We start from the raw sequence: 57,671 nt of genomic DNA, 5'->3' as shown, positions 1-57,671 counted from the left end.
TTCATCCCACGCTTTGCCTTGGTCATATGACCTGGATACCATTGTATATTCATTCTCTACTCCTGTTCTGCCTGCCGTCAATGCGGCTCCCTTTTCTGCCCAGCTGCCTTCCCTCCTAAGCCTTGTCATCTGGAGGAAATAAAATCCATTTTCAGCAGGGGAAACATCCTAAACCAAACCTTTCCCTGTATCTGCTCCCGCTTCACATTGCCGATATTGGAAAACCGGCTGTCCTCACTGCTGTCCCTGTTATCTCCCAGAAGAAAATACTCACCCTCTTCCAGCTGAATAGGCGTATCTGCCCTTCCTGCCAGGGAAACCCGTTCCAGATCAGATTCTGCGTTCAAAAGCTCGCCATCTATAAATATAAAGCCGCCTTTAATCTGCACCGTCTCTCCCGGCAGCCCAATAATCCGTTTTACATTTTTCTTCTGATCCTCCCGCTCAAAGACTACGATATCAAACCGTTCCGGCTTTCCCAAATCATAAGCCAGACGGTTCACCAGCACCACATCATCCGCATCCAGCACCGGCTGCATAGAATTGCCAGTCACCGGCACCTGAGTGCAGAAGCCATACACCAAAAACCAGGCGCAGGCTATCACTACAACAATATGAACCGCCCACCGCACACTCCGGCGCAGCCATGCTGTGTCCTCGTTCACATAAAATTCCATGAATCCCTTCCGCCTTTCTAAAACCAAAGGCCCTGCGCAGGCAATTCCATTTGCCCCCAGGCTTCCATAGTGCAAAATAGAGTTTGCGTTCGCAAACTCTATTCTTACTTTACCATCCGTTTATTTAACTAATTCTTTTACCTTTGCCGCCTTGCCTACTCTGTCTCTTAAATAGTTCAGCTTTGCACGTCTTACTTTACCTCTGCGGATCACTTCCACATTATCAACACTTGGCGAGTGTAATGGCCAGGTCTTCTCAACGCCGATGCCATTGGAATTCTTTCTCACAGTAAAGGTCTCTCTTGCTCCGCCATTCTGTCTTTTAATAACCGTTCCCTCAAAAATCTGGATTCTCTCGCGGTTTCCCTCTTTAATCTTGTTGTATACCTTAACGGTATCGCCAACCCTAAAGCTTGGAACCGTTTCCTTCAGCTGTGCGGCTTCAATGTTCTTGATTATTTCGTTCATCGTGTGAACCTCCTTCATCTATTGGATGTTCTTAATACTCTTTGCAGTCCCTCAGGTTCGCTGCATCTTAGTAACAGAGGACCATCTATTTCTTTTCACAACGTCTGATTTTATCACAATTTGTCCTGAAATGCAAGCGATTTATCAGGAATTCTCCCCATTCCCGGCTACCGGCAGATAAATCCGTATCTTATCGATCCGGTTCTTCTCCACATGCTCCACCACCAGCCGGATTCCGCCGCACTCCACCTCTTCCCCCTGGGAAGGAAGATGATCCAGTCTTTCAATTACCAATCCTCCCACAGAATCGTAATCCTCCGAGATAAGCCTTAGGCCCAAGCTGTCATTTAAGTCATCCAGCTTCATGGAACCTTCCGCCAGATACTCTCCCTCCTGAACCTGAATGAGCTCGTCCTCCTCATCCTCGTCGTACTCATCCCTTATATCGCCCACAATTTCCTCCAAAATATCCTCCAGGGTAATAAGGCCTGCAGTTGCCCCGTACTCGTCCAGGACGATTACGATATTGTTAGAGGTTTTGCGCATCTCCACCATCAGCTCCGACAATTTTTTAGACTCAAAGGTGTAGAGCGGCCGGCGCAGGTGAGCCCGGATGGAAAAGCGCTGTCTGTCCTCAATCAAAAGCATATCTTTAATATTTATAATTCCCACTACATTATCCGTTGTGTGCTCATAGACAGGCAGACGAGTATACCGTTCCCTGCGAAACACCTCTAACAGCTCCTCAAAGCCTGCCTCTATATTGATAAAAACCATATCGATCCTGGGAATCATAATATCCTTAGCCACAGAATCGCCCAAATCGAACACATTGTTAATCATCTGCTTTTCTTCTGATTCTATGACGCCCTTTTCATGGCCCACCTGTACAATGGTCCGCAGCTCGTCCTCAGTCATATCGTCCCCTGCTTTTCCAGGATCCACCTTCAAGAGCCACAGGACTCCTGAGGACATGCGGTTTACCAAATAAATAACCGGAGTCAGCGCTACCATGATCATATAAATCACCCGGGCAAAACGAAGGGCATTCTTCTCTGCTTCCAGAGTAGCTACCGTTTTTGGCGTTATCTCTCCGAATATCAGTATCAGAAGCGTCAGGATACCAGTTGCCGCTCCGGCAGCCCTGCTACCGAACACCTCTGTAGCCAGGACGGTCAGCATGGAGGAGGCAGACAGATTGACTACATTGTTGCCAATCAGGATGGCGCTGAGCATTTTCCCTTGGTTAGCAGAAAGCTTCAGCACCCATTGGGCCGATTTATTACCGGATTCCGCCAGATTCCGTATGCGGATTTTATTCACTGTTGTCAAAGCTGTCTCCGAGGATGAAAAGAAGGCGGATAACCCCAATAAAATCAGAATAACAATTAAGCGTATGGTGATCGTGTCACCAGATAGATCCAAACATATCACTCCTGTTTCTTACTTATAATTCACTCTGCTTTATCTGCATAGTTTCATGAAATTTTACTATATAATCCATGGTCTGTCAACGATATAGCCTCTTAATATGGTATTTTTAATGCTCAGGCTACTATTCCTTCAGAATATTGGTCCGAAGCCTGCAAATCTTGTAAAAGCTTTTTATTTCCTTTATGGTACATTCCTTGGTTGACAAAAGTTTCTTAATCATAGACATGGCCTTCCGCTTAAGCTTGGGCTCTGCCGCTCCTGCATCCAGCTCCCGGACATACAGCTCCACCGCTTCCTCCAGCTCCTTTAAGTCTCCAACGCCCTCCAGAAGCGCTTCCAGATATGTTGCCTCCTTTAAGGTAAGCCTTGCATCCTCCAGCAGATCCGGCCTGCGCTCCAGCGTCCTCTTTATCGACTGCTGCCTGCGCCATTCCTCTATTTTCTTGTGATGCCCGCTTAAAAGCACCTCAGGCACCGAGCGTCCTCTGAACACTTCCGGCCTTGTATACTGAGGATATTCCAAAAGATTGTCATGAAAGGACTCCTCCTGGGCCGACTCATGGTTGTTCAAAACTCCGGGAACCAGCCGGGAAATACAGTCAATCATCATCATAGCCGGAAGCTCCCCTCCTGTCAGGATATAATCTCCCACTGAGAGGTAATCCGTTACAATCATCTCTAAGGCCCGCTCATCAATGCCCTCATAATGGCCGCAGAGAAATACCAACTCATCTTCCCTGGCAAGCTCCTCAGCAATAGACTGATTAAACACTTTACCCTGAGGCGTCATGTAAATAACCCTGGGCTTTTTTTTCAGCTTCCCGCACAAATCCTCGTAGGCAGCGCACACAGGCCCCGGCTCTATCACCATGCCTGCACCTCCGCCGTAAGGGGCATCATCCACATGCCTGTGCTTATCTGTGGAATAATTCCGAATATCAATGGCATTGACTGAGATGATCCCCTTCTCTATGGCCCTTCCTGTTATGCTGGTTCTAAGACCTCCCAGAACCATATCGGCAAACAAGGTCAATATATAAAAATTCATGAATTATTGATTCTCCTTCCACCGGTTCTTAAGCCTTGTCTGAAGGCGGTACAGGGTATTCATAGCGTCAAGCGGCGTCATGGTAGACAGCTCCAGCTCATCCAGCTCCCGGATAATATCATCATCCTTCACCGTATCAAAAAAGGTAAGCTGCTGCATATCCACCTCGTCGGGCTTAGGCACTGCCTTATGCGGGGTAACAGAGGAGCTGATCTCCGCAATCTCCCTGGCTCTGGCCGTAATATCCGCATTGCTCAGTTCCTGAGCAATCTCCTTGGCCCTGGCAATGACCGTATCCGGCACCCCTGCCAGCTTGGCTACCTGGATACCGTAGCTTTTGTCTGCCCCGCCCCGTACGATCTTTCGCAGAAATACAATATCATCCCCCTGCTCCTTCACTGCGATACAATAATTTTTCACCCCTGCAATGGAGCCCTCCAGTTCTGTCAGCTCATGATAATGGGTAGCAAAGAGCGTTTTCGCTCCCAGAAGCCTGGGGCTGCTTATATACTCAATCACAGACCAGGCAATGGACAGGCCGTCAAAGGTACTTGTTCCCCTTCCGATTTCATCCAGCACCAGAAGGCTGTTTTTAGTGGCATTTCTCAAAATATTGGCCACCTCCGTCATCTCCACCATAAAGGTGCTCTGGCCGCTGGCCAGATCGTCAGAGGCCCCCACCCGGGTGAAGATTCGGTCACAGATACCAATATCCGCCTCCTGGGCCGGCACAAAGCTGCCCAGCTGGGCCATAAGCACAATCAGCGCTACCTGGCGCATATAGGTGGATTTCCCAGCCATATTGGGCCCTGTGATAACAGAAAGGCGGTTTTTTCCATTGTCCAGAAATGTATCATTGGCTACAAACAGGTCGTCCCGCATCATCTGCTCCACCACAGGATGGCGGCCGTTCTTAATCTGTATGACGCCCTTTTCATTGATCTGGGGCTTTACATAATTGCGGCGGGTGGCAACCCCGGACAGGGAACAGAACACATCCACGCCAGCCACAGCCTTGGCTGTCCTCTGGATTCGCAGCACCTGGGAGGCGATGCTGTCCCGCACCTGACAGAACAGCTCATACTCAAGAGACACCAGACGATCCTCGGCGCCCATGATAATATCCTCCAAATCCTTAAGCTCATCCGTGGTATACCGCTCCGCGTTGGTCAGCGTCTGCTTGCGGATAAAGTAAGCTGGAACCTGATTCTTAAAGGAATTAGTTACCTCGAAATAGTAGCCGAACACCTTATTGAATTTCACCTTTAATGTCTTAATTCCCGTTTTCTCCCTTTCTCTGGACTCCAGCTCTCCAAGCCAGGTCTTACCCTCTGTCTTGGCATGGCGCAGGCGATCCGCCTCCTCATTATAGCCATCCTTAATCATGCCGCCCTCCCGGATTGTAATTGGCGGTTCCTCCAGTATGGCTTCGTCAATCAGCCGGCACATATCCTCCAGGGGATCCATCTCTGCCTCAAGCTCCTTTAAAAGCGCACTGCTAAACTCTCCCAGAATCCCCTTTATATGGGGAAGCATTTCCAGGGAATTTTTAAATGCGATGAGATCCCTGGGATTGGCAGTTTTATAGCTAATACGCCCCATAAGGCGTTCCAGATCGTAAATAGGGTTTAAATATTCGCAGATTTCCTCTCTGGAAATATAGTTCATATTCAGCTCTTCCACTGCTGCCTGCCGTCTGATAATCTCCTCCTTATAAATCAAGGGCTGCTCAATATAGGTTCTTAAAAGCCTCGCCCCCATAGCGGTCTTTGTCTTATCCAGAACCCACAACAAGGTTCCCCGCTTCTGTTTCTCCCGCATAGTCTCTACCAGCTCCAGATTCCTCCGGGTGGAGGTGTCAATAACCATATACTGGCCTGTGGAATAAGGCGTAATTGTAGTAATATGTTCCAGTGTGCTTTTCTGAGTTTCGTAAATATACTGCATCACCGCACCTGCTGCTATGATACCCGTTCCATAATCCTCTAATCCCAGTCCGCTTAAGGCTCCCACATGAAAATGCTCTCTGAGCGCCTTCCGGCAGGACTCATCCCCGAAAAAGCGGGGGTCCAAAGCAGACACAACCGCATGATAACGGTTTTTCAGCTCCTCCGCATCCACACCGGACATGTAGAATGCATGATTGCATATAATCTCCGAAGGAGAGAACTTATTGATCTCGTCAAAAAGCTCTCGATCTGAGTCTACCTCCGTAACCACAAAATCACCGGTGCTTATATCTGAGGCAGCAATTCCGTAGACTCCATCCAAATAAACAATGCCCATGAGATAATTATTCTTTGTCTCATCAAGGGCCTGGGAGCTGGTAATGGTTCCGGGCGTCACTACCCGTATGACCTCCCGTTTTACAAGCCCCTTGGCCTGGCCTGGCTCCTCCATCTGCTCTGCAATCGCTACCTTGTACCCCTGCTGCACCAGCTTATACAGGTAGGAATCCACCGCATGATAGGGCACTCCGCACATAGGCGCTCTTTCCTCAAGCCCGCAGTCCCTCCCTGTAAGAGTGATGTCCAGGGCCTTGGAAGCAGTCAGAGCATCCTCAAAGAACATTTCATAGAAATCTCCCAGGCGGTAAAACAAAATACAATCCGGGTATTCCTTTTTGGTTTCCATATATTGCTGCATCATAGGAGACAGCTGCTGTGTCTTTGCCAAAATATTAACCTCTCTTCTCTTGTATGCCGAAGCAGAGACTATTCTGCCTGCTCCGCAATTTTCCCCATATAGTAAAAGCCCCTGCTCTCCTCCAGATAAACCTTAATCAGCTTTCCAATCATGGAAGAATCCCCGGGAAAATGTACGATGGCATTATTGGATAAACGGCCTGTCATAAGCGTCTGAGAGTGTCCGTTAACCTCCTCTACCAGCACCTCCTGAATCGTGCCGGCATCCCGTCCGCTAAGCTGCGCCGCTATGTCCTGAACCTCCTTTAACAGACGGTCAAAGCGGCTCTTTACCGTCTCCTCCGGGATCTGATTCTCCATAGCGGCCGCCGGCGTTCCGGTGCGCTTGGAGTAGATAAAGGTAAAGGCACTGTCAAAGCCTACCTTACGCACCACATCCATGGTTTCTTCAAAGTCCTCCTCTGTCTCACCGGGAAAGCCTACGATGAGGTCTGTAGTAAGGGAAATTTCCGGCACTGCCTCCTTGATTCTGGCTGCAAGCTCCAGAAACTGCTCCTTTGTATAGTGCCGGTTCATCGCCTTTAAAACTCTCGTGCTTCCCGACTGCAGGGGAAGGTGGAGATGGCGGCAGATTTTCTTTGACCTTGCAATTACATTGATCAGATCCTGTGATAAATCCTTGGGATGGGAGGTCATAAAACGAATCCGCTCAATGCCATCTATTTGCTCCACCTCCTCAAGCAGCCTTGCGAAGGTCATAGGCGTATCCAGGTTCTTTCCGTAGGAGTTCACATTCTGACCCAGCAGCATAATCTCTACCACTCCGTCCGCAGCCAGCTTTCTTACCTCCTTAAGAATCTCCTCCGGCTTTCTGGAACGCTCCCTCCCCCGTACATAGGGTACGATGCAGTAGCTGCAAAAGTTGTTGCAGCCAAACATTATATTAACGCCGGATTTAAAGGGGTACTTGCGCTCCACAGGCAAATCCTCCACAATCTGGCTGGTATCCTCCCATACATCCACCACCATGTGGCCCTTAAAGCCTTTTTGCGCCGCTCTGGCTTTCGCCTCCTTCCTGCGCTCCTCCAGACAGGTATAAACCAGCTCAGCCAGCTTGAATATGTTATGGGTTCCGAAGATCAGATCTACCTGACGGTAGCTCTTTTTAATCTTCTCCACCACCTCCTTCTCCTGCATCATGCAGCCGCAGAGCGCAATCATCATCTCCGGGCGCTTCCTCTTATACGCCCCCAGCTGACCCAGACGGCCATATACCCGAAGGTTGGCATTTTCCCGTACCGTACAGGTATTATAAAGAACAAAGTCGGCATCCTCGGAGCTTTCCTCCCTGTACCCCATCTGCTCCAGTATGCCCATCAGCTTTTCAGAGTCCCTTGCATTCATCTGGCAGCCGAAGGTCTCAATATGGAAGGTCATAACCTCCCGGCCGTAGGCTTTCTTTAATTCCTCCAGCAGTTCGCGGCACCGCTCCATAAAAAAGAGCTGCCTGTCCGGTTCCTCCTTCGGCGCTTTTTTTTGTGCTTCCTCATATGATATAAGTAACTGATTCACGTAGATCTCCCTTAAAACTATAGTTTTTCAAATTTACCTCATGTATTATATCACAAATGGATTTGATTGAAAAGGAAATTGGTTTCAATCGGAGCGTTAAGGATGGCCCAAAGCCTTAGTCACGCCGGTACGCTTCGCCTTGTCGATTCCTCCGGCCATATGAGGAAGAGGATTTTTTAAAAATACAGCCCGCATCAGGGCATCCTCTCCGTATTTGTTCCGAATCGCGTCTGCAGCCGCGTCCAGCCTCCCATACGCTTCCTCCTTATCTGCGGGGAACAGGTGATACTGGTAAGGGGCATAGCTGACTGGGCAGCTGGTATGAACACCCATCTGGCGTATCGGAGAGCCGTCCCACAGCGCTTCCAATACACCGCAGGCCTGCTGGTATAGCTCCGCAGTGACATCCGTTGCCTGGTAGAGGGTTTTCTGCCTGGAGCAGCGGCAAAACCCGCTGTCTGTGATGGAAACACTTATGCAGGAGGCTTTCCTGCCATCCGCTCGGAGTCTGGCGCCGGCCGTTTCCGTAAGAGAGAGAAGTGCCTGCCTGGCTATAGACATATCTCTTACATCAAAGGGAATTGTCATGGAATTGCCGTAGCCTTTATTCTCCGAAAGCTCCTGTAAAAAGGGAGATAGATCCCGGCCATTCGCATAGTGCCATATATATTCTCCCTGCTTTTTTAAATGAGCTTTCAGGATCTCCAGATCTGTGTTAGCCAGTTCTCCAATGGTACGGATTCCCAGATTTTTCAGCCGGGCGGCTGTGGCCCGGCCTACCCAAAAAAGCTGATGTACAGGCAGCGGCCACAGCTTCTCTCGAATTTCCTTCTGAAACAGGGTGTGAACCCTGTCCGGTTTCTTAAACTCTGAGGCCATTTTTGCCAGAAGCTTCTGATCCGATACTCCGATATTTACGGTAAAGCCCAAGGTCTTGTAGATTTCCTCCTTAAGCTGCCGGGCAAACACTACCGGACTTCCCCACAGAGTTTCAGTCCCTTCCATAGAACAAAAGGCTTCGTCTATACTATACTGGTGCACATGGGGACAGTAAGCTTCCAAAAGACGGATCAGAGCTCTGGAGCAGTTTACATATAATTCATAATCCGGAGGAACGACGATCAGACCGGGACATCTGCTCCTTGCCTCCACCAATGACTCACCTGTCCTAATTCCAAAGGCCTTGGCCTGATCAGACTTGGCCAGCACAATGCCGTGGCGCTCTTTCTCGCTGCCTCCAATGACGGCCGCAATCCGGCGCAGATCCCGATCACTTCCGTTTATAAGAACTTCACAGGCGGCAGTCCAGCTCAGAAACGCAGAATTTACATCTACATGATACCAGATCTGGTTTGACATGATTGCTCCCTCCCAACGCAAGAAATGAAACCACTCTAGGATAATGCCTGAAAAAAAGACCACTTGTGGGTAGACAGCCGGTATCTCAATTCTATCAGCCGCCTTTGCTGCTCCGTTTGGGCCCAGCACACATAGCTGATATAATCCATGCCGCAGTGCTTTTCCTCCTTTGAAGATACTACCTGTTGGATTTTCACTGTGACAATCTGGTGTTCCTCGTTCTCATACCGGAACCACAGGGGCGTAATCTGTCCCAAGGTACTGCACGCGCTGACAAGCTGTATAGGTATGTTTAAAGCTGACACTCTTTTCACCTCCTGCCTACAATATACAAGAACATACGTTCTATTTCAAGTGGGAATTGCTGGCAGAAAAAAGGACATACCCTACCCCATTAAACAGCTGCAGGCTATATCCCTTTACTTCAGAAATACGTATTTGTTATTGCTGGATCGTTCTTCACTATACCGATATCCAAGGCGGTTAAACTCCTTGATTATCCTTGTCTCCTCCGCCCGGCTCTCTGACAAAAACCTCACCATCTCTCCACGGGCCATCTTGGCCTCTGTGGCCTTTATCTTCACCCTTTCCTCTCCCCCCTTATCTGTTTCCATCGTACCAAACACGCAGGTAATCCAAGTTATCTCCGAAGTAAGGTAGGGCTCTACCGCTCTGCTATATTCCTTAGAGGCCAAATTCACAATGACCTTATCCTCCCTGGTCAGTTCCTCATAAATTTCCCTGCCCCAGTAATGATAAAGTCCCTTTACGCCTGAGGGCAGCTCCACCTTTGCCTGCATTTCCAGACGATAAGGAACAATTCCGTCCATAGGGCGCAAAAGCCCGTAAAAGCCTGACAGTATACACAGATGCTCCTGGACATAGTCCCATTGGCTTTGCTCAAAAACACCCGGAGCCATATACTGGTACTGGATTCCCTCATAGGACAGAAGAGCCGGGGTGAGACGACCGGTGAGATTCATCCCCTGAAAGCGTCTGTAATTGAGATCCGCAATTTTTTCATTGCATCCCCAAAGTTGCCGGGCCTTTTCCCGGCTAAGCCCCTGTATGTACTCTTTCAGCTCTTCTGCCTTTTTAAGAAAGCAGGGAAGATCCGCCCAATCCAGCTCGTCTTCCCTTACATTCATCTTCTTGGCAGGGGATATAATCAGCTTCATCCTGACCTCTCTCTTTCTCTACCTTATCTTTCCAAGCTTCGGATAATAGCTAAAAAGCACCTTCGCAATGATCTTATCCTTAGCAACGTATTTATTCTGCCAGAATCTGGCGTCCTGAGAATTGTTCCGGTTGTCTCCCAGCATGAAATAGCACCCCTCCGGCACCGTATACGGACCGTAGGAGCCCTCCATGGGCTCCGCCAGATACGGCTCATCCAAAGGTGTGTCAGAACCGTCGATGTACACCTTTCCATCTACAATGTTCACCGTCTCCCCCGGCAGGCCGATCACACGCTTCACATAGTACATCTTTCCTGTAGGATCATCCGGGAAATGGAAAATAACCACGTCCCCTCGTTTCGGATCGCTTCTGATATAGGACAATCTTGAGCCGATGACACGGCTCTTGGCCATAATTGTTTTCTCCATAGAGCCAGTAGGAACCCGGCTGTTGGCTATGACAAAATTATTAAGCACCAGAGCAATGGCGACCGCAGCTACAATAATCTGAATCCAGCTGATAATCTCCCTCTTCCAGCTAAAGGGCTCCTCCTCCGGCTGCTTCCGGCTGCGTTTTTTCTGTTTTCCCTCTACAGGCATATGAATCCCTCTTTTCTAACGTTTCTAAGCGCTTTCTCAAACAAACGCCAGGGGCAGGCTACTCCTGCCTCGGCTTTTCGGAACATTGAAAGCCTCCATTCCACTATCCACAGGTTCTAGCGGATCTGACCATCACCATAAATAATGTATTTTGTAGTAGTCAGCTCCTTTAAGCCCATAGGGCCTCTGGCATGAAGCTTCTGGGTACTGATGCCTATCTCCGCGCCAAAGCCAAATTCCTCGCCGTCTGTAAACCGTGTGGAAGCATTGACATAGACGGCCGCTGCATCCACCTCGTTTAAGAACTTCTGGGCATTAAAATAATCGGAGGTTATAATACTTTCAGAATGTCCTGTATTATAAGTATTAATGTGGCTAATCGCCTCCTCCACCGAATCCACCAATTTTAAGGACAGAATATAATCTAGGTATTCCATTCCCCAATCCTCCTTTGTGGCAGGTGTAAATTCAGGTATAATCGCGCAGGCATCCTCGTCTCCCCGGACTTCCACGCCTTTTTCATCCAGCCGCTTCTTTAACACAGGCAAAAATTCCTTTGCGATTTTTCTGTGAACCAGCAGTGACTCGCAGGCATTGCACACGCCGATCCTCTGGGTTTTGGCATTGAAAATAATGTCCAGAGCCATATGAAACTCAGCCGTCTCATCCACATAAATATGGCAGTTGCCTGTTCCCGTCTCGATCACAGGAACCCTGCTGTTCTCTACCACCGTCTTAATAAGCCCGGCTCCTCCTCTGGGAATCAGAACATCGATATACCTGTTCAGGCGCATCAGCTCCCTGGCAGCATCCCGGCTGGTATCCTCCATAAGCTGAAGGGAATCCTCCGGCAGGCCTGCGCAGGCAAGGCCGGAACGCAGACATTCCACAATGGCTTTGTTGGAATTGACAGCGTCGCTTCCTCCCTTTAAAATCACCGCGTTTCCCGACTTAAAGCACAGGCCGAAAGCATCCGCGGTCACATTGGGGCGTGCCTCATATATCATGCCAATAACACCTAATGGCACCCGCTTCTGCCCAATCTGAAGGCCGTTGGGCCGCAGCTTCATAGACAATACCTCCCCTACCGGATCGTCTAATGAGGCCACCTGCAAAAGGCCGTCCGCCATAGCCTGAACCCTGGCAGGAGTCAGCCTCAGACGATCCAAAAGCCCCTGGCTCATCCCCTGGGCCTCTGCCCTCTCACAGTCAGCCCGGTTCGCTGTGAGAATTTCCTCCTCACCGTCCAAAAGGGCTCTGGCGGCCTCCTCCAATCCTATATTCTTCTCTCTGGAACCCAGAGTATTCAGTACTCTCGAAACTGCTTTCGCCCGACGGCCTATTTCATCTAATGTCATGCTTATCTCCCTTCTGTTTCCTAATCCTCCCAGGAATATACCAAAAAGCCTTCTACTTTCATTCTTCCTTGATACCGCCGAACGTTTTCCCCAAATCTGTAACAGATCCATCCTTTTCCTGGATGGATATATGGTTCAGATTTGCTCTCAGACTTCTTCGGATGGCTGCAATGTACTCCTGACGGAGCCTTGCCTGCTCCTCCTTCTCCTCTTCGCTTAAGCCGGTTGACTGGGATTTATGGTAAAGCTCGTTAATTCGGCCGATGCTTGCTATGTCCATGAATTCCCCTCCTCTTTTCACCTTTTCCTTTAATATTCGTTGCTCAGATAATGCATCAAATCAAAATCCAGGTTAGAATGGGCTAAAAACAAAGTTCCCTTTTCATCTCCCCCCATAATATCCAGAATTACCTCCACCTGGTCTCCGTTGGCAATCACCATATCAGCTCCGCTGTCAGTGGCGATCCTGGCTGCCGCCAGCTTTGCGGACATTCCTCCTGTTCCTACGTCGCTGCCCGACGTATCCTTCCCCATATGAAAGAGCTCAGAGGTGATTTCCGGCACAAGGCTTATAAATTCTGCCTTGGGGTTGCTTCTGGGATCATCGGTGTAAAGGCCGTCGATATCGGACAGCAGAATCAAAAGATCCGCCCCAATCAGAGCCGCCACAATGGCAGAAAGACGATCATTATCGCCAAAGCTGTCCACATAGGGGATCTCCGAGGTCGACACAGTATCATTTTCATTTACCACAGGAATCGTTCCAAGATTCAAAAGCTCGTCAAAGGTGTTCTGCGCATTGTATCTGGAGCTGTCGTTAACCATTGTGTCCTTGGTAAGAAGAACCTGGGCTGCCGTCTGGTTATACTCCGCAAACAGCTTCTGATATACCATCATAAGCCGGGCCTGACCCACTGCCGCAAAGGCCTGTTTTTCAGCCAGGGTTCCTGGCCTCTTGTGATACCCCAAAGCCTGGCGGCCAGCCGCAATCGCCCCAGAGGACACCAGAATCACGTCCTTTCCCTGTCCTCTCAAATCGCTGATCACCCGTACCAGCCTTTCTATCTTCATCAGATTCATCTCACCTGTCTCAGAATGGGTCAGGGAGGAGGAACCGATTTTTATCACAATCCGCCTTTTATCCTTCAGCTTATGGCGTGCCTGGTATTCCATTGTATACTCCTTTTTCTTGTTTTTAAAAGCGATTCCTGTTTATCTTACACCAATTTAAAGGCTCCGTCAATTTCTATTGCATTAATTAATTCTAAAATGGAGCAAATCTCCTGATAATTTCTTCCGCGGTTTTCAGGCCGTCCATGGCCGCCGAGGTGATCCCTCCCGCGTACCCAGCCCCCTCCCCACATGGGAAGATCCCCCGGATCGGGCTCTCCATATGCTCGTCTCTTAGGATACGCAAAGGAGAGGAGGTTCTGCTTTCAACTCCTGCAAATACAGCATCAGGACGGTCAAAGCCCTCTATTATATGCCCGAAGTGTTCCATAGCTTCCAAAAGAGCCTGTGAAATAGCTGTGGGAAGCAGCTGCCGTAAATTGGCGAAAGCATATTGTCCCTTAAAAGCAGGCTTTACCTGGCCAAAGCCTCCTGAAACCCGGTTTTCCTTAAAATCACTGTAAAGCTGAACAGGGATTCTTCCATTGCCCAAGGCATAGGCTTTTTCTTCTAGAGCCTGCTGAAGCCGGACGCCTGCCAGCGCTTCCAGCCCCGGCTCCATTTGTGGAAAATCCTCCGGCGTCACCGTAACGATGAGGGCGCTGTTAGCGTTTTCTCCTGCCCTATTGTGATAGCTCATTCCATTCACCGCAAGACGGCCCGGCTCTGAGGATGCGTTAACTACATAGCCGCCAGGACACATACAAAAGGAGTAGACCCCTCTGCCTCCCCTGGTCTGCTTCGTAAGCTTATAGCTGGCCGGCTCCAGCTCTCTGCATTCCTCCATTCCATACTGGCTCTTGTTAATCAGCTTCTGGGGATGCTGTACGCGAAGCCCAAGGGCAAATGCCTTAGCCTCCATAGGAACGCCCCTTAAGCGGAGCATTTCAAAGGTATCTCTGGCACTGTGGCCAGGAGCAAGCACTACAGCCTGAGCTTCAATCTGCCCTTCCGGCTCAGTCATTACGGCTCTAAGACGTCCTCCCTCCAGGATAAAATCCGTGGCCTTCGTTAAAAACCGAAGCTCGCCTCCCAGCTTCTCAATCTCACAACGGATATTTTTAACGATCGCGCTTAGCACATCTGTTCCCACATGTGGCTTATTCACATAGAGAATAGAAGGATCCGCTCCAAATTCCACCAGAATTCGCAGCACCTCACGATTTCGCCCGAAGCTGTCCTTTACCAGAGTATTCAGCTTTCCGTCAGAGAAGGTTCCTGCTCCTCCTTCGCCAAACTGGACATTAGAGAATGGATGGAGCGCCCCGGTCTCCCAAAAGGCTGCCACCCTTGCAGTTCTGGTATCTACATCCTCCCCCTGCTCCAAAATCACAGGCCGGTATCCCCTTCTTGCAAGCGTCAGGCCGCAGAATAAACCGGCAGGCCCCGATCCGATGATAACCGGCGGATGCGTCAAAGAATGAGAGCCGGAAGCAGGGAGGCGGTATACCTGATCCCTCTGAACCACCACATCCCGTTTTTTAAGCTTCTTTACTATTCCCTCCTCCTTCTTGACTCCAGCATTCTTCACAGCTACATCTACAATATAACTGTACATAATATCTGGTTTCTTTCTGGCGTCAATGGATTGCTTTACAAGGTTCAGTCTCTCTATCTCACTCCCCGGTATACCCAGAAGCCTGGCCGCTTTTTCAAGCAGCTCCTGCCTGCTGTGCCCCAGGGGCATTTTTAACTGATTAATACGAATCATAGCTACTCCTTTGTAAACGATTGTTTTTGGGACAATGACCTGACTATGCCTTTATGCCCCTGACCTCCCCTTAAAATGCCGGCTGCCGCCCTTCCGGCTAAAATTCCGCTGGACCAGGCGAACTGAAGGTTATAGCCTCCGCAAATTCCATCCACATCCAGAAGCTCCCCAGTCAGATAAAGCCCTTTCTTAAGCCGCGATTCCATTGTTGACGGATGAATCTCTCTGGTATCCACCCCTCCGCAGCAGGCCTGGGCATTGGTAAAGGGATTGACGCTCATGACAATGGCCTCATAGGATTTCAACTGGGCAAGCAGATGTCCAAGCTCCTTTCCCGTCAGCGCTCCTGACTGTCTGGAAGGGTTGATGCCTGCCAGCTGGATGAGGACAGACGCCAGCTTTTTATTAAGAAGCCCCGTGAACATTTCCTCCACTGTCTTATCCTTAAGGTCTCTGGATCGCTTCTTCAAAAGTCCAAAGCTTTCCTCCTCCTGCCATGAGGGCAGGAAATCAATGCGCACCACTGCCCGTTTCTTCTGATCCAGGGCTTTTGCCGCAAAACGGCTGATTTGAAACACAGGAATCCCGGACAAGCCGTAGTCTGTCAACTGCAGCTCTCCCTTGTCCTCCGCCAGAACGCATCCTGACAGACTGTTTTCATGTAAAATGACTCTTGCCTCTGTCCGGATTCCTGCCAGCTGTCTGTATCGGTTTCCCTGGCATCGAAGCTGCACCAAAGCGGGAAGAGGCTTTATAATACGGTGCCCAAGCTGGTGGGCCAACTCATATCCGCTTCCATCGGAACCGGTTAAAGGAGCGGCCTTAGAGCCGGTTGCCAGAATCAGGGCATCCCCAAAGAGAACGCCCTGGGTTGTGTGCAGTTTGTAAATACAAAATTCTTTTCCCACTTTATCACAATTATTTTGTTTTTTATCCACATTTCCATCCACTTTTATCTTGTTTTTTACATTTAGGCATTCTATCTTACCCACCTTACACGAGGTCAGTATCTTCACACCCAGATGACAGGCCTCCCATATAAGCACGTCCAACACAGCCGCTGCCTGATCGGAATTCGGATAAATATAACCGTTTCTGCTCTTTGGCTCGATTCCAAGTCCCTTAAAAAACTTAAGGGTTTCCTCCACTCCAAAGCCTTCTATGACCTTCATTGGAAAATCCTGCTCATCACACCGATAGCAGGAGGCTTCCATGTGCAGATTCGTCAGATTGCATCTTCCATTTCCTGTGGAAAGGAGTTTCTTTCCCACCCGCTCCATATGCTCCACCAGCGTTACCCTGGCTCCCAGTCTGGCTCCCGCGATGGCAGCCGCCAGCCCTGAGGCCCCTCCTCCTATAATGACTATATGTCCACTCATAATCAATATCGGGCTCCTTCATCTTCATATAAATCTATCACTCATTCTATCTGTTTTCCAGCAACATTTCAACTATTTCCTTTTTCGGTATGCTCCTTTGTAGGACAGCACAACGCCACGCCCGATCAATTACTCCCTTCTTGTAAAAGAAAGAAGCGCAAATGTGGAACACCCGCCGGCGTCTTACACTTACGCTTTTTATAATAGCAAATAATTCCCTCGCTTCAAAGTGCGGCATTATCGTACCATCAAGTTCAGGACCGCTAACTGATTTGTTAACTGGTAAACGATTCCAGATAATGGTATACCTCCATCATGGAAGGAAACCAAATTCCCTCCAACAGCCTGGCACGCTCCTTCTCCGGGAAATCGGTAATCGGTATGTGGGTGTACAGGCAGATGGTGCTTCTGTCGCTGCAGAACACCAGAAGGAAACCAGACTCAGCTACAAGATAATACTCCTCAGCCGGAGCGCTGCTTTCCAGAATCGGCTTTATATTCTCCTGATTCGCAGCAGCCTTATCGCCCATATCGTCGACTGTCTCCGTCTCGATAACCGTATTGGGAACTGCCTGCTCCTGTCTTAAGCTATACCTGGTAATTCCATAACCTACAATGAGACATATAATAGATGTGACTGCAAACAGCAGCAAGCAGTACAAAACCTTTTTCATATTCACTAACCTCCTTATGGGGTATAAGTCACTCTAAGGTTAGTATCTGCTTTCTGCGCTGATTTAATCACACTTTTTTATTTTCTAAACCAGTAAGCTTTTCCAGTATTACCCAGCATCTCCTTTTTCAAATACCTCTCCCACTCATAATAAACGAACCCTTTTAAATAGCCTGACAAGCCTTCTTCCTCCTGGCATTCTCTTAAGCTCCTCCTCTTCCAGGGCATGAAGCTTCACCAGCAGCAGCGCATATACTACCATTGCCGCAGCCACCGGCGGAAGCACCACAACAGCCATCCCCAGCCTTCCTCTCATCAGGTGTTGCGGCAAGGCCCTGTCAATCAGCCGGTACACTCCGTAGGAGGCTCCGCCCATCACCAGGGAACATATCCCTGGCAAAATAAAGGTTTTCTTAATCTCCTGCCTGTATCTGGTATGACGTGTAATAGCCCGTCCATTCATCACGCACATTACAAAGGCAAAAGCAATATTGGCAAAGACCACGCTGTAAATACCCAGCTTAAACACCAGAAGAAATATCTCCAGCGCTGCTACATGGATCATCAGAGCTGCCACGGCGTGGCGGATAGGCAGCTCCATATGATTAAGCCCCTGCAAAATCGCATTGGTAACTGTAGACAGTGAATAAAATACCACTGCCAAAGAGCCAGCCATCGACAACCGTATCAGCATGCTGTTGTCCTCACTGATAAACAAAAGATTGCAAACCGGCTCGGCCAGCACCGTAATACCCACTGCCGCAGGGATGGCTACCAAAAGTGAAAAACGTATTGCGGTTCCGATACGCTCCAGCTTCTCCTTACGGTTCCGGCTGGATACGGATCGGGACAAGGCAGGAATCAAAGATGAGGAAAGGGCATTGGACACAGCCACCGGAATATTAAACAGAAGCTGATACTGTCCCAGGGCTCCCCAGAAGGTTGCTATCTCCTCCTCCTTGTATCCCAGGCCGGCCATTCCCTGACCGAAGAGATAGTTATCTACCACATTAGAGCAGTTGTAGATACCGCTGCTGATCACAATAGGCAGTACAGTAATCGTAAGAATATACATCAGACGCCGGTAGCTTTCTCTTCTTCTAGTCTTGTCCCTCAGAGCAAGCCGCCTTCTCTCTCGTCTCCTGCTGACTGTCAGACAGAGAAAAAACACAAGAGCCGTAAGAGCTCCCGCTCCTGTGCCAATGGTTCCGCCAGCTGCACCCAGGGCATAGGAATAATCCCTATGTTCTCCCATGGAAGCCCCTGCATTAAACAGCAGCCCCGCCGCCGCCACGCTTACGACTGCATTGACAATCTGTTCCAGTATCTGAGATATTGCAGTAGGCACCATGGAGCCCGTCCCCTGGAAATACCCCCTAAGCACCCCAAGATAGGCCATAATCCAGACCGTGGGAGCCAGAGTCTTAAGGGCGAACCGGCTGAGGGGCGTCTTGATCAGCTCCGCAAACAAATCAGCGCCGAACCACAGCACGAGAGCAGCAGCCACTCCCACTATCGTGGCATAAATAAGAGCCGCTTTTAAGATGCGGCTGCAATTCCTGTATTGTCCTTTTGCCATACGGGTGGATATCATCTTTGACACAGCCACCGGCATACTGTAGGAGGACAGGATCAGAAGGATATTATATACGTTAAATGCGGAGGTATAATATCCGTTTCCCTGTTTTCCTATAATATCATTCAGAGGCATTCGGTACAGCATGCCGATGATGCGCACCAGAATACCTGCCATGGCCAGAATACTGCCCTGAATAACAAAATTGGCAGCCTTTTGCTTTTTCATTCTGGAGGTTCTCGCAGTAGGCTTCATATCTCTTTATTGTGCTCCGTCTTTTCCAATTATTTCTGACTTGGCAAAGTCTTTTGTGGATATAATACAAATCCAGGTCTGCCCCTGGTTGAAAACCACCTCATTGTGATCCATATCATAATAATGAGTCACACCGAACTCCCCATCCTTCTCCCAGCTAATAGGGATAGCCCTGCCGTTTGTCATAAAAAAGCCACATTCCGTGGTATGTACATTAAAGCTTATATAATCTGTAGTCGCGTAGTAGCCTGACTGGCAATACTGGAATACTACATTCTTGGCGGTAACAGGGCCCTCGTCTCCTTCATGGACTCCGCCATACTGATAGCGGTGATACAAGCCATCGCTCTCATTATACATAAAATAGGCCTGATTCATATCGTAGCCTGGCTTCAGAGTAAGAGCGTCCATCACTCCTGGCCGTTGATCCAGCACTGCCTCCCGTCCATCTCTCGCAAACAAATAATGGCCCTGGTAGGAGGGGGCATACTCCTGAGAGTATCCCAGCATTTCAATCGCCTTGTGTATCCTGGCTCCGCTGGTATAGGCATTATGTGGCGCCTTTTTATCGCCGCTTCTGTAGTAAGCCGTGGTTCCGATGCCGTCAAGTCCATTGATATTATCCACATTTTTCAAAAAAGGCTTTGCAAAGGTGCTTTGTCCATAATGAGCGTAGATGGCATCAAACTCCCTGGCAAAATAGGTGTAGTAGGTGCGGCAGCTGCGCACAGAACCGATCCGTTCCAGATTATCGTAATCTTCTATGAGAGCCATATACCGGTTCATACCGCCCTCCACAGGCGCCTCATAGACCACTCCGGCCCGGTTGATGCCATACTGGGGCCTGGCTTCCTTGTCGTTGCTCATCATTACTGCCAGAGGACGCCGGTTGCCCTGAAGGACATCTATCATCTGCCCTGTCAGATAGCTTCTTATCATACCCGTTTCTTCCGTCCGCTCACCTGGAAGATAGTATTCCGGTTTGCCCCCCTCAGGATCGGGGTTCTCGTCGGAATAAATGAAAATTTCAGGCTTAGCTTCTGCAGCAGCCGCAGAAACAGCTGTCGCGGAAGACCCGGCTGCGTCCATGGACGCCTCCTTCACACAGCCGGTCAGCAGGCCGGCTGCCGCTATCAGAGCTGCCGCAAGCGTAAGTCCGTCTCTCATCTTACATACCCCCTGCTTTCTAAAATAGCGTCCTGGCGCCGCTCCATCTCAGCCCGCTCCCCCTCCTCCATGTGGTCGTACCCCAACAGGTGGAGCATACTGTGAGCCACCAGAAAGGCCAGTTCTCTGGTCTGGGAATGGCCGTAGCTCTCTGCCTGTCCCTCCACCTTGTCCACAGAAATAACAATATCTCCCAGCATCAGCTCGCCTGTCTCAGGATTGAAGTAATCCTCCACAGCGTCCTCCACATGGTTAAAGTCCGAGGGTACGTTATAGTCCACCAGCGGAAATGAGAGCACATCTGTAGGAGCGTCCAGTCCCCGATACTCTTTATTCATCACCCGGATGGCTTCGTTATCCGTCAGTATTACGTTAATCTCCGCTTCATAAGGACATTCCTCATAGTCCAAAGCAGCCAGGACAATCTCCCGGATAATAGTTTCAAAAGGAAGCTCCAGCTTTTTTTCCGCTTCGTATTCAATGGCTATCGTCATAGGCGTTTCCTTTCCTGCAGCCTTATTTAAGACCGCCCTTTTCTTCTGTGTCCTCTGCCCGGAACAGAGGAAGGGGTATTTTTCTGCTCATAGGCATCATAGGCCTGTACAATTTTCTGCACCAGTGGATGGCGCACAACATCCGAGGTGGTAAGATAGCAAAACCCGATATCCTCAATATGCTTTAACACCTTTAACGCCGTGTCCAGCCCCGACGCTGCTCCTGATGGCAAATCCTTCTGAGTCCTGTCACCCGTGATAATAACCTTGGAGCCAAAGCCGATTCTTGTGAGAAACATCTTCATCTGGGCAGGGGTGGTATTTTGCGCCTCATCCAGAATAATATAAGCATTGTCCAGGGTCCGGCCTCTCATATAAGCCAGAGGCGCCACCTCAATCAGTCCCTTCTCTGAATTATGAAGGAAGCTCTCCGCCCCCATAATTTGATACAGTGCATCGTAGAGCGGCCGCAGATAGGGATCGATCTTGCTCTGGAGATCTCCTGGCAGAAAGCCCAGTTTCTCTCCCGCTTCAATGGCAGGACGGGTCAGTATAAGCCTGCCCACCTCTCCGTTCTTAAAAGCCTGGATAGCCATGGCCATGGCAAGGTAGGTCTTTCCTGTGCCTGCGGGCCCTATTCCGAAAACAATCATTTTGCCGCGAATAGCATCCACATAGCTCTTTTGTCCCAGTGTCTTTGGCTTAACAGGCCTTCCAGCGGCAGTACGGCAGATAATATCCTTATCCATCTCCAGAATCTGTCCGTCATTTTCTGTAAAGGACAGGGACAGCGCATAATCTACGTTCTGCTCCGTAATGGTATTCCCCCGTCTGGAAAGCTCAATCAGGTTCTGGAATACGCTCTTAGCTTGACGTATGGTCTGTTCAGGCCCAATCAGCTTAATCTCCCCGTTCCTTGCAATCATAGTAACATGGAGGGTGCGTTCTATTTTCTTTAAGTAAGCGTCAAATTGTCCGCATACATTTCTTTCATGGTCAACAGGAATATCAATCAAGGTTTCAATCACACTCATTGGGCTGTCTTCGTCTCCTCTAATTCTGTCGTTGGTTCCTCTAACGGCCGGGTCTTGACAATGGATTCTTCTGTAATTAAACTTCCCAATATCCGGCACTCGGATACACTTGTTTCTATTCTATCATTATTTTCAAGAATGTGTACCCCTTTTTCCTTTAAATTTTCGACAAACTGGTAATTTATGGATTTGGACAAATGCAATAGCTCATCTTTTGTATAGTTTCTTTCATAGGACGCCATCTCCCTGCCATGAATGTTACCAAAATACACGGGAAGATAAAAGTTGGAAAATAGTTTAAGCTGCTTCTCCTCCATAGCATAGTCCCATTCTCCTTCCCCCTTTACAGGCATCAGGCAGGTAAAGGACCATGATCCGGCTTTCACATAGAAGCCTCTGCGCTTTCGGCCTGTTTCTACCCGCTCTCTGTGAAGAAGAGGAAATGTCTTTTCATACTCTCTGGCAGTTCTGGCATAGATATCCGCGTCTGCCTGTACCTGATAGGCATTTACCTCCTCCTCGCTGTCATTGACAATAGGAACCCGGCCGCTTACCAGTACCTGCCCCTCCTCCACCTCATCTCCCACCGCTACCTGCGGAATTCCAGAACGGACTATCATATGTGTGATGGTTCCTGCCTGGGCTGCCACAATATCGCAAGGTTTCTCGTCCTTTTCAGGAATGGATGAGAGAACCTCATTTTCCTTAATATGTATCAGCAGCCGGGTACCCGATACTCTTGCTGACACCCAGGTGATCTCTGGAAAACTGGTACGAAAGGACGCCTCCAAATCCTCACAGTTAATCCTGGACTTCAACATTCCATAATCTATATCCTGCGTGTCCAGATACCGCAGAAGGGTATCGCAGGTATAGTGGTAATTCCCCTCGAACCGGATATCCCAGATAAACAGGCTCATAACATAGAGAAGAATAAAAAAAGCTCCGATGCCAGCTGCAAAATACCAGCGTTTCCTGTTCTTATAAATAAAAAAGGGCAGGCCATAGCGGCCAATGATATGAAGCCTTACCTGGGCCTTGCGCACCAGAGGCTTTACCCGCCGGTAGCCCTCCACCGTCATATAAAATTCATAATCCCCGTCCCGGCTGCAGAGAATTCCCCAAACCTCCAGCCCCCTGGCATTGCAAAGATTTAAGAATCGCTCCGGTGAATATCCGTGAAGACGGAGCCTTACATATCCTTTCCAGTTATGTAACAGCCCTATAATCAAGCCGTCCCCTCCTTACAGGCGCCCAGGCTGATCTAGCACTGAAATTCCAGAGAGCCAATCTGCCCGGTTATTTTCATTTCTTCAGGCGTATAGTAGTCGATTCTCAGACGGCTTCCGTGAATAAGAACCTTGTAATTTCTGGCCTGGAGCTTTACCAGGGTATCTGTATATAGAAGGATGCTCCTGTAATTTTCCACATTTACCTGGGTTTTGCCTACAAAGCTTACCAGCACGTCTCCCAGAATCACGTCCCTGGGCAGCCCTAGTGCAGACACAGCTGTTTTCCTTGGGTCCCATGACATACACTCCACGCTCCTGATACACTGGTTCCTTTTATTATATGCAAACGTCAGAAAAAAATGCTGCCCCCTTTTTTCCGGAAGCTGGGTACCTTTTCCCGCTTTTATGAATATCTTATACTGAATCGAATTATCAACGAGGCTTTTATGAACAATCAGTCCTATCATACAGACAGAACCAACGAATACCCAGATTCCATAGTAAGCGCTGCCGAGTCCAACGAAGCCGGCATTCCGGTAATTCCCCTTCCCAATCCAGGAGAGGGCGGTCCTGTGGAAAGCGGCCCCGCAAATGACAACGAAGCCAATATTCCAGTGATTCCCCTCCCCAATCCAGGAGAAGGCGGTCCTGTATTCAGCGGCAACAACTTCCCTCCCATTTTCCGCCCTGTATTTCCTGGAGGAACCGGCGGAGCAATAACAGTTATACCAGGAATCACCTTCCCATGCTTTAACTGTACTAGCAACAGATTCGGCAGGGTTCGGTTCCTGAACACGTCCACCGGTTATCAGCCATTTTATGTATATCTTGGAAACTGGCTGGTAGCAAGCCAACTTGGCAACGGCGATATAACCAGCTATGTACAGTCTGACTCCGGCAGTCAGACCATTACCGTATCTGGAGCCAACGGCTATATTTATATCCAAAAGAGCATTCAGGTCAGAGCCGGCTCTGCCATGACCGTTGCAATCATCAACACAGCAAGCGGCCTGGACATTATGGAAATCTCTGATATTTCCTGCAGCGCACCTTCCGGCACCAGCTGTCTTCGTGCCTGCAACCTGTCTGAGAATCTAGGCCCCTTTGACGTATCCATTGGTAATCAGAACAACTCTTACACTGCCTTCACCAATGTGCGCTACCGTGAGGTAACCCCTTATACCAGCTTTTATCCAGGCTGGTATCAGATCTTTATCTCCCGCACCGGCTCCTTCCCTGGCCGCGCTGTGGCTACCGCCTCCGCAAATATGAGCGCAAACACTTCATACACTCTCTATATCTTCAACGCTCCCACTTCTACCGAGGGACTTCGGACTATGGTCGTGTCCAACTAATTTTATAGGTCAAAGTAAAAAAGCGCGGTGACAGGCAACCCTTTTCTGTCTGTCACCGCGCCTTTTAAAGGCCCCTTTACTCATCCCAATTATGGTATACTGCCTGAACATCATCATCCTCGTCCAGCAAATCCAGCGTCTTTGTCAGCCTTTTGATTTCCTCCTCATCCGTAAGCTTAACCCAGGTCTGAGGAATCATCGTCACAGACGCCTCCAGCATGGGAATATTCTGCGCCTCCAGAGCCTCTCTCACCGCACTAAACGTCTCAGGAGAAGTGATAACCTCGTAGCTGTCCTCCTCCTCGGAAAAATCCTCCGCCCCTGCATCCAGAGACAGCATCATCAGTTCATCCGGTTCCAGACCGCACGCTTCCCGATCAATGAGAATCTGACCTTTCTTGTCAAACATGTAGGACACGCTTCCCGGTGTTCCTACATTGCCGTTTCCCTTGGTGAAGGCGCTTCTTACATTGGCTGCCGTACGGTTTTTATTATCTGTAAGAGTATCTACAATAATGGCTACACCACTGGGACCATACCCCTCATATGTAAGGGATTCGTAGTTGACCGCAGCCGCGTCCCCTGCTGCCTTCTTAATTCCGCGGTCAATGGTATCATTGGGCATATTGTTAGCCTTTGCCTTGGCAATGACATCACGAAGCTTGCTGTTATTGGCCGGGTCAGCCCCCCCTTCCTTAACAGCTACGGCAATCTCGCGTCCGATTACAGTAAAAATCTTACCCTTTGCAGCATCATTGCGCTCCTTCTTATGTTTAATATTTGCAAATTTTGAATGTCCTGACATTGGTAAAACACCCTTTCTTAATTCCTCTATAAAGCCTGCGGCTCAATACCGTATGGTATGAGTATCCTCTCTATCTTAGCACGATTTTTTTAATATGACAAGTAAAAACAGCGCCCCAGGCACAGCCTTTACTGAATCTCTGCCGTCAGATTCTTAAGCCATTTTTTCTGACGGTAACGTATATACCCCGCAACCGTCTTATAGATCTCCTCCACCATTACAAGAGCGTACACCGTGTAGATAGGAAGCCGCCAAACCAAAGCTCCCAAAAAGGCCAGAGGCACGCCGAAGCACCAGACCCCGGAGGTATCCAGAAACAGACACATTTTAGTATCCCCGCCACTTCGCAACACTCCTACGATATTGATATAGTTAAACATTTTGGATGGCATATAGGCAACAAACACCAGAATACAGAGATTCACATCATTTGCCACCTCAGGCCTAATATTGTATAGGCTGATAATGGGCCATCGGATGGCAAGCACTATGGCAGCGGCCACAAGCATCGCTATAAACTGCAGGATAAAAAACTGCGTGGCATATTTCTCCGCCCGTTTCAGCTTTCCCGCTCCCAATTCATTTCCCAAAATAACTGCCGTTGCGGCGCTCACTCCCTGGAACAGCACCACCACAAGATCCTGAATGGTGGTGGCAATGGTGATAGCGGCTACCGCCTCGTCTCCCATCCGCCCGTAGGCCAGAGAGTAAAGAGTGGTTCCAAGGCCCCACATAAACTCATTGGCAATTACCGGAGCCGCTGTAATGGCAAACTGTCTCACAAATCGTTTGCTCCACCCAAAGAGATCTGCAGGTCCGCAGGCCAGAGGCAGCTTTTTTCTGTACACATAAGCAATGATTAAGCATATCTCAAGAACACGGGCTATGAGAGTCGCCACGGCAGCGCCGACCACTCCCAGGGCCGGCGCCCCCAACTTCCCAAAAATCAGGATATAGTTCAACACAATGTTCAGCATAATTGCGACACAGCTGCTGATAACCGGAAACACCACTTTATTAACAGCTCTGAGCATTGCCACATATACAGAGGTAAGGGCAATAAACGGATACGTCAATGCAGCAATTCTAAGATACCTGGCTCCCAGTTCAATACTGCTTGCGCTGGTTGTAAAAATACGCATAACCAGCTCAGGACAAAGAGTTGCAGGCGCCACAAAAAACAATGCACCTACCAAAGCCATCAATATGGAAAGCCCCAGCACCTTTCTTATACCCTTTATATCCCCGCTGCCCCAAAACTGGGCAGCTAAAATTCCCGCTCCGCTGACAATACCAAAGATTAAAAGATTGAACACAAAAAAGACCTTATTGGCCAGCCCTACCGCCGCAATAGCAGTTGCCCCCAAAGTGCCGATCATCAGGGTATCCACCAGATTCACCAAAGTGTTAAGCATTCCTTGTAGAGCTACAGGACAGGCAATAATCAAAGCCTTCCTTAAAAATCTGCTGTCACGAAGCATCTCCTTCGTGCTCTCTATGAGCTGTGTCATATTCCTCTCTCTCCGTCTCGTTCCTGTGCCCCTTACCGTCCTCCTTTACCGATAGGGGACGTACAAGAACGCTTTCTATCATTTTATTTCCGGCCTTCATAACCTTAAACTGAAAGCCTCCGTAATCCACCTCAGGACTTTCATTCTCCTGAGGAATACGATCCAGACGCGATATCAGATATCCATTTAGGGTATCGTATGTATCGCTGTCCTCCTGAGAAAACTCCATATCTAGAGTCTCCATCACATCCTCCAAGGGAGTAAGCCCGCTCATCAGAAAGGAGCCATCCTCCATGGCTGTAATGAATTCCTCCTCCTCATCGTACTCATCCATGATGTTTCCCACAATTTCTTCCAATATATCCTCCATAGTCAGGAGGCCCGCTGTCTGGCCGTACTCATCCACTACAATCTCCATGTGGATTTTGCCTGACTGCATTTCTTTAAAAAGGGTGTCAATGCTTCTGGTCTCAGGAATGAAATTAGCCTCTCTCAAAAGTCCTGGAATCTCCCTCAGCATCTTTCCCCTGTTTTTCTCCTTTTCTGCGGCTGTCATCGCGTCTCTTAGATGAAGAATGCCGATAATATCATCTATGTCCTTTCCATACACGGGATAACGGGTATTAATGCCTTCATTGAGGATAAAATCCACCGCATCCATTAATCTCATGGCTCCGTCCAGGGCCGTCATATTCGTGCGGTGCGTCATAATATCGGAAGCTTCCTTATCTCCTAATTCAAAGATATTAGTGATCATCTCCGTCTCATCCGCCTCCAGAATGCCCTGCTCATGGCCCTCATTTACCATGGACATGATATCTTCCTCTGTGACATTGTCCCCGTCATCTGTAATATCTACACCAAACAGCTTCAAAACCAAGGCCGACACCAGGGTTATAGCTTTCGTCAGGGGCAGGAACAGGCCTGCGAAGAACAGGACAACGGGCAGCATATGGTAGCCCCACTTTTCCGGCTCCTTGGCCGCCAGCCTCTTAGGTATAATGATGCCGAAGCTAATAATTATCAAAAGGAGAACCAGCGTCACCATCGCCATAAAAATCCCCTGCTCCCACCACTGGGAGCTAGTGTACCAGCGCTGTCTGAGAGCTGCCTCCAGCTCAGAAGCATCTGCCCGGGCCAGAGGCCTAAAAAGCATCACATGATTCATAAGCTCCCGTACCTGTACAGGCAGAATTACGGCGCCTGTAACCATACCAATCAGATGAGTTGTTATCTGAATGGTGTGAACAAACCGGCCCGGCCGGTTTACTATCTCTAAAAGCCGTAAAGCCTTGTGATTGCCGGATTCGGCCTCATCCTCCAGCTTTCCCTCGTTTATATTCTGAATCGCTGAACCAAACCCGTAAAACACTGCCTCCAGAAGAATAAATCCGATCAGAACCAGTATGCTGGCAGGCGAATAACCATCGTCCATAATATAAATAGACTCCTTTCATACGCATGAAGCTCTGCCTCTGTCCGGCAAAAGGCCTGTCCACGGCAGCAGCTTCCTCCGCTACGTTCAAAGCTAACAAGCAGAGCAATACCCCTCACATCACGGCATAGCTCTGCTTATAATATCATTTTATTTAAATTTCGTCAATGGCAGCTACACTTTAGCTTTCGCAGCTTTCTTCATTCCCTGCCTCCTGTGTTCTCCCACTGCATAGCGTTTTAAGAGAGAGGCAGCGCAAGTAAAAGCAGGTGCAAGCGGTAAAAATCAATACCGCCTGCACCTGATAAAAAATTCAAACGTATCTGTATGGGTATCCACCTATCCGGAACTGCCCTCTTATGTACGCAGTTCCAGACTAATCATTAGAGCCTCATCCACCCGCTTTTGCAGCTCCTGGTCTATATGACAGATTTTCTCCTTCAGCCTCTGCTTGTCAATGGTTCGAAGCTGCTCCAGGAGAATAACGGAATTTTTAATCATGTCGCACCTTCTGGCGTTCAGCTCCACATGGGTAGGTAGCTTGGCTTTATTCATACGGGATGTGATCGCTGCGCAGATAACCGTTGGACTGTGCTTATTGCCTACATCGTTTTGTATAATGAGCACAGGACGCACTCCCCCCTGCTCCGATCCTACCACCGGCCGCAAATCCGCATAATAAATGTCACCACGTCTGATAATCACACTGTTCACACTCCGTCGATTGATTCAACTTTAGTATTGACATATTTCTCAGGTATATACATTTATCATATGAGCCAGAGGCCGATTTGGAGCCTGGTAGGCTTTTACATATATCCAAAGTCCTGATAGACATCGTTAAAGTAATCCTTTGTCCCTACGACAGAACCATGTCTTAAGTAGACTCTTGGCACCCGCTTTCCAATGCCGCAGAGTATTTCATAGTGGAAACCTTCGCTAAGGTCTGCCAGTTCCTCCACAGTTATCCTTTCCCTCATATCCTTTCCTATCAGTGTCACCTGGTCATTTTCTTCCGCTTCAGGTATATCCGTCACATCCACCATAAACTGATCCATGCAGACACGGCCAAGAATTCTGGCCCGCTGTCCATGAATCAGGACGCTTCCCTTATTTGAAAGTCCTCTGGGATAACCGTCCCCGTAGCCTGTGGGAATCGTAGCCACCTTCATGGTGTTCTTCGCTACAAAGGTTCCGCCATAGCTTACAGCTGCCCCTGGCTCTATGGTCTTTATACAGGAAATAAAGCTTTTCAGCTCCATGGCCGGAAGCAGCTTCACCCTCTCCCGGCTCACCTCACCAGAGGGATACAGTCCATAGATGGATATGCCCGCTCTTACCATATCAAGTTCATTAGACGCCAATCCCTCCACAATCCCGGCGCTATTGGAGCAGTGACGGATGGGAATTGTGATTCCCCGGGACAGCAGCTTATGAGAAAATGCCTCATAAGCCTGAAACTGAGCCTCATAAGCAGTCTTATCCAGCTCGTCGGCTCTGGCAAAATGAGTGAACAGCCCCTCCAGCCTGATTCCTGGCAGACAGCTCATAGTATAAACCAAATCAGCAGACTCCTGGGTGGGAGACATTCCAATGCGGTTCATTCCCGTATCCAAAGCCAGATGGACAGATGCCTGCCTTCCTCTTTTTACAGCTGTTTCGGAAAGCTTTTCAGCCTCTTCAAGCCGAAACACCGTTGGATGAATGTCATAAAGCAGCAGATCCTCATAATAGCTTTCATGGGTTATGCCCAGTATCATAATCATTTTCCCAATGCCGTGCCGGCGCAAAAGAATCGCCTCATCTATGGTAGCTACCGCATAGCCCTCTACATAAGGGGCGATGGCTTTGGCTACCGGCACAGAGCCGTGTCCATAGCCGTCTGCTTTTACAACGCCCATAATAGCAGTAGAGGCGGGCAGGCTCTCCTTCATGGACTTCATATTAGATACAACGGCATCTAAATTCACAGTTGCAAACACTCTGGTATAGGGTATCATTTTGATTTGCCTCCTGGTTTTCCTATCTTCATTACACAATGCTTTTAAACCTGCTTCATAGCCTTCCCAATACAGTCTGCCAAATCCGAAGCAAGCAGGCTGTGCTGCCCCTTCAGCTTTGCCGCTTCCTCTCCGGCTCTGCCGTGAAGGTAAACGCCCATTACCGCCGCGTCCTCTTCCATTCCAATAGCAATCAGTCCGGCAATGATCCCTGTAAGCACATCCCCTGACCCTGCCTTTGCCATAGCGCTGCTGCCGCTGGAATTGATATAAATTCCAGCGGCCTTTCCGGCTACTACCGTAGCCGCATCCTTTAGCACGCAGGTGATTCCATACCTGTCTGCATAGGCCTTAGCTGCTGCTGCCACATTCTCCTGAATATCAGCTATGGACTCCCCTGTAAGCCGTGCCATCTCTCCCAGATGAGGAGTGATTGTGATGCTTTCCGTATAGTAGGAGGTGAGATAAGGATGAGCCGCAATGGTATTCAAACCATCTGCGTCAATAATCACCGGCACATGGGCGCTGGTCATTATATCCTCTACCAGATATTCTACATAAGGCTCTCTGCCCAAACCCGGCCCCAGAACCACCACGTCGGCCCAGCTCATCTGCTCCTCGATCATTCGTTCAAATTTCTCTCTTTCTTCCATCAGCTGCTTTGCAGTATAGGTGTCAATAATAGCCTCAGGAAGACGCTGCTGTAAGATCTCCCGGTTCTCCTCCACCGTGAGAAGCTTTACAAGTCCCGCTCCTGTGCGGTAGGCGGCCAAGGCGCTTAGATATGCGGCTCCGCACATGTTTTTAGAACCTGCCGCTATAAGAACCCTTCCGAAGGTGCCTTTATTGGAATAGGCCGGGCGGCCTGGTATCCGTTTTAAATCCTTCTCATCACAGGTAAACATATATTCACCAGTTCCGTTCTTTTTCACCACAGCAAGCGCCTGGCTGGGAAGGCCAATATCTGCCATAACCACACGGCCTCCATAGCTTCTTCCCGGATATAATACAGTTCCTGCCTTCTCCCAGCCAAAGGTAACTGTCACATCAGCCTTTACAGCGGCTCCCATTACTGCTCCCGTATCTGAATGAATCCCTGATGGCATATCCACTGAAGCTACTTTGGATGCGCCTGACTCTGCCGCCATGACCAGACACTCCTTGAAGTCTCCTTCCACTGGCCTGGTAAGCCCCACGCCAAATACCGCATCTATTAAAATATCGCAGCTTTCTCCCTTTGCCCTTTGCCACTCTCGTACCACTACGCCTACATGCCGGGCAATATCAAGCTGAACCTTACACTCATCACTCTGACGCCCCGGATCTCCTGCCATAAGGATTTCCGCCTGATACCCCTCCAGGCAGAGAATTCTGGCCGCAGCCACTCCGTCCGCGCCGTTGTTGCCCGGTCCGCACAAAGACCAGATCCGTACCTGTCCGGCCTCCTTCCCCTTTAGCTCTGCAGCCAGACGCTTCACCTCTTTCACGACTGCCATAGCGGCCCGCTCCATAAGAACCAGCGAAGGGATTCCTATGGTATGGATGGTATATGCGTCAATTTCTTTCATCTGCCTTCCGGTTACAAGAGCCCTCATACTCCATACCTCCTAACTTTAACTGCAAAAAGCCGGCAAGCGAAAGGATTCTTTCTTTGCTTGCCGGCGCTAGCTTACTTAATTTTTTCTGGCTCCTGGTCATACATACTGCACACCCGGTAGGACAAGCGCATCAGACTTTCTGACAAATGTACATTCTCCACTACCACACCCTCCGGAACTACCAAATCGGTATGGGCGAAATTCCAGATAGCCTTTATTCCAGCGTTTACCAGACGCTGCGCAATTTCAGGCGCTTTGGTCTTAGGGATCGTCAATGCCGCAATCTGGATTTCATTTTCCCTAATAAAATGTTCCAGGTCATCTACAGAGCGGACTTCGATTCCACGGATTACCAGGCCAATAAGCTTCGGATTAATATCAAACATCCCCTTGATAACGAAGCCCCTCCGCTCAAAATTTGTATAATTGGCAATGGCCTGCCCTAAATTTCCCGCTCCGATAATAATCAGGTTATGCTGCTGGTCAATGCCAAGTATCCTGGCAATCTCTGAATAAAGGTACTTTACATTGTAACCATACCCCTGCTGTCCAAATCCCCCGAAATTGTTTAAATCTTGACGAATCTGAGAAGCCGTTACCTTCATCCTGGCGCTCAGTTCATTGGAAGAAATCCGCTCCACTCCCTCCTCAATCAGCTCTCCTAAATAACGGTAATAACGGGGCAGCCTAGAAATCACTGCCTTCGATATTTCCTTGCGCTCCATCGCTCCACCTTCCCCTTACGTTGTCTGTAAACTTTAATGGTTCTATTATAAACATCCGTCAAAAAAATGTCAAATCATGTTTCAGGATGTTCTTGAAAAAATAATCGGCATATATTATACTTGTGGAAGCGCAGCAGCGTGAAATAATGGAGTTTTTATAAGGAGCTTATCATGCTTTTATCATGCAGCAATATAAGTAAATCCTTCGGGGAAAAGGAAATTTTAAGGGGGGTGTCCTTCCACCTGGAGGAGCACGAAAAGGCAGCCATTGTAGGAATTAACGGCGCAGGAAAATCCACCCTGCTAAAAATCATCATAGGAGAACTGACAGCCGATCAGGGAACGGTTGCCTTATCCAGAGGCGCCACAGTGGGGTATTTGTCCCAGCATCAGGATCTGGAGGACAGGCACACCGTCTATGAGGCTCTTTTAGAGGTCAAAAGGGATGTTCTTTTAATGGAGGAACGGCTTCGCAGCCTGGAGCATCAGATGAAAATCGTATCCGGCAGGGAGCTGGAAGCCATGCTGGCAGAGTACAGCCGGTTAAGCCACGCCTTTGAGTTAGCTGAGGGCTATGCCTGCCAAAGCGAAATCACAGGTATTTTAAAAGGGCTTGGATTTTTGGAGGAGGAATTTACGAAGCCTGTACATGCGCTCTCCGGCGGACAAAAAACACGTGTCTCCCTAGGTAAGCTTCTTTTAACAAAGCCCAATGTTCTTCTTCTGGACGAGCCCACTAACCATCTGGATATGGAATCGGTCTCCTGGCTGGAAACTTATCTTAAAACCTACGGGGGCAGTGTACTTATTGTGGCTCATGACCGTTATTTTCTGGATCGTGTGGCAACAAAAATTATCGAGCTGGACAATGGCTTAGGAACTGTTTTTGCAGGCAACTACTCTGCTTACAGCGATAAAAAGGCTATGCTTCGGGACGCTAAGATCCGGGCCTACTTAAACCAGCAGCAGGAAATCAAGCATCAGGAGGCAGTTATCGCTAAGCTTAAGTCCTTTAACAGAGAAAAATCCATCCGCAGGGCTGAGAGCCGTGAAAAAATGCTGGATAAATTAGAACGTCTGGATAAGCCTGTGGAAATCAATGACTCCATGAACATCCGTCTGGAGCCGGATGTAGTAAGCGGCAATGACGTACTTACTGTTACGGATCTGTCTAAATCCTTTGACAATCAGACGCTTTTCACCAACGCGAGCTTTGAGATAAAGCGTGGGGAGCGGGTAGCCATTATCGGCAGCAATGGCGCCGGGAAGACAACCTTGCTGAAAATTATCAACGGACTTATCTCTGCCGACAGCGGAGAAGTCCGTATCGGCGCCAAGGTTCATATGGCTTACTATGACCAGGAGCACCAGGTGCTGCACATGGATAAAACTCTTTTTGCCGAGATCCAGGATACCTACCCCAATATGAACCATACGCAGATCCGCAGCACACTGGCTTCCTTCCTCTTTACCGGTGATGATGTATTTAAGCTGATAGGGGATTTAAGCGGCGGCGAACGGGGCCGCGTTTCCTTAGCCAAGCTGATGCTTTCAGACGCGAATTTTCTGCTTCTGGACGAGCCTACCAACCATCTGGACATCACCTCCAAGGAGATTCTGGAAAGCGCTCTGAACCGGTATACCGGAACTGTACTCTATGTATCCCATGATCGGTATTTTATTAACCGGACTGCTACCAGAATCCTGGATCTTACAGGCCGGTCCCTCATTAACTATATTGGTAACTATGATTATTATCTGGAAAAGAAGGAAGATGTAGAAGCCGCATACTCAGCTAGTGTGAAAGCTTCCTCCCAGTTCTCCCCATCCTTGCCCTCTGGCTCTGCCGCTGTTAAAAATCCAGCCTTTCACCCCGGCATCCAAAAAGCAGACAAAATTGTAAAGCAGGACTGGAAATCACAAAAAGAAGAACAGGCCCGACAGAGAAAACGCCAGAATGCCCTTAAGAAGGCTGAGGCTTCCATCAGCAGCCTGGAAGCCAGAGACAGCGAAATCAACGAACTGCTCTCCAGAGAGGAGGTATACACAAACGTAGCTCGTCTTGTAGAGCTTAATCAGGAAAAGGAAGAGCTGGCTTCCCGGCTGGAGGCGCTCTATGAACAGTGGGAACAGCTGGCTGAGGAAACCTGAAGCTACCTCCTGTTAGTTGCTTTAACCTTACGCTTAATTTATAGAAGGAGAAAATTAACCCATGAAGTTAAAACGAATCATGGCCCTGGCAGGAGCTATACTGCTGGCCGGACTTTTCATCGCTGCCATAGTTCTAGCGGTTACAGGAGCGCCGAAGGAGCAGCTGATGGCGGTGTTCTTTTCCATCGTATTTCTTTCCGTCCTGTTTTACGCCATAGGGCTTATGACCCGTGTTCTAAAAAATTCACGTAATACACCTAAGGATCACAAGCTGATGGAAAGGAAAGGCGGCTTCCAACATCCAAAGGACTGACCGAACTGTTCATTTGCGCCTGAGCCACAGAGGTAATTCTATCTCACTCTTTCATCACATTCAGGCTCAGAGCATCTACCCTTTGTTCATTCATGCGTTTGTCATATGGGGTTCGTTCTTCATGAAAATGTGGTACAAAAATACGGTTCCAGTAGCCAAAGACTACTTGGAACCGTGTATTTTTCTTTCATCTGCGGCCGGGCGTTGGCCAGCCGCCGGTGTGTCTCCTTTCTTTTTTCCCTCTATCTCATAATAATATCATCCCGTCCCGGACCATTTGAAACCATAGTAATTGGCGCCTCTATCTCCTTTTCCACAAACTCGATGTATCTGCGGCAGTTCTCCGGCAAATCCCCGTACCTTTTAATGCCCCGGATGTCGCATTTCCATCCGGGAAGCTTTGTAAATACAGGCTTCGCTTTTTCCAGTCTGGCAGTATCCGGAAAATCACGTGTAACCTGTCCTCCAATCTCATATCCCACGCACACAGGAATTTCCTCCAGGTATCCCAGCACATCCAGAACCGTAAAAGCTACCTCTGTAGTCCCCTGAATCCGGCATCCATATCTAGTAGCCACTGCATCAAACCAGCCCACACGTCTTGGACGTCCTGTGGTAGCTCCATATTCTCCACCGTCGCCGCCCCGGTGTCTAAGCTCCTCCGCCTCATCACCAAATATCTCGCTAACAAAGGCTCCCGCCCCCACTGCGCTGGAGTAAGCCTTTACAACTGTGGTGATATTCTGAATCTCATAGGGAGGAATACCTGCTCCAACAGCGCCGTAAGCAGCCAGAGTGGAGGATGAGGTTACCATAGGATAAATTCCATGATCCGGATCTTTTAAAGACCCAAGCTGCCCCTCTAAAAGAATCCTCTTTCCCTCCTTAATCGCATCATAAAGATAAGCTGACGTATCGCATACATATGGCTCAATCATATCCCGGTAGCTGAAAAGCTCCTTCAGAATTTCCTCCGGTTCCAGCGTTGGCTTGTGATATAAATGCTTTAGTATCACATTTTTCTGCTCGCACACCCGATAAGCCTTCTCCTTTAACAGCTCCTGGTCAAACAGCTCGCTGACCTGAAAGCCGATCTTTGCATATTTATCAGAATAAAAGGGAGCAATACCCGACTTCGTAGAGCCAAAGGACTTTCCTGCCAATCTGGCCTCCTCGTAGGTATCAAACAGCACATGGTAAGGCATCAGTATCTGAGCTCTGTTGGAAACCAGAATACGGGGTTTTGGAACCCCTCTATCCACCAGAGACTGAACTTCCTTTACCAAATAGGGAATATTTAAGGCAACTCCATTGCCGATTACGCTGGTCGTATGCTGATAGAATACTCCAGATGGGAGAAGATGAAGTGCAAATTTACCATAATCGTTAATAATGGTATGACCTGCATTGCTTCCTCCCTGAAAACGGACAATAATATCAGATTCTTTAGCAAGCATATCCGTAATTTTCCCCTTGCCCTCGTCACCCCAATTCGCACCTACAATCGCTCTAACCATACAAACATCCTCCTTCGGTTATCTCCCACATACATTCGTTGGATCAATCTGTTGCATTTATCTTGTCCGTTCTTACTTTACTATATCACGCTCCATAAGTAAAGACGTTCTTTATTATAATCCCCATAACCTTTTCTTATAGCAAATTTCTTTCCTCTGTTATCATATCCAGAAGCCTTCTTCCAGGTGCCGAGATCAAATTAGATACACCGGTGACTACCGAAATATAACGTCCCGGCATTTCCCTTTCAAATCTTAGCTTAAATACCTCTCCTGCCCCCAGGGCACCCTCGGCAAAGCCTTCCATCACACAGCCAATCCCCATATTCCGCTTTGCAAACTGGACAATCATGTCACTTGTGGCAAGCTCAAACTCCGGCTTTAGAACAATCCCCTGCTCCTCCATAAAATCATCCATGAAGGTTCGGGTGCTTGTATTCTTCTCCAAAAATATACATGGCAGATCGCAGAGAGCCTTATACTCCAGCACCATCCCCTTAAGATATTTGAAGCTGCTGCCGCCTATAAACACATTATGTATTTTCTTTACCCGGCTCTGCCTTACTGTACTCTTGCAGACAAAGGGAGTAGTTACCACACCGAAATCTATTTTCCCATCCTCCAGGCTTTTGATAGTTTCCGGCGTGGGCGCATTTGTCACATTCACCTTGATTCTGGGATATTCCCTATGAAAACGCTCCAGAAAGGGAAGTAGAAAAAACTGCAGCGTCATGTCGCTGGCCCCGATACGCACCTCCCCCATATCCATATCCAGCAGCCGCTTTACCATCTGTTCCCCCTCCAGCAAGCTTTCCACCCCAATTTTCACATAGCAAAACAGAAGTTCTCCTTCTCTGGTAAGCTGAACACCCTTGGAGGTTCTGAAAAACAGCCGTGTCCCTGTCTCCTTCTCCAGCTGCCTTACAGCCTGGCTTACAGCAGGCTGGGAGATACACAGCTCCCTGGCCGCTGCAGTCAGGCTTCCATGAATACATACGTAGTAAAACACTCTGTAATACTCCAAATTTACGTTCACCCATTATACCTCCTTCTGTTCCTCCCAGTCAGTACTTCCTGACAGGCATCCTTTTTCTTTTATTCCTTTTTAATTCCTTCCTTAATGGCCCGGTTTCCTGCTCCTTTTCTGCTCTCTATTATACATGATTTCCAGCAAAAAGTAAAAAAGGAAGCTGCTTGCTGCAGCCTCCTTCCTTCCATTCCTATAGAGCCTATACATTAATTTCAGCTTTCATTCCCAAAACCTGGGCGTTCTCCTCCAGCACCGGCTTTATAACCTCCTCCAGAAACTCCTCTACCTGCTTTGGCGCACGTCCTATATAAAGAGAAGGATTCATGGTATTTTTAAGCTCCTCAGCAGTCAGGTTAAAAGCAGGATCTGCCGCAATCAGCTCCAACAGGTTATTATCAAGGCCCAGTTCCTTTACGTTCTTCCCCGCCTCCATGGACAGTTCACGGATACGCTCATGGAGCTCCTGGCGGTCCCCGCCTGCCTTAACCGCGTCCATCATAATATTTTCTGTTGCCATAAAAGGAAGCTCGGACATAAGGCGCTTTTCAATCACCTTGGGATATACGACCAGACCGTCCACCACATTCAAATACAAATCCAGAATTCCGTCCACGGCCAGAAATCCTTCCGGCACAGACAGCCGCTTGTTGGCGGAGTCATCCAGCGTCCGCTCAAACCACTGAGTAGAGGCCACCAGCATAGGATTCATCATATCGCTCATCACATAATTTGCCAGTGAAGCAATGCGCTCGCTGCGCATAGGATTGCGCTTATAGGCCATAGCAGAGGAGCCTATCTGCTTTTTCTCAAAGGGCTCCTCCACCTCCTTCAGATGCTGAAGAAGGCGTATATCATTGGAAAACTTGTGAGCGCTTTGAGCGATTCCGGCCAGAACGCTTAGCACACGGCTGTCAACTTTTCTGGAGTAGGTCTGACCAGACACAGGATAGCTGCCAGCAAAGCCCAGCTTCTCCGCAATTCTGTCGTCCAGCCTGCGGCATTTCTCGTGATCTCCGTCAAAGAGCTCCAGGAAGCTGGCCTGAGTTCCAGTGGTTCCCTTAGAGCCCAAAAGACGCATAGAGCCTATGAGATAATCCAGATCCTCTAAATCCAGCTTAAGCTCCATCATCCAAAGGGTAGCGCGCTTTCCCACCGTGGTAGGCTGAGCCGGCTGAAAATGGGTGAAGGCCAAAGTAGGCATGTCCTTGTAGCTTTCCGCAAATTTGGCCAATTCCGCCAATACATTAATCAGCTTCCTGCGAACCAGCCTAAGAGCCTCAGTCATAATAATAATATCTGTATTATCACCTACATAGCAGGAGGTTGCGCCCAGATGGATAATCCCTTTTGCCAAAGGACACTGAACGCCGTATGCATATACATGACTCATAACATCATGGCGCACTTCCTTTTCACGTGCCTTGGCCACATCGTAGTTGATATCCTCCGCATGGGCTTTCAACTCCTCAATCTGCTCTCTTGTAATATTAAGTCCCAGCTCCTTCTCTGTCTCAGCCAGGGCAATCCAAAGACGTCTCCAGGTTCTGAACTTCTTATCCGGCGAAAAGAGATACTGCATCTCCCTGCTGGCGTAGCGCTCAGAAAGAGGGCTTACATATTTGTCATAGTCACTCATGTTATATCCTCCATCCTATTTCTATTCGTTTACCATTCTAGCACAGGAAGGGCGGGCTTTCAACTGCTCCCAAAACCGTTCCGGCTCTGATGCCGCTGGCCTTACAGAAGCCTCCAATGCGATTCAGCTTCTTTCCCGAATGGTTCCTTCCATTCGATTCAAACATCTCCTCACCTATGTTCATAGCTGCCTCGGCAGCTGACGGCTCGGAGCGTGTATCGGATCTTATCAAAATACGCTCTTAAGAAAGTAACGCCTGAGTATGGCATACCCAGGCGTTTTATGTAGTATTTACTGAATTCCCAGTCTTTTGAATACTTCCTCATATGCATCCTCAACGCCGCCCAAATCTCTTCTGAACCGATCCTTGTCCAGCTTCTCGTGGGTATCCTTATCCCAGAGACGACAGGTATCAGGAGAAATTTCATCTGCAAGAATAATCTGGCCATGGAAGCGTCCGAACTCAATCTTAAAGTCAATAAGGTCAATGTTGAGTTTGTCAAAGTAATGCTGGAGAACCTCATTTACCTGAAAGGCGTATTGGGTGATCTGGCCGATTTCCTCCTGACTGGCAAGTCCCAGGGCCAGAGCGTAATAATCATTAATGAAGGGATCTCCCAGGTCATCATTCTTATAGCTGAATTCAAGGGTAGGGCATTTGAACTTGACTCCCTCTTCCATCCCCATCTTCTTTGAGAAGCTGCCTGCTGAATAATTGCGGATAATGACCTCCAAGGGAACTATATCCACCCTTTTGACAGCAGTTTCCCTGTCATTTAGTTCCTTCACCAGATGAGTTGGAACGCCCCGCTCCTCCAGCTTTTTAAATATAAAATTGGTCATGCGGTTGTTAATAGCTCCCTTTCCAACAATGGTTCCCTTTTTCTCTCCATTAAATGCAGTCGCATCGTCCTTATAGGAAACGATTAATACATCCGGCTCCTCTGTTGCGTAGACCTTTTTAGCCTTGCCTTCATAGAGCATCTCTTTCTTTTCCATGGATTTCCACCTGTCCTTTTCATTATATTAGTATGGCTGCGTTGATATAGATTTATAAGCTATTAATATAAAAGAATATTGTTTCAGAAGAAATTATAATACATTCTAAAGATGAATACAAGCAACGCACTCATTATAATTCCTAATAAATGGTTAAAACCATGCTAATCATTCACCGTCTGGCTGCTCTCCTTGATTCTGAAAATTTGGATAGCCTTTTCATCAAAAAGAATCCTCACTCCCTCCTTTACGGTAGTCCCCTCTCCGGCCTCTCCAGGGACGGAAAAGGTGTGGCAGCTGTCAGTCTGTATCTGCTCCTGCCATACCTGAACCTGCACAAGCCTCCTGAACTCCCTCCTTAGATGCCGGTTTATACTCAACATCCATATTACCAACAGGAAGGCTGCCATCCCAAATACAAGCCTAATGGTTTCTTTGCTGATCCATAAGCATTTTGATCGTGCAGACAACCTAACAGCAGACAGACGGCATTTTCTTATATAACACCGGTCAAGGTATTTCACCTGATTCCCCTTTCCCGTACGCTCCATATTCTCATTATAGGCAAAAACAATCTCATGGGCAAGCCTGAATGGTATTTAATTTCTCATAATCAAAAAGAATCCTCTCTGTTCCAGTTCCCGAATAGAAAGAATTCTTTTTGAGCAGCCTATATATCTCCCTTTTATTAGCGGCTTGTCTCTGTAGCTGAGTGAGTTGTATCTGCGGCTGTGGTAGACTCTCGTGCACCACTCTCCATACTGTTGCCGGCTGCATCCATCCCCTTCTCAACATCATCCACCACACCATTGATGATTCCTTCCTTCGTTGCGCCCTCTGAGGTGGTATTCATAGATGAGGTACTTGGCGTAGTAGAGGAAGCCGCTGAAGTTGAAGACTGGCTGGCGCCTGTTGTTGTCTGGGTATTGGAATTCTTGCTACCACAGGCAGTAACAGATAAAACCATAAGGAACATGAACATTGCTAAAATAATTGGTCTGATTTTTTTCATAATAGCATTCTCCTTTCGTTTGCTATCTTTATTATGCACTGTCGGAAAGCACTTTATGATGGAATCTTCTTACTATTTTAGCAATATATGGATATTTCTCCAATTAAAACTGTATCACATCTGCCATGGTATAACGGCCCGGCCCTTTACCTGCCAGGAATTTCGCAGCTTCCAGCGCCCCCTTTGCGAAGATAGCCTTGGAATAGGCCCTATGGCTAAAGGTTACTACCTCGTCCTTGCCTGCAAAAATCACGTCATGCTCTCCCACAATGGAGCCGCCCCGCACGGCTGAGATGCCAATCTCCTTTCCATCCCGTTTCTGGCGTCTGGAGCTCCGGTCATAAATGTAGCTGTACTGATTATCCATGGCTCCATTGATTGAGTCTGCAAGCGCCAGAGCCGTCCCGCTGGGAGCGTCCATTTTTTGATTGTGATGCTTCTCCACGATCTCTATATCAAAGCCGGCCCCTGCCAAAACCCTGGCGGCATCCTGAACCAGCCTCATGAGAAGATTAACCCCCAGAGACATATTAGCGGAACGAAGAATGGCTGTCTTTTCACTTGCCTCCTCCACATGCTTTATCTGCTCCTCTGACAACCCTGTCGTACACAAAACCACTGGGATCTGATGAACACTGCCATATGACAGCAGACCGTCCACTGCCTTTGCCGAGGCAAAATCTACAATCACATCTGCCTGCACATTACAGTCCTCCAAAGCGGCAAATACCGGATAACCGTTATCCCTGCAATCATATAAATCAATTCCTGCCACAATCTCTATATCCCTATCCTCCGCAGCCAGCGCGGTAATCACCTGTCCCATGGCTCCATTGCAGCCGTGCATTATCATTTTTACCATCTGTCCTTTACGCTCCTTTGTTGTCGTTAAGATCGCCTATAAGAGGCCGTAAGCGGTCATAGCCGCCTTTAACCGCTCCTGATTCTGGGGCTCCATTGTGGTCAGAGGCATGCGCATCGGCCCCACCTCCTTACCCATCAGATTCAGAGCCGCTTTTACAGGAATCGGATTCACCTCGCAGAACAACTCTGTAACCAGAGGAATAGCTGCCAGCTGAAGAGCCGCGCTTCTGGCTGTATCTCCCGCAAAATAGGAGGCGCAGATCTCATGTGTCTGACGAGGCGCAACATTAGAGAGTACCGAGACAACACCCAGACCTCCCAATGAAAGGAGGGGTACAATCTGGTCGTCGTTGCCAGAATACAGATCAATCCTTCCATCTGCCAGGCTCATCAGGGTCGCAATGGCTGAGAAATTACCGCTGGCCTCCTTCACCCCAACAATATTACTTACATTTTTACAAAGCTTAGCAATGGTATTAGGCTGAATCGTAACTCCGGTTCTCCCAGGAATATTATAGAGAAGAATCGGAATCTTTACTCTGTCCGCAACGGCTGTAAAATGAGCCTCCAGCCCCTTCTGGGTAGCCTTGTTATAGTAAGGAGAAACAAGCAAAAGTCCATCCGCCCCTCTGCGTTCCGCCTCCTCAGAAAGATAAATGGCCGTCTCCGTACAGTTGGAGCCTGTGCCTGCTACCACAGGTATCCTGCCCTTTGTCACCTTGCATATATATTCAATTACATCCAGATGCTCCTCGTGGGTCATAGTAGATGCCTCTCCGGTGGTGCCGCAGGCAATGATAGCATCTGTTCCTCCTGCTATCTGCTCCTCCACAAGAGCCTCTAATTTGTCATAATTCACTTCACCTGTAGCCGTAAAAGGCGTAACCAGAGCAACGCCCGCTCCTTTAAAAATTGCCATATTTTCTTTCTCTCCTCTTTTATAAACATTCTGGAAAACAAAAAGGGCTGAGGTAAATGTCAGCCCTTCCAATGCGTATCGCATGTAACACGAATCCACGTTCTTCAGTAGCTCCCCATCCACCTGGATGACAGTCATATGATTCTTTACCATATGCCCAGAAGGAAGCAGCCGCAGGGTTCGCTTTCTTCTTCGGCGTCTTTCCCTTTCCTAAGCCCTCATCTGTGCCTGCCACATACGGCCTACCTACTTATGATCGACGCAACCTCTACTTTATGATTGTTACTAGTAATATATTAGCATTCCATGAAAATAATGTCAACCATCTTTTTACACTTGGACTCCTCATAATGTTTACAACATTAAAATCAAATAAAAGAGGGACATCTTAAAAGTCAGGCAGAGAACAAGTACTTGTTTGCAGCTATGTACAAATTAATATCAGGCAAACTCAATGCCGTATCACTTTCTCTTTCATTTGTACTGTCACAAAAGCAGGCGTCCAACCGCTTGCAGTTCAACGCCTGTCTCCTTCTATAATTGATGCCAAATCATTCCTCCGGGTGCTCATATGACTGCGTAGTAAGCCTGGTAACCTCATCCACATATCCGTTCAAGGTTTCAGGATACACTGCGCCTGTCAAGATCAGCTCAATCTGCGCCTGCCTTGCCTGCTCGATCACAGCAGCCAGCTCCTCAAAGGTTATAATTCCCTCGTCCAGGATTCCCAGAAGCTCATCCAGAATCAGAATATCGCACTCTCCGGTGACCAGCACCTTCTTTGCAAAATTCAGGCCATTGCGGATGCATATACTGGCCTCCTCCTTCTCTTCCCCCGTAAGGCGGTCAAAGAATACCGGCGTTTTCTCGAAGCGGAACAGCTTGAACTCAGGCTCCAGACGCTGTATGATTTCCATATTATCCGAATCCAGAGCTCCTTTTAAAAATTGAACCATGATGACACACTTTCCTCTTGCCAAAGCGCTGATTCCCCTGCCCATGGCGCTGGTGGTTTTCCCCCGGCCAGATCCGCAGATAACCTGTATCATGCTTTCTTTCATCATTATGCACCTCATGCTTTACTTGCTTTTTCTTCCATTCATTCTCATATCAGAGACTTTGCTCATAATAGCATAGATTGATCATTTTTGCAAATATTTCTTACATTTTCCGAAAGAAATTCCAAAGACAGCCCATTCTCTTACGCCTCTTCACATTCCATCTTGCTGATGGACACCTCGTAGGCAACACGCTTCTCGCACTCTGTTTCGGAAAGCTTTTTGGTGTATTCACGGCTCTGTACACGGCCCCAGATGCGTACTCTGGCTCCTACCTCAAAGCCGGAGGCGTAGCGGGCATTGCGGCCCCAGCTGATGCAGGGTATGTAATCCGACTTGCCATAGGGACGGTTTACTGCCAGTAAAATGTCGGCAATCTCACGTCCAAGAGGAGTCTTCCGGTAAATAGGCTGCTTGCAGATATATCCGTCCAGAAATATCTGGTTGGTCTTGGTATAGTCTGTAAATTCCTCCATAAAATGCACCTCCCTGACAAAGATGGAAAGCATCAGGCGGTTCTTTATACCTTCATGGCGGTTATAGGAGCGGAACTGTCCAATGGCTTCAATGGTTCTGCCGGTGTAATCCTGATGTACATCCAGAAGGCGCTCTGATACCATAAGCGGAATGGTATCCGCCTGATCGCTGAGCCTGTTTACCGCTACCTCTACCATGTAGAATCCTTCCCCAAATACTTCATGGCTGAATGTAAAGCCGGATACGATTTCTCCAATCACGTTTACCTTGTTGTTTTCAATCATTTTTTCTGACATAGTACCTCTCCTCTTTGATTTACATAATTTTTTATTCTGCCGTTTTTATGTTTTTCATCCTGTTTCTCTTATTTTCGTACGGCACATAGATAGTTTATGAGAAGGTCGTCTGTAATAGACCAAAAAAAGCAGCGAATCCTGCCAGAAGTTTTCGACAGAATCCGCCTTTTTACTCTAAAATATTTGTGATTTTTTATTTTACTTCTTAAATGACGCTCTTTTTCGCAGGGTTGGATCCAGAATTTTCTTGCGGATTCGCAGGCTCTCAGGCGTTACCTCCAAAAGCTCATCTGTATCAATAAAGTCCAGGCACTGCTCCAGGCTCATAATCCTGGGTGGTGTAAGCTTTAACGCCTCGTCCGCGCTGGAGGAACGTGTATTAGTCAGCTTCTTGGTCTTGCAGACGTTAATCTCAATATCCTCTGCCTTGGGACTCTGGCCCACTACCATACCTGCGTATACCCTGGTTCCGGGCCCGATAAACAGGGCGCCTCTCTCCTGGGCATTGAATAATCCATAGGTAATTGCCTCCCCTGCCTCAAAGGCTATAAGAGAACCGGTCTGCCGGTAGAACAAATCACCTTTATACTCCGCGTAGCCGTCAAATATCGTATTTAAGATACCATTTCCCTTAGTGTCTGTCAGAAAATCGCCACGGTACCCGATAAGTCCCCTGGAGGGAATGGAAAATTCTAGTCTGGAGTATCCTCCTGCCGCCTGGCTCATCCCCTGAAGAGAGCCCTTGCGGCTGGTCAGCTTCTGGATCACAACGCCTGTATACTCCTCCGGCACATCCACATAAGCCAACTCCATAGGCTCCAGCTTTCGGTTTCTTTCATCATATCGGTAAAGAACCTCCGCCTTACTTACCGCAAACTCAAAGCCTTCCCGGCGCATATTTTCAATCAGAACCGACAAGTGAAGCTCCCCCCGGCCGGAAACCTTAAAGCAATCAGCGGAATCAGTCTCCTCTACCCTCAGACTTACATCTGTATTTAGCTCCCTAAAAAGCCGGTCGCGAAGATGGCGGGAGGTAATAAACCGGCCCTCCTGGCCTGCCAGAGGACTATCATTCACCATAAAATACATGGCAATGGTAGGCTCAGAGATCTTCTGGAAGGGAATAGCCTCCGGCTTCTCGGCAGAACAAATGGTATCTCCAATATGGATATCTGCAATGCCGGAGATAGCCACGATAGCTCCAATGGACGCCTCCTGAACCTCCACCCGCTTTAAGCCGTCAAATTCGTAGAGCTTGCCGATTTTAATTTTTTTAAACTTATCCGGGTCATGATGATTCACCAGAACACACTCCTGATTTACCCTAAGACCTCCATTGTCAATCTTGCCGATACCGATACGGCCTATAAACTCATTATAATCAATGGTGCTGATCAATACCTGGACAGGAGCCTCAGGGTCTCCTTCGGGAGCTGGTATGCTGTTTACAATGGCCTCAAAAAGCGGGCTCATATCCACCTCCGGGTCATCCAGCTCCTTCTTTGCAAATCCGGCTCTTGCCGAAGCAAAGATAAAGGGACAATCCAGCTGCTTGTCAGAGGCGTCCAAATCCATCATAAGCTCCAGGGTTTCATCAATTACCTCCCCAGGCCGGGCCTCCGGGCGGTCAATCTTATTCACGCACACAATCACCGGCAGATCCAGCTCCAAAGCCTTCTGAAGCACGAACTTTGTCTGGGGCATAGGGCCTTCGTATGCATCCACTACCAGCACAACGCCGTTGACCATCTTGAGAACCCGCTCTACCTCTCCGCCGAAATCCGCATGTCCCGGCGTATCAATGATGTTAATCTTGGTATCCTTATAAAATACGGCTGTATTTTTGGACAGTATGGTGATTCCCCGTTCACGCTCAATGTCATTGGAATCCATCACACGCTCCTGTACCTCCTGATTTACACGGAATACGCCGCTTTGCTTTAAAAGCTGATCTACCAATGTAGTTTTACCATGATCTACATGAGCGATAATTGCAATATTTCTAATGTCTTTTCGTTTCATCTTCATAGTGAATTCTTCTTCCTTGTTTATATAGGCCGGCTTACGTCTTTAGCCACGGTTTTATAGTATAGCATTGAAATTTACAGATTGCAAGGTGTTTTCTCGTAAAAACAAGGCGTACAGCCCCCCTTTTTTTTAAAATACAATCAATCCTCCATCTGCCCTTCCATAATAGACCTCATCTACCTTCCAAATCTTGACTCTCCCGCCTGCAGCCTCTGTTATCTGGTTTCGGAAGCGCTTCTCCTTATCCTCAGGCACAAGAAAGGTAAAGGCCACCTTTTCCGTATACTGGCTATCCAGAAGGTTGATGGATTCCTGGGCCGCGATGTACTGTATCTTCCCCGCGCCGCTGTAATCGACAGTTACCTCCAGTTTGGCCGCAGGTTTCTTTTCCACAATGACACAATTTAAAAGTCCCTCCTTCACTGCCCTGGAATATGCCCGCACCAATCCGCCTGTTCCCAAAAGAACCCCTCCAAAATACCGGGTTACAACCGCACATACATCATGAAGCTTCTCCCCAGTCAGCACATCCATCATCGGCTTTCCCGCAGTCTGAGAAGGCTCTCCGTCATCGCTGCATCTGGCCGTCTGTCCTCTGTCTCCAATAATATAGGCAAAGCAGTGATGTCTTGCATCCCAGTACCGCTTCCTTGTCTCCTCAATAAAGGCCAGAGCCTCTTCCTCTGTCCTTACAGGCCGTATGTCCGCAATAAACCGGGACTTTTTCTCCACCAGCTCGCTGCTTCCCTCCCGATACAAGATTCTATAAGCTTCTGCCACTTTCTCTGCTCCTTTATATTGAATTACAGGCAGCTTCCTACACAATACGACCTTCTTCTGCCTGTTTTTTATCATAATATAGAACCTGGGCGATAGCAAGAACATATTTATGCCTTTTCATTTTTACAAAACTGGTGTATAATCTACAGGATAGGCTGCAGACAAGCCTGATACCATCTGCATCATAGGCATTACATGATAGCTTTATGCGAAAAGGAGAATCTGCATATATGAACTATGGGAAGCATGAGGCTGAGCACAGGCTCAGATCTCTTCATTCTAAATCGGGCAAATACGCCTCAAAGCTGATCCTGAATGTGTTTAAGGCGCTTTTTGTCCTGATTCTGTTTCTGGCAGTCGTAGGTGTGTCCATCGGTTTTGGCATGGTTAAGGGTATTATTGACAACGCTCCTTCCATTGACATTCTAAATATTCAGCCTGACCGCTTTGCAACCACTGTCTATGACTCTGCCGGAAATCTGACAGATACCCTGGTAACTACCGGCTCCAACCGCGAGGCAGCCACCTATGAGGAGCTGCCTGAGGACTTAATCAATGCTTTTGTGGCAATCGAGGACTCCCGTTTTTGGAGCCATAACGGCATCGACGTCCGCTCCATTGCCCGTGCGATCAAAGGACTTATCAGCAACGACTACGCAGGCGGCGGAAGCACCATCACCCAGCAGCTGCTTAAAAACAACGTGTTTTCAGGCGGTATGGAGACAGGCTGGGGCGCTAAAATCGAGCGTAAGCTCCAGGAGCAGTACCTTGCTGTCCAGCTGGAAAAAAACTCCGGTATGAGCAAGGAGGAAACAAAAAAACGTATTATCACTGATTACTTAAACACCATTAACCTTGGCAATAATACTCTTGGAGTAAAGGTTGCCGCCAGACGGTATTTCAACAAGGAGGTATCAGATTTGACCCTGTCCGAATGCACCGTGCTGGCATCCATCACCAAAAACCCTTCCAGGCTCAATCCTATCTCCGGCCGCGAGGATAACGCAAAGCGGCGTAAAATTGTTCTCCAGTATATGGTTGAACAAGGTTACATCACCAAGGCACAGCAGGAGGAAGCTCTGGCAGATAATGTTTATGACCGGATACAGAACGTAGATACGGCTGCCAAGGCTACCAGCACACCCTACAGCTATTTTACGGACGAGCTGATTGAACAGGTTATCACCGACCTTATGGAAAAGCTGGATTATACGGAAAATCAGGCCAGCAATCTGCTCTATTCAGGAGGTCTACAGATTTACACCACACAAGATCCTCGCCTTCAGGAAATTGTGGATGAGGAGATCAACAATCCTGACAACTATACCGCAGCAAAATATTCGGTTGAGTACCGTTTATCAGTTACCCATTCCAATGGGGAGACAGAGCATTTCTCTGAAGAAAACCTAAAGACCTTCCGCAAATCCATATTGGGAGACGCCTCCTTTGAGGGGTTATATGGCAGCGAAGAAGCCGTAAAGCAGGATATTGACCAGTATAAGTCATGGCTCCTTAAGGAGGGAGATCAGATTATTGGCGAACGCACCAGCCTGACCTTGCAGCCACAGGCTTCCTTTGTCCTTATGGATCAACACACAGGCGAGGTAAAGGCCCTTTGCGGCGGCCGGGGCCAGAAAACAGCCAGCCTGACCTTAAACCGTGCTACCAATGTTTACCGTCAGCCCGGCTCCGCCTTTAAAACCATAACAGCCTTTGCCCCGGCCCTGGATGCATGCGGAGCTACTCTGGGTACGGTATACTACGACGCTCCCTATACCATAGGCTCTAAAACCTTCCGCAACTGGTGGAATTCCAGCTATGGCTTTCAGGGCTATCACAATATTCGCGAGGGAATTATCTACTCTATGAACGTCATCGCTGTCCGGTGTCTTATGGAAACCGTTACCCCGCAGTTAGGTATTGAATATGCGGAAAACATGGGTATTACCTCCCTTGTTAAAGAGGACTTAGGGGCTGCAACTGCCCTTGGCGGCATTACAAAGGGCGTATCCAACCTGGAGCTGACTGCCGCCTACGCCACTATCGCTAACGGAGGAGTCTACACGAAACCCCGTTTTTACACGAAAATACTGGATCATGACGGCAAGGTTCTGATTGATAATGGGCCTGAAACCAGACAGGTTTTAAAAGATTCCACTGCCTTTCTTTTAACTGACGCACTGTCAGAATCCATGAAGAGCAACCGGCTCTATGCCAGGCCAGGAATCTCCATCAACTCTACCAGCACCAGAGCAGCTCTAACTGGCATGTCAGCAGCAGGCAAAAGCGGTACCACCACCTCCAACAATGATATTTGGTTTGTAGGCTATACGCCCTACTATACGGCAGGTATCTGGGGAGGATGCGATCAGAATCAAAAGCTAAAGCACGGCAATGTAAACAATGGAGGCACCTCCTTCCATAAGGATATCTGGCGCAACATTATGAACCGTGTGCATGAAGGGCTGGAAGATCCCGGCTTTCCAGTTCCTGACAGCGTGGAAACGGCTCAAATATGCCGCAAATCCGGCAAGCGGGCCGTATCTGGAGTATGTACAGAAGATCCTAGAGGCAATGCTGTATACACCGAATATTTTGCAAAAGGAACGGCTCCCACAGAGGTATGCGATAAGCATGTGGCAGTTACGGTTTGCGCTCAATCAGGTATGCGTCCCACACCTTACTGCCCTCTAAAAAGCTCAAAAATATGTATGGTGCTGCCTGACGGTGAGGAAGGCGTCACTGATGATTCTTATTTTGGAATACCGGGCTACTGCCCTCTTCATTCTAATATTTCTACCATTATTCCTCCTGTGCCGGGTGAGAGCGGAGGAGACAGCATAAATGTACAGCCTATCGGTCCAGGATACCAGACCACCCCTGCCTCTCCTGCAACAGAGGGGTATGGGCCTGGAAACCTTCCGTATTAAATATTTAACCTGCAGGATGCGCGCCTGTCATATGGCTTCTGTCCTGCAGGTTATTTCCTATCTATTTCATCTTTGGCTTAAAGATAAGAGAAGCCAGATAGCCAAATACCAGGGCTGCGCATATGCCGGCGGCGCTGGCCGTAAGCCCTCCCTTGAACGCTCCCAAAAGTCCTTCCTGTCCAATGCCCTCTTTTACACCCTTCCACAAGGTGTTTCCAAATCCCAGAAGAGGAACTGTAGCCCCTGCCCCTGCCCACTTGGAAAATGGCTCATACAGTCCCACAGCTCCCAGCACAGATCCACAGACTACCAAAAGCACCATAATCCGTCCCGGCATCAGCTTGGTCTTTTCCATCAGAATCTGCACCAGGGCACAGATAATTCCTCCTATAAGAAATGCTTTCACATAATCCATTTAGTATTCCTCCTATTCAATATGCTCTATCATCACGGCATGAGCAATACCCGGAATGGTCTCTCCCTCATTGAAACTGACAGTAGACAGCAGTGCGCCTGTTGGCACAAACAGCACCCGCTTCCAGGTTCCACTCTGAACCTTAGGCAGAATATAGGAGCAGAAGGTAACAGCAGAGCAGCCGCAGCCGCTTCCTCCCGCATGGGTATCCTGCTGCTCCTTATCATATATTTCAATTCCGCAGTCCATAAGAATCGGCTCCAGATCGTGTCCTTTATTCTTCATAAATTCCAGCAGAATCCTCCGCCCCACCTCTCCAAGATCACCGGTGATGATTTGGTCATAATAGCTTTCATTGATCTGAAAATCCTCCAGATTCTGTTCAATGGTGTGAAATGCAGCCGGAGCCATGGCCGCTCCCATATTCATAGAATCCTTGGCCCCCATATCCACCATACGACCTGTAGTGATCCCTGTTATCTTTGCCATACCGCTTTTCCGATCCCCAGCCAGCACTACCGCTCCACAGCCGGTCACTGTCCAGGTTGCGGAAAGGGGACGCTGGTTTCCATATCCCAGTGGAAACCGAAATTGCTTCTCTGCTGTGGCAAAGTGACTAGAGGCCATAGACATCACCTGCTTGGCATAGCCTGCATTGACGGCCATAGCTCCAAGGCTCATAGCTTCCCCCATGGTGGAGCAGGCCCCGTAGAGGCCAAAGAGAGGTATCTCCAGATCCACTGTGCCAAAGGAAGTGGCAATCAACTGCCCCAGCAGATCTCCTGCAAAGAGATATCTCAGATCTCCTTTTCGGATTCCTCCCTTTTCAATTACCAGATCGGCTGTCTGTTTCTGCATGGCGCTCTCAGCCTGCTCCCAGTTATCCTTGCCAAACATATCATCCTGCTCCACCTGGTCAAACAAGGCACCCAATGGGCCCTGTCCCTCCTTCCTTCCAACTACGGCTCCGGCGCTGATAATAACCGGAGGATTATCAAATTCTATACTAGCCTTGCCCTTCATCTGTCCCATCTGCTACCTGTCTCCTTCCTGCCATATGTCTGCATCCAGAAAACCGCTGCCAGCCGTCCTCTGTTTCCTGTTACATTCACCACCCAAAGCTCTCCCTGGGTACACTTTAAAGAATTCCAAGCCACTGAAGCAGCCAGTATCCAACACCCAGAAGCCAGGAGCTTAAAAGCCCGTACAAAATCACAGGGCCGGCAATAGTAAATATTTTGCATCCAACACCGAATACCTCTCCTTCCGCATGAAACTCAATCGCAGGAGCTGCCACAGAGTTTGCAAAGCCTGTAATTGGAACCAACGCACCTGCTCCTGCAAATTGAACAAGCTTCGGAAATATATTAAGACCTGTCAGGATAATACTTAGAAGTATCAGCTCCAAAAGCATCCAGACCCCTGCTGTTTCCTGATCCATTCCCAACTGACTCATCATAACATTTATGGACAGCTGACCCAGCGCACAGATACTGCCACCCACCAGAAATGCTGCAGCCATGTTTTTAAACATACTGTGGGTAGGCGTTATCTCTTTTACAAATTCTTCATATTTCTTCTTATCTACTTCCATATAATCTCCTTCCAACTGCTGCTAGCCGGCCTTCAACCTAAGGATGCCATTTTCTGCCAGAAATAAAGAAGAGAGCCTGTCATTTTCCCTGCTGCCAGCGCCAGTATAAGATACTGAAGCCCCACGGCCAGATGTATCCTTCTTGATATTGTAGGAAGCGCCTTTAATGTTTCTGCCAATGACATAACCAAACAGCCTACGAAAATTCCCACAGACAGGCCGCAGATTCCTAAAAGCAAATGACCTGTGAAACCACCTATGGCAATCGGAAACTCATAAATATCCATAATGTTTCCAATCACCCCTCCCAAAATAATCACTGTCTCATAGAGAAATATATGCTTCCTGGTACCGGTTTTCCCCATCAATCGCACAAATACGCCGATAATAGCCAAAAACGCATAAACGCCGGCCGCTATAACGCCGCCGGCGCAAAGACCGAAAAATGCCAGCAAAACCTTTTTAAGTAATATCAATGTGCGTCTCCTTTCTGCCGTTATTAGCTATAAGAGTTTTACTGATATTATCCTCGTACAGGCGCATTTCCACTTCCAGAGGCGTTGGATCCGTATTTAGCTTGACAGATGCAAAATGGTTAAAGAACACGATAATTCCTACGGCAAGCCCTATGGAGTAGCTGATTTCCAGTATAGAAAAGCCGCCGGATTCATAGCCCATCACCAGACGATAAATCTCGCTGAATACATCCGTTACACTGACATCGTTGTTAAAGGTCATGATAGCAAAGGCCGCTCCAAAAAAACAGATTGCGCATACAAAAGCAGCTTTCATCCACTCCCATACATGTCTGGGAGGTGTGGGAGGCTTGTAGGCAATAATAAAATCCACCTCTCCAACATTGTTCACCTGAATGGTAGAGTCCATTTGAACCAGCTTGTCAATTACCTCCAGTGCGCTCATCATATAATGCCGCTTTGCATCCACCTTGATAGACTTCACCTTCATGGCATTGCACTTGTTTAGAATATTTGTATCGTCACAATAAACCTCAGCAACATCCTTTAAGACTACTTCCTTGTGAGTCAGCTCTGTTATCTGGTTTAATTTAAGATAGACTGTATGGTTCATAATCCCTTTCCGCTCCTTTGCATCTCCTCTTCTCCGTATACCATGGCCCTGGGATTCGTTACAAAGGCTGGTAATGCCGGCCCTATATCTGTCCTTTGCTCCTCCCATACAAGAGTTCCTTCCTTTTCATACCCCTTATCCTTCATACCTGAGGAGATATACCACACCAGCCCCCCTACCATTAAAAGGGCTGCTATCACTGCCAGAATCTCACACACACGCCTACCAAAATCCATCGTAATCACATCCTTTTCTTATACGCATTGTTATCTGGTTCTGCTAGTAGTATGGATGAAATAATTTTATTTTATTCTGATTTTAATTCGATAAGGTTTGTTTAAACGACGGATTTAATAAAAATAAAACACAGTTCCAAAGGCTATAAAAGCCGCTTGGAACTGTGTGCTCCTATTTCAGAGAGACTGATTTTGATTCAAGCTGCCATCACAAGTATCTGTTGCAACAGCTCCTTATCTTTTCTAAGTTTCTGTATGGATTAACCTTCATAACGCGCTCGCATTTCCTTCAAAATACGCTTCTCCAGCCGTGATACCTGAACCTGTGAGATTCCCAGCTCCCCTGCAATCTGGGTTTGCGTCTGATTATAAAAATACCTTCTTACAATAATATCCCTTTGCTCTTCTGTCAGTCCCTCCATCAGCTCCCTTAACACCATCCGGTTCAGCAGCTCCTCGTGCCTGTTATTCTCCTCCTCCAGCCTGTCCATCAGACAGGTGGTATTATCATCCTTTCCTCCAGCCGGCTTGTAAAGAGATTCCACCTCAGCGGCGGCCTCTAAGGATGCAGCCACCTCCTCACGGCTGGTGTCCAGGTGTCTGGCTATCTCCTCAATGGTAGGCTCACGGCCCAGTGCATAGGTCATCTCTTCCCTGGCTGCCCTGACCCTTATTCCAAGCTCCTTGATGGAACGGCTTACCTTAATCATACCGTCATCCCTTAAAAACCGTTTTATCTCCCCTGTAATCATAGGTACTGCATAGGTGGAAAATTTTACATCAAAGCTGGTATCAAACTTATCAATGGCCTTTATAAGTCCGATACTGCCAATCTGAAACAGATCCTCCATTTCGTATCCACGCCCAGAAAATCTTCTGACAATGCTCCAGATAAGTCCCACATTGTCCATAACCAATCGATCTCTAGCGTCTTTATCCCCGTTGTGAGCCATATGAATTAATTCCATAGTCTCATCCATAGGCGTCACCTGCCAATGTATTTCTTCATGATTACCACTGTTCCTTCACCGGGCTGTGATTGCACATCCACCTGATCCATAAATGCTTCCATAAATGAAAAACCCATACCGGAGCGCTCTCCCTCAGGATCGGTCGTGAACATAGGCTCCATGGCCTGCTTCACATCTGGAATACCTACGCCTGTATCCTTTACCTGTACCGTAAGCTCCCGTTCTTCCACATCGGCTGTGATGTCCATATACACCACGCCTCGCTCTCCCCGGTAGCCGTGGATGATCGCGTTGGTCACAGCCTCGCTGACTGCTGTTTTTACATCATCTACCTCCTCCAGCGTAGGATTCAGCCTGCTCATAAACACGGCAGTTACGACTCTGGCAAACTCCTCGTTCTGGGAAAGGCTGTCCATCTCCAGCTTTAAATGTTCCTTGTTGTTCTCCATCCTCTTATCCTCCATTTTTCCTTCTCCCCCTATGAGTTTATAGCTTCTTCCCTGCTCTCATGCCCTTCCAGCAGCCGCTTCATGCCTCCCAGCTCTAAAATCCGCTTCACCTGAGAACCCGCGCCGTAATACGCCACCGTTCCTCTACTGGAAGCCATTTGCTTGTAACGGTTCAGCAATACCCCGATTCCTGAAGAATCCATAAATGTGGTATGGGTAAAATCAAATACAATCCGGTTAATATAATTCTCTGCAAGCAGCAAATCCGTATCACGCTTCAAGCTCCTGCAGTTGTGGTGATCCAGCTCCTTTGGCAGATGTATAATCAGCATCCGCTCCCTGGCCTCATAGGTAAATGATGTATGTTCCATCCCTTGATGCTCCCTTCTTAGAGAAATATGAAAAAAGATACTACAAAAGAATCCTTCTTTTTCTTTCGTAGTATCTAATCTTTTATCTTTCCAACTAGCCATGTCCGGTTTTAATATCCCCTGGCATTCTTCGCCCGAGCTGCATACTCAGAATCAGGAAACTCGCCAACAATCTTGTCAAAGGCAGCGTTGGCATTCTCCGTATCTCCCCCTGCCTGGTAAAGGCGTCCCACATAGAAAAGGGCCTCTGCATTATCCGGCCGGATGGCAAGGCTGGCTTTAAAGAGCTCCAGCGCCTCTGTCTTGTTTCCTCCATTCCAGAGGCTTAAGCCCTGATCGACCAGCTTCTGGTACACATTGGCCTCCATATCCTGCCGGATATCCTCCACGATAGCCTTCATCCCTTCATCCTCAATCAAATCAAAGCCAGCCCCTGCAAATGCCCTGGCAGCCGACACATAATCCCCGGCCCGGTAGCTTTGGAGAATGGCAATCAGCTCCTGATACTGTGCCATAACGCTGGTGTTTCCTGTGGTAAGCTCATCCAGTCTTGCCTGTACCTCCTTTGCCTGGGCCTCCAATAGGTCATAATCGTTCTGCAGCATATCGTTCTTCTGGTTAGCGCTGTTTAGCTTCTGCATGTATACCATAATGGCATCATCCCTTTGGCGCTTCAGCTCCTTCGTCTTAGCCGGAAGGATAAGAAAAAGAAACGCGAACATACCCAGCACCAGACCGATAATAATATGGAGCACTGTGGAAATTCCGGTGGATTCCCTGTAAGTGTTGGGAATAATAACATCGTCATCCTCCATCTTCCTGTGTGAAAAGGCTTTCACCATTTTACGCTTTTCCGCGTCGGCACGGCCTGTATTCTGCTTTACAATCGACATATAATAAAGAGCCTTCTGATTGCTCTTATCTATCTGGAGAATCTTATACAGGGAACGGCCTGCCTTGCTGTAATCCTCCCTTCCCATGTATAAAAGAGCCAGAAGCAGATGCGCCTTTACAAAATTAGGGTTGGATTCCACCACCCTGGCAAGCTGAAGAATCGCCAGGTCATCGCTGCCGTTTTGAGCATGCAGCAACGCCTGGTTGAAGGTTTTTACATTCTGGCTCTCCCTCTCCAGCTGTCCGGGCTTTCTCTGTATCTCGTCCAGATAGTGATCCGCCAGATTATGATCCGGCTGCAGGTTCATGCTGATCACCCACTGAACCAGGGCGTCGGCCACCTCACCGTTTTCATAGTATATTAATCCTAGCAGGTTCCGGGCGTCTGTCTGATATTTATTGAAATGCAGACTTTTCTTCAGACACTGGGCAGCTCCCGACAAATCCCTTATCCTGGCCTTCTCAAGGCCCAGATTATAGAAGCTGTTGGCAATCTGCTGGTTCTTTCTTCCATAGTCCATATGCACCGCCTACTTTTCTGTTCTCTCTTTTATCAGCTCCATCATGATGTCCGTCATATCTGTCAAATCGCTTTTAACAATAGCGTCCTCCACTTCCTCAACATCCAGACTAGGCTTAAAGCGTTCAATCTCATCTTCAAAATCAATCATATATTCTCACTCCTATTCGTCCAGAGAGGCCTTAATCTCCCCTATCAGGTATAGAGAGCCTGCGCAAAATAAAAGCTCTCCTTTGCTCCTCTCCCTCATGTCTTCCAGAGCGCTGCGGGCGTCCTCATAGGCAATGACCTCACAGGAAGCCATCCCTTCAAACACCTCTACAAGGGCGCAAGCCTCCATTCCTCTTTGGCAGTTGATATGAACCACACCGATAGCCGCCCAGTCGAGGCTGCTGCAAAGCTGCCGGGCCATAGCCTGATAATCCTTATCAGATACAGCGCCAAACAGCAGATACGGCTTCCTTCCCATCCTCTTTTCAATCTCCCCTGCCGTCTCCAAAAAAGCGCTGATCCCTCCCGGATTATGGGCTCCGTCCAGATAAATTCCGGGAGCAGCCTGCTCCATTCGTCCTGGCCAGGTGGTTTTTTTTATGCCAGCTATTATCTGATCATTGGTTATATTCCAGAAGCCTCTGCTTTCAGACTCAGCAGGGGAATTCCACT

The 57,671-nt window shown here is 48.3% G+C and carries 58 protein-coding genes, 1 pseudogene and 1 riboswitch (2 of these 60 cut by a window edge); of the genes and pseudogenes, 4 read left to right on the top strand and 55 right to left on the bottom strand.

The genetic code is table 11. The features are described from left to right. The 23 genes and pseudogenes from ylqF to FYJ39_RS01435 all read right to left on the bottom strand — a co-directional run. Nucleotides 1–53, bottom strand: partial view of a ribosome biogenesis GTPase YlqF gene (gene ylqF, locus FYJ39_RS01545; RefSeq protein ID WP_154470701.1) — the 5' portion only. Its footprint begins 799 nt before the window's first position; only the first 53 of its 852 coding nucleotides appear in the window; its start codon is at nt 51–53; its stop codon lies off the left edge, out of view. 72 nt (nt 54–125) lie between these two features. Next, entirely contained in the window at nt 126–677 is a 552-nt protein-coding gene (gene lepB / locus FYJ39_RS01540) for a signal peptidase I (RefSeq protein ID WP_154470700.1), read from the bottom strand. A 120-nt stretch (nt 678–797) separates the two neighbouring features. Beyond that, nucleotides 798–1,145 (bottom strand): 50S ribosomal protein L19, encoded by a 348-nt coding sequence (gene rplS / locus FYJ39_RS01535; protein WP_154470699.1) that lies wholly within the window; start codon nt 1,143–1,145, stop codon nt 798–800. A gap of 144 nt (nt 1,146–1,289) precedes the next feature. Then, nucleotides 1,290–2,570: an HlyC/CorC family transporter gene (locus FYJ39_RS01530; RefSeq protein WP_154470698.1), complete on the bottom strand. Its 1,281-nt coding sequence runs from the start codon at nt 2,568–2,570 to the stop codon at nt 1,290–1,292. A 292-nt stretch (nt 2,571–2,862) separates the two neighbouring features. Then, nucleotides 2,863–3,627, bottom strand: a pseudogene (trmD, locus tag FYJ39_RS01525) (tRNA (guanosine(37)-N1)-methyltransferase TrmD); the annotation flags it as partial. A gap of 3 nt (nt 3,628–3,630) precedes the next feature. Beyond that, a complete protein-coding gene (gene mutS, locus FYJ39_RS01520; RefSeq protein ID WP_154470834.1) occupies nt 3,631–6,276 on the bottom strand; it encodes a DNA mismatch repair protein MutS in 2,646 nt (881 codons plus the stop codon). A 65-nt stretch (nt 6,277–6,341) separates the two neighbouring features. After that, complete coding sequence (gene miaB, locus FYJ39_RS01515; protein ID WP_154470833.1) at nt 6,342–7,766, bottom strand: tRNA (N6-isopentenyl adenosine(37)-C2)-methylthiotransferase MiaB; 1,425 nt, start codon at nt 7,764–7,766, stop codon at nt 6,342–6,344. A 174-nt stretch (nt 7,767–7,940) separates the two neighbouring features. Further along, nucleotides 7,941–9,203 (bottom strand): DNA polymerase Y family protein, encoded by a 1,263-nt coding sequence (locus FYJ39_RS01510; protein ID WP_154470696.1) that lies wholly within the window; start codon nt 9,201–9,203, stop codon nt 7,941–7,943. 35 nt (nt 9,204–9,238) lie between these two features. Next, nucleotides 9,239–9,508, bottom strand: a complete 270-nt coding sequence (locus FYJ39_RS01505; RefSeq protein ID WP_178258275.1) for a hypothetical protein — start codon at nt 9,506–9,508, stop codon at nt 9,239–9,241. A gap of 114 nt (nt 9,509–9,622) precedes the next feature. After that, nucleotides 9,623–10,381: a peroxide stress protein YaaA gene (gene yaaA, locus FYJ39_RS01500; protein ID WP_154470695.1), complete on the bottom strand. Its 759-nt coding sequence runs from the start codon at nt 10,379–10,381 to the stop codon at nt 9,623–9,625. Nucleotides 10,382–10,399: 18 nt separating this feature from the next. Next, nucleotides 10,400–10,981, bottom strand: coding sequence for a signal peptidase I (gene lepB, locus FYJ39_RS01495; protein WP_154470694.1), 582 nt, complete (start codon nt 10,979–10,981; stop codon nt 10,400–10,402). Nucleotides 10,982–11,097: 116 nt separating this feature from the next. Next, nucleotides 11,098–12,339, bottom strand: coding sequence for a glutamate-5-semialdehyde dehydrogenase (locus FYJ39_RS01490; protein WP_154470693.1), 1,242 nt, complete (start codon nt 12,337–12,339; stop codon nt 11,098–11,100). Between the two features lie 58 nt (nt 12,340–12,397). After that, a complete protein-coding gene (locus FYJ39_RS01485) occupies nt 12,398–12,619 on the bottom strand; it encodes a DUF896 domain-containing protein (RefSeq protein ID WP_154470692.1) in 222 nt (73 codons plus the stop codon). Nucleotides 12,620–12,648: 29 nt separating this feature from the next. After that, nucleotides 12,649–13,512: a glutamate 5-kinase gene (proB, locus tag FYJ39_RS01480; RefSeq protein WP_154470691.1), complete on the bottom strand. Its 864-nt coding sequence runs from the start codon at nt 13,510–13,512 to the stop codon at nt 12,649–12,651. A gap of 91 nt (nt 13,513–13,603) precedes the next feature. Further along, entirely contained in the window at nt 13,604–15,220 is a 1,617-nt protein-coding gene (locus tag FYJ39_RS01475) for an NAD(P)/FAD-dependent oxidoreductase (RefSeq protein ID WP_154470690.1), read from the bottom strand. A 2-nt stretch (nt 15,221–15,222) separates the two neighbouring features. Then, on the bottom strand, nt 15,223–16,599 hold the full coding sequence (locus FYJ39_RS01470; protein ID WP_154470689.1) for an aminoacetone oxidase family FAD-binding enzyme: 1,377 nt from the start codon (nt 16,597–16,599) through the stop codon (nt 15,223–15,225). A gap of 275 nt (nt 16,600–16,874) precedes the next feature. Then, nucleotides 16,875–17,273, bottom strand: coding sequence for a hypothetical protein (locus FYJ39_RS01465; protein ID WP_154470688.1), 399 nt, complete (start codon nt 17,271–17,273; stop codon nt 16,875–16,877). Between the two features lie 144 nt (nt 17,274–17,417). Continuing rightward, the gene (locus FYJ39_RS01460) at nt 17,418–19,076 is read right to left on the bottom strand and encodes a putative polysaccharide biosynthesis protein (RefSeq protein ID WP_235919697.1); all 1,659 of its coding nucleotides are present in this window, start codon (nt 19,074–19,076) and stop codon (nt 17,418–17,420) included. A gap of 33 nt (nt 19,077–19,109) precedes the next feature. Continuing rightward, on the bottom strand, nt 19,110–20,270 hold the full coding sequence (locus tag FYJ39_RS01455; RefSeq protein ID WP_154470687.1) for a DUF3048 domain-containing protein: 1,161 nt from the start codon (nt 20,268–20,270) through the stop codon (nt 19,110–19,112). Then, complete coding sequence (gene ybeY / locus FYJ39_RS01450; protein ID WP_154470686.1) at nt 20,267–20,764, bottom strand: rRNA maturation RNase YbeY; 498 nt, start codon at nt 20,762–20,764, stop codon at nt 20,267–20,269. Before ybeY ends, FYJ39_RS01455 begins: the two co-directional genes overlap by 4 nt. Before the next feature lie 26 nt (nt 20,765–20,790). Next, entirely contained in the window at nt 20,791–21,798 is a 1,008-nt protein-coding gene (locus FYJ39_RS01445; protein ID WP_154470685.1) for a PhoH family protein, read from the bottom strand. Continuing rightward, entirely contained in the window at nt 21,795–23,030 is a 1,236-nt protein-coding gene (locus FYJ39_RS01440) for a sporulation protein YqfD (RefSeq protein WP_154470684.1), read from the bottom strand. Before FYJ39_RS01440 ends, FYJ39_RS01445 begins: the two co-directional genes overlap by 4 nt. A 32-nt stretch (nt 23,031–23,062) precedes the next feature. Then, nucleotides 23,063–23,332 (bottom strand): YabP/YqfC family sporulation protein, encoded by a 270-nt coding sequence (locus FYJ39_RS01435; RefSeq protein WP_154470683.1) that lies wholly within the window; start codon nt 23,330–23,332, stop codon nt 23,063–23,065. A gap of 144 nt (nt 23,333–23,476) precedes the next feature. On the opposite strand from FYJ39_RS01435, the gene FYJ39_RS01430 reads away from it, so the two are divergent. After that, complete coding sequence (locus tag FYJ39_RS01430; RefSeq protein WP_154470682.1) at nt 23,477–24,385, top strand: DUF4397 domain-containing protein; 909 nt, start codon at nt 23,477–23,479, stop codon at nt 24,383–24,385. A 76-nt stretch (nt 24,386–24,461) separates the two neighbouring features. Here the strand turns inward: FYJ39_RS01430 and FYJ39_RS01425 are convergent, their stop codons facing one another. From FYJ39_RS01425 to FYJ39_RS01395, 7 genes are all read right to left on the bottom strand, one after another. Beyond that, the gene (locus tag FYJ39_RS01425) at nt 24,462–25,190 is read right to left on the bottom strand and encodes a YebC/PmpR family DNA-binding transcriptional regulator (protein ID WP_154470681.1); all 729 of its coding nucleotides are present in this window, start codon (nt 25,188–25,190) and stop codon (nt 24,462–24,464) included. Between the two features lie 128 nt (nt 25,191–25,318). Next, nucleotides 25,319–26,701, bottom strand: a complete 1,383-nt coding sequence (locus FYJ39_RS01420; protein WP_154470680.1) for an MATE family efflux transporter — start codon at nt 26,699–26,701, stop codon at nt 25,319–25,321. Next, nucleotides 26,661–28,136 carry a hemolysin family protein gene (locus FYJ39_RS01415; protein WP_154470679.1) on the bottom strand — a complete coding sequence of 492 codons (1,476 nt, stop codon included), beginning with the start codon at nt 28,134–28,136 and terminating at the stop codon, nt 26,661–26,663. Before FYJ39_RS01415 ends, FYJ39_RS01420 begins: the two co-directional genes overlap by 41 nt. A gap of 357 nt (nt 28,137–28,493) precedes the next feature. After that, nucleotides 28,494–28,841 (bottom strand): type II toxin-antitoxin system PemK/MazF family toxin, encoded by a 348-nt coding sequence (locus FYJ39_RS01410; protein ID WP_178258263.1) that lies wholly within the window; start codon nt 28,839–28,841, stop codon nt 28,494–28,496. Nucleotides 28,842–28,945: 104 nt separating this feature from the next. Further along, nucleotides 28,946–30,136: an alanine racemase gene (gene alr, locus FYJ39_RS01405; RefSeq protein ID WP_154470678.1), complete on the bottom strand. Its 1,191-nt coding sequence runs from the start codon at nt 30,134–30,136 to the stop codon at nt 28,946–28,948. Between the two features lie 44 nt (nt 30,137–30,180). Beyond that, a complete protein-coding gene (locus tag FYJ39_RS01400; protein ID WP_154470677.1) occupies nt 30,181–31,731 on the bottom strand; it encodes an NAD(P)H-hydrate dehydratase in 1,551 nt (516 codons plus the stop codon). 74 nt (nt 31,732–31,805) lie between these two features. Further along, entirely contained in the window at nt 31,806–32,459 is a 654-nt protein-coding gene (locus FYJ39_RS01395; RefSeq protein WP_154470676.1) for a redox-sensing transcriptional repressor Rex, read from the bottom strand. A 171-nt stretch (nt 32,460–32,630) separates the two neighbouring features. On the opposite strand from FYJ39_RS01395, the gene abc-f reads away from it, so the two are divergent. Together abc-f and FYJ39_RS01385 are read left to right on the top strand one after the other, a co-directional pair. Then, a complete protein-coding gene (abc-f, locus tag FYJ39_RS01390; RefSeq protein WP_154470675.1) occupies nt 32,631–34,610 on the top strand; it encodes a ribosomal protection-like ABC-F family protein in 1,980 nt (659 codons plus the stop codon). A 61-nt stretch (nt 34,611–34,671) separates the two neighbouring features. Then, on the top strand, nt 34,672–34,923 hold the full coding sequence (locus FYJ39_RS01385; RefSeq protein ID WP_235919696.1) for a hypothetical protein: 252 nt from the start codon (nt 34,672–34,674) through the stop codon (nt 34,921–34,923). A 242-nt stretch (nt 34,924–35,165) separates the two neighbouring features. Here FYJ39_RS01385 and FYJ39_RS01380 read toward each other — a convergent pair whose 3' ends face one another. The 13 genes from FYJ39_RS01380 to FYJ39_RS01320 all read right to left on the bottom strand — a co-directional run bounded on the left by FYJ39_RS01380 (nt 35,166) and on the right by FYJ39_RS01320 (nt 47,539). Continuing rightward, a complete protein-coding gene (locus tag FYJ39_RS01380; RefSeq protein WP_154470674.1) occupies nt 35,166–36,440 on the bottom strand; it encodes an adenylosuccinate synthase in 1,275 nt (424 codons plus the stop codon). Between the two features lie 136 nt (nt 36,441–36,576). Further along, the gene (locus tag FYJ39_RS01375) at nt 36,577–37,476 is read right to left on the bottom strand and encodes a LysR family transcriptional regulator (protein ID WP_287847408.1); all 900 of its coding nucleotides are present in this window, start codon (nt 37,474–37,476) and stop codon (nt 36,577–36,579) included. 193 nt (nt 37,477–37,669) lie between these two features. Continuing rightward, entirely contained in the window at nt 37,670–39,106 is a 1,437-nt protein-coding gene (gene purB, locus FYJ39_RS01370; RefSeq protein ID WP_154470673.1) for an adenylosuccinate lyase, read from the bottom strand. 37 nt (nt 39,107–39,143) lie between these two features. Continuing rightward, complete coding sequence (locus tag FYJ39_RS01365) at nt 39,144–39,338, bottom strand: hypothetical protein (protein WP_154470672.1); 195 nt, start codon at nt 39,336–39,338, stop codon at nt 39,144–39,146. 59 nt (nt 39,339–39,397) lie between these two features. After that, nucleotides 39,398–40,105, bottom strand: a complete 708-nt coding sequence (purC, locus tag FYJ39_RS01360; protein ID WP_154470671.1) for a phosphoribosylaminoimidazolesuccinocarboxamide synthase — start codon at nt 40,103–40,105, stop codon at nt 39,398–39,400. A 164-nt stretch (nt 40,106–40,269) separates the two neighbouring features. Further along, the gene (locus FYJ39_RS01355; RefSeq protein WP_154470670.1) at nt 40,270–40,443 is read right to left on the bottom strand and encodes a hypothetical protein; all 174 of its coding nucleotides are present in this window, start codon (nt 40,441–40,443) and stop codon (nt 40,270–40,272) included. Nucleotides 40,444–40,793: 350 nt separating this feature from the next. Then, the gene (locus FYJ39_RS01350) at nt 40,794–41,117 is read right to left on the bottom strand and encodes a hypothetical protein (protein ID WP_154470669.1); all 324 of its coding nucleotides are present in this window, start codon (nt 41,115–41,117) and stop codon (nt 40,794–40,796) included. A gap of 103 nt (nt 41,118–41,220) precedes the next feature. Beyond that, on the bottom strand, nt 41,221–41,979 hold the full coding sequence (gene dapB, locus FYJ39_RS01345; RefSeq protein WP_154470668.1) for a 4-hydroxy-tetrahydrodipicolinate reductase: 759 nt from the start codon (nt 41,977–41,979) through the stop codon (nt 41,221–41,223). Between the two features lie 36 nt (nt 41,980–42,015). Beyond that, nucleotides 42,016–42,900: a 4-hydroxy-tetrahydrodipicolinate synthase gene (gene dapA, locus FYJ39_RS01340; RefSeq protein WP_154470667.1), complete on the bottom strand. Its 885-nt coding sequence runs from the start codon at nt 42,898–42,900 to the stop codon at nt 42,016–42,018. Between the two features lie 100 nt (nt 42,901–43,000). Beyond that, nucleotides 43,001–43,179: riboswitch (Lysine riboswitch) on the bottom strand. A gap of 272 nt (nt 43,180–43,451) precedes the next feature. Further along, nucleotides 43,452–43,964 (bottom strand): cob(I)yrinic acid a,c-diamide adenosyltransferase, encoded by a 513-nt coding sequence (locus FYJ39_RS01335; RefSeq protein ID WP_154470666.1) that lies wholly within the window; start codon nt 43,962–43,964, stop codon nt 43,452–43,454. A 137-nt stretch (nt 43,965–44,101) separates the two neighbouring features. Next, on the bottom strand, nt 44,102–44,731 hold the full coding sequence (locus tag FYJ39_RS01330; RefSeq protein ID WP_154470665.1) for a single-stranded DNA-binding protein: 630 nt from the start codon (nt 44,729–44,731) through the stop codon (nt 44,102–44,104). Between the two features lie 198 nt (nt 44,732–44,929). After that, nucleotides 44,930–46,759, bottom strand: a complete 1,830-nt coding sequence (gene typA, locus FYJ39_RS01325) for a translational GTPase TypA (protein ID WP_154470664.1) — start codon at nt 46,757–46,759, stop codon at nt 44,930–44,932. Between the two features lie 129 nt (nt 46,760–46,888). After that, complete coding sequence (locus FYJ39_RS01320) at nt 46,889–47,539, bottom strand: YigZ family protein (protein ID WP_287847416.1); 651 nt, start codon at nt 47,537–47,539, stop codon at nt 46,889–46,891. A 230-nt stretch (nt 47,540–47,769) separates the two neighbouring features. Between FYJ39_RS01320 and FYJ39_RS01315 the strand changes: the two genes are divergently transcribed. Further along, the gene (locus FYJ39_RS01315) at nt 47,770–50,469 is read left to right on the top strand and encodes a transglycosylase domain-containing protein (protein WP_154470662.1); all 2,700 of its coding nucleotides are present in this window, start codon (nt 47,770–47,772) and stop codon (nt 50,467–50,469) included. 61 nt (nt 50,470–50,530) lie between these two features. Here FYJ39_RS01315 and FYJ39_RS01310 read toward each other — a convergent pair whose 3' ends face one another. The 12 genes from FYJ39_RS01310 to FYJ39_RS01260 form a co-directional block, all read right to left on the bottom strand. Further along, nucleotides 50,531–50,884, bottom strand: coding sequence for a SpoVA/SpoVAEb family sporulation membrane protein (locus tag FYJ39_RS01310; RefSeq protein WP_154470661.1), 354 nt, complete (start codon nt 50,882–50,884; stop codon nt 50,531–50,533). 12 nt (nt 50,885–50,896) lie between these two features. Next, entirely contained in the window at nt 50,897–51,916 is a 1,020-nt protein-coding gene (spoVAD, locus tag FYJ39_RS01305; protein WP_154470660.1) for a stage V sporulation protein AD, read from the bottom strand. A 106-nt stretch (nt 51,917–52,022) separates the two neighbouring features. Next, nucleotides 52,023–52,478, bottom strand: coding sequence for a SpoVA/SpoVAEb family sporulation membrane protein (locus FYJ39_RS01300; RefSeq protein ID WP_154470659.1), 456 nt, complete (start codon nt 52,476–52,478; stop codon nt 52,023–52,025). A gap of 32 nt (nt 52,479–52,510) precedes the next feature. Next, complete coding sequence (locus tag FYJ39_RS01295) at nt 52,511–52,954, bottom strand: stage V sporulation protein AB (protein ID WP_154470658.1); 444 nt, start codon at nt 52,952–52,954, stop codon at nt 52,511–52,513. Continuing rightward, the gene (locus FYJ39_RS01290) at nt 52,941–53,567 is read right to left on the bottom strand and encodes a stage V sporulation protein AA (RefSeq protein ID WP_154470657.1); all 627 of its coding nucleotides are present in this window, start codon (nt 53,565–53,567) and stop codon (nt 52,941–52,943) included. Before FYJ39_RS01290 ends, FYJ39_RS01295 begins: the two co-directional genes overlap by 14 nt. Further along, nucleotides 53,564–53,803, bottom strand: a complete 240-nt coding sequence (locus FYJ39_RS01285) for a hypothetical protein (protein ID WP_154470656.1) — start codon at nt 53,801–53,803, stop codon at nt 53,564–53,566. The genes FYJ39_RS01290 and FYJ39_RS01285 overlap by 4 nt, the downstream gene beginning before the upstream one ends. Nucleotides 53,804–54,063: 260 nt before the next feature. Continuing rightward, on the bottom strand, nt 54,064–54,783 hold the full coding sequence (locus FYJ39_RS01280) for a SigF/SigG family RNA polymerase sporulation sigma factor (protein WP_154470655.1): 720 nt from the start codon (nt 54,781–54,783) through the stop codon (nt 54,064–54,066). A 5-nt stretch (nt 54,784–54,788) separates the two neighbouring features. Then, nucleotides 54,789–55,238 (bottom strand): anti-sigma F factor, encoded by a 450-nt coding sequence (spoIIAB, locus tag FYJ39_RS01275; protein WP_407923817.1) that lies wholly within the window; start codon nt 55,236–55,238, stop codon nt 54,789–54,791. A 14-nt stretch (nt 55,239–55,252) separates the two neighbouring features. Continuing rightward, nucleotides 55,253–55,594, bottom strand: coding sequence for an STAS domain-containing protein (locus FYJ39_RS01270; protein ID WP_154470654.1), 342 nt, complete (start codon nt 55,592–55,594; stop codon nt 55,253–55,255). Between the two features lie 110 nt (nt 55,595–55,704). Further along, nucleotides 55,705–57,009, bottom strand: coding sequence for a tetratricopeptide repeat protein (locus FYJ39_RS01265; protein WP_154470653.1), 1,305 nt, complete (start codon nt 57,007–57,009; stop codon nt 55,705–55,707). Between the two features lie 9 nt (nt 57,010–57,018). Next, nucleotides 57,019–57,159: a hypothetical protein gene (locus tag FYJ39_RS20400; RefSeq protein ID WP_178258052.1), complete on the bottom strand. Its 141-nt coding sequence runs from the start codon at nt 57,157–57,159 to the stop codon at nt 57,019–57,021. Between the two features lie 12 nt (nt 57,160–57,171). Then, nucleotides 57,172–57,671, bottom strand: partial view of a bifunctional folylpolyglutamate synthase/dihydrofolate synthase gene (locus FYJ39_RS01260; protein ID WP_353847282.1) — the final stretch only. 823 nt of this gene lie beyond the right edge of the window; the window shows 500 of its 1,323 coding nt (coding positions 824–1,323); its start codon lies off the right edge, out of view; the stop codon is at nt 57,172–57,174.

It is taken from the genome of Clostridium porci (assembly GCF_009696375.1).
GTDB classification, from domain to species: domain Bacteria; phylum Bacillota; class Clostridia; order Lachnospirales; family Lachnospiraceae; genus Enterocloster; species Enterocloster porci.
The sequence above is the reverse complement of the archived record's forward strand: the minus strand, read 5'-3'. Positions and strand labels throughout refer to the sequence as shown.

Coding starts and splice junctions, on each gene's coding strand:
- lepB (WP_154470700.1), bottom strand. CDS start 677: ATGGAATTTTATGTGAACGAGGACACAGCATGGCTGCGCCGGAGTGTG.
- rplS (WP_154470699.1), bottom strand. CDS start 1,145: ATGAACGAAATAATCAAGAACATTGAAGCCGCACAGCTGAAGGAAACG.
- mutS (WP_154470834.1), bottom strand. CDS start 6,276: ATGATGCAGCAATATATGGAAACCAAAAAGGAATACCCGGATTGTATT.
- miaB (WP_154470833.1), bottom strand. CDS start 7,766: ATGGAGCGGTGCCGCGAACTGCTGGAGGAATTAAAGAAAGCCTACGGC.
- FYJ39_RS01510 (WP_154470696.1), bottom strand. CDS start 9,203: ATGTCAAACCAGATCTGGTATCATGTAGATGTAAATTCTGCGTTTCTG.
- yaaA (WP_154470695.1), bottom strand. CDS start 10,381: ATGAAGCTGATTATATCCCCTGCCAAGAAGATGAATGTAAGGGAAGAC.
- lepB (WP_154470694.1), bottom strand. CDS start 10,981: ATGCCTGTAGAGGGAAAACAGAAAAAACGCAGCCGGAAGCAGCCGGAG.
- FYJ39_RS01490 (WP_154470693.1), bottom strand. CDS start 12,339: ATGACATTAGATGAAATAGGCCGTCGGGCGAAAGCAGTTTCGAGAGTA.
- FYJ39_RS01485 (WP_154470692.1), bottom strand. CDS start 12,619: ATGGACATAGCAAGCATCGGCCGAATTAACGAGCTTTACCATAAATCC.
- proB (WP_154470691.1), bottom strand. CDS start 13,512: ATGGAATACCAGGCACGCCATAAGCTGAAGGATAAAAGGCGGATTGTG.
- FYJ39_RS01475 (WP_154470690.1), bottom strand. CDS start 15,220: ATGATTCGTATTAATCAGTTAAAAATGCCCCTGGGGCACAGCAGGCAG.
- FYJ39_RS01470 (WP_154470689.1), bottom strand. CDS start 16,599: ATGAGTGGACATATAGTCATTATAGGAGGAGGGGCCTCAGGGCTGGCG.
- FYJ39_RS01465 (WP_154470688.1), bottom strand. CDS start 17,273: ATGAAAAAGGTTTTGTACTGCTTGCTGCTGTTTGCAGTCACATCTATT.
- FYJ39_RS01460 (WP_235919697.1), bottom strand. CDS start 19,076: ATGAAAAAGCAAAAGGCTGCCAATTTTGTTATTCAGGGCAGTATTCTG.
- FYJ39_RS01455 (WP_154470687.1), bottom strand. CDS start 20,270: ATGAGAGACGGACTTACGCTTGCGGCAGCTCTGATAGCGGCAGCCGGC.
- ybeY (WP_154470686.1), bottom strand. CDS start 20,764: ATGACGATAGCCATTGAATACGAAGCGGAAAAAAAGCTGGAGCTTCCT.
- FYJ39_RS01445 (WP_154470685.1), bottom strand. CDS start 21,798: ATGAGTGTGATTGAAACCTTGATTGATATTCCTGTTGACCATGAAAGA.
- FYJ39_RS01435 (WP_154470683.1), bottom strand. CDS start 23,332: ATGTCATGGGACCCAAGGAAAACAGCTGTGTCTGCACTAGGGCTGCCC.
- FYJ39_RS01430 (WP_154470682.1), top strand. CDS start 23,477: ATGAACAATCAGTCCTATCATACAGACAGAACCAACGAATACCCAGAT.
- FYJ39_RS01425 (WP_154470681.1), bottom strand. CDS start 25,190: ATGTCAGGACATTCAAAATTTGCAAATATTAAACATAAGAAGGAGCGC.
- FYJ39_RS01420 (WP_154470680.1), bottom strand. CDS start 26,701: ATGACACAGCTCATAGAGAGCACGAAGGAGATGCTTCGTGACAGCAGA.
- FYJ39_RS01415 (WP_154470679.1), bottom strand. CDS start 28,136: ATGGACGATGGTTATTCGCCTGCCAGCATACTGGTTCTGATCGGATTT.
- alr (WP_154470678.1), bottom strand. CDS start 30,136: ATGATACCCTATACCAGAGTGTTTGCAACTGTGAATTTAGATGCCGTT.
- FYJ39_RS01400 (WP_154470677.1), bottom strand. CDS start 31,731: ATGAGGGCTCTTGTAACCGGAAGGCAGATGAAAGAAATTGACGCATAT.
- FYJ39_RS01395 (WP_154470676.1), bottom strand. CDS start 32,459: ATGGAGCGCAAGGAAATATCGAAGGCAGTGATTTCTAGGCTGCCCCGT.
- abc-f (WP_154470675.1), top strand. CDS start 32,631: ATGCTTTTATCATGCAGCAATATAAGTAAATCCTTCGGGGAAAAGGAA.
- FYJ39_RS01385 (WP_235919696.1), top strand. CDS start 34,672: ATGAAGTTAAAACGAATCATGGCCCTGGCAGGAGCTATACTGCTGGCC.
- FYJ39_RS01380 (WP_154470674.1), bottom strand. CDS start 36,440: ATGGTTAGAGCGATTGTAGGTGCGAATTGGGGTGACGAGGGCAAGGGG.
- purB (WP_154470673.1), bottom strand. CDS start 39,106: ATGAGTGACTATGACAAATATGTAAGCCCTCTTTCTGAGCGCTACGCC.
- purC (WP_154470671.1), bottom strand. CDS start 40,105: ATGGAAAAGAAAGAGATGCTCTATGAAGGCAAGGCTAAAAAGGTCTAC.
- FYJ39_RS01350 (WP_154470669.1), bottom strand. CDS start 41,117: ATGAAAAAAATCAGACCAATTATTTTAGCAATGTTCATGTTCCTTATG.
- dapB (WP_154470668.1), bottom strand. CDS start 41,979: ATGGTAAAAATGATAATGCACGGCTGCAATGGAGCCATGGGACAGGTG.
- dapA (WP_154470667.1), bottom strand. CDS start 42,900: ATGGCAATTTTTAAAGGAGCGGGCGTTGCTCTGGTTACGCCTTTTACG.
- FYJ39_RS01335 (WP_154470666.1), bottom strand. CDS start 43,964: ATGATGAAAGAAAGCATGATACAGGTTATCTGCGGATCTGGCCGGGGG.
- FYJ39_RS01330 (WP_154470665.1), bottom strand. CDS start 44,731: ATGTCAGAAAAAATGATTGAAAACAACAAGGTAAACGTGATTGGAGAA.
- typA (WP_154470664.1), bottom strand. CDS start 46,759: ATGAAGATGAAACGAAAAGACATTAGAAATATTGCAATTATCGCTCAT.
- FYJ39_RS01315 (WP_154470662.1), top strand. CDS start 47,770: ATGAACTATGGGAAGCATGAGGCTGAGCACAGGCTCAGATCTCTTCAT.
- FYJ39_RS01310 (WP_154470661.1), bottom strand. CDS start 50,884: ATGGATTATGTGAAAGCATTTCTTATAGGAGGAATTATCTGTGCCCTG.
- spoVAD (WP_154470660.1), bottom strand. CDS start 51,916: ATGGGACAGATGAAGGGCAAGGCTAGTATAGAATTTGATAATCCTCCG.
- FYJ39_RS01300 (WP_154470659.1), bottom strand. CDS start 52,478: ATGGAAGTAGATAAGAAGAAATATGAAGAATTTGTAAAAGAGATAACG.
- FYJ39_RS01290 (WP_154470657.1), bottom strand. CDS start 53,567: ATGAACCATACAGTCTATCTTAAATTAAACCAGATAACAGAGCTGACT.
- FYJ39_RS01285 (WP_154470656.1), bottom strand. CDS start 53,803: ATGGATTTTGGTAGGCGTGTGTGTGAGATTCTGGCAGTGATAGCAGCC.
- FYJ39_RS01280 (WP_154470655.1), bottom strand. CDS start 54,783: ATGGATGAGACTATGGAATTAATTCATATGGCTCACAACGGGGATAAA.
- spoIIAB (WP_407923817.1), bottom strand. CDS start 55,238: ATGGAGGATAAGAGGATGGAGAACAACAAGGAACATTTAAAGCTGGAG.
- FYJ39_RS01270 (WP_154470654.1), bottom strand. CDS start 55,594: ATGGAACATACATCATTTACCTATGAGGCCAGGGAGCGGATGCTGATT.
- FYJ39_RS01265 (WP_154470653.1), bottom strand. CDS start 57,009: ATGGACTATGGAAGAAAGAACCAGCAGATTGCCAACAGCTTCTATAAT.
- FYJ39_RS20400 (WP_178258052.1), bottom strand. CDS start 57,159: ATGATTGATTTTGAAGATGAGATTGAACGCTTTAAGCCTAGTCTGGAT.